Genomic DNA, 57,671 nt, shown 5'->3' on the forward strand with positions numbered 1-57,671 from the left:
GCTTCTCTCGTCAGAGTCAGACGGCACGAGAGTTCCAACCGTCGCCGGGACTGCCATTAGGGAAAATCCTTCTGAAGTGACCACTCGGTTTTTGGTATGGTGCAGCTCGTTTTTTAACGGACTGATGTCATGCCCACGGATCGGCACTCAATTTATGTCAAAGAGTTGCTGTAGAAATGCCTGAACCCATCCCGATCAAGGATCACGAAAAAGAGACGCGTCTGGTCAACAAGCGGTTGATCGCCTGCGCTCTGTTCGTCTTTGCCATCAGTTGCGCGCTGGTGGTACGCCTGTACATCCTGCAAGTGGTTGAATACGACTACCACTCGACCATCTCTGAAAACAACCGCGTGCACGTCTTGCCGATTCCGCCGACAAGAGGCCTGATCTACGATCGCAATGGTGTGCTGCTCGCTGATAACCGTCCCAGTTACAACCTGATCATTACCCGCGAACGCGCCACTGATGTTAATCAGGAGCTGGACGAGGTAATTAATCTGCTGCATTTACCCGCCGAAGATCGTACGATTTTCGATAAGGCCATGAAGCAGTCCCGTCACCCATTCACCCCGGTGACACTGTTCTACGAGCTGACGGAGGAACAAATCGCCGTGTTGGCGGTTAACGAGTTCCGTCTGCCGGGCCTTGATGTCGAGCCGCAGTTCGTTCGGCATTACCCGTTGGGGGCGCACTTCGCGCATTCGATTGGCTACGTTGGCCGGATCAATGAAAAAGAATCCAAGACCCTCGATTCGGTAGAGTACCGCGGCACACAATCCATCGGTAAAACCGGCATTGAACGTTTCTATGAAGCGCAGCTGCATGGCCACGTCGGATATGAAGAGGTTGAGACCAACGCCCAAGGCCGGGTGCTACGGGTGCTCAAGCACACCGATCCGGTCCCTGGCAAAAACATCGTTCTAAGTCTCGACGTCAAACTGCAGGAGGCTGCGGAAGCCGCACTGGGCGACCGTCGTGGCTCGGTGGTGGCTCTCGACCCGTCCACCGGTGAAGTGCTGGCCATGGTCAGCAATCCGAGTTTCGACCCGAACCTGTTCGTCACTGGCATCAGCTCCAAGGAATACTCGGCGCTACGCGATTCCATCGACCGCCCGCTGTTCAACCGTGTGTTGCGCGGCCTCTATGCGCCGGGCTCGACCATCAAGCCGGAAGTGGCAATCGCCGGCCTCGATGCCGGTGTCGTGACGCCGCAGACCCGCGTCTTTGACCCAGGCTACTACCAACTCCCGGATTTCGATCACAAGTACCGTAACTGGAACCACAGTGGCGATGGCTGGGTCGACATGGACGCGGCAATCATGCGCTCCAACGACACCTACTTCTACGACCTGGCACACAAGCTCGGCATCGATCGCCTGCACGACTACATGGCGATGTTCGGCCTTGGCGAAAAGGTCTCGCTGGACATGTTCGAAGAGTCGCCCGGTTTGATGCCGTCTCAGGCCTGGAAGCGTGCCACACGTCGTCAGGCCTGGTTCCCGGGGGAAACGGTGATCCTGGGTATCGGCCAGGGTTACATGCAGGTTACGCCGCTACAACTGGCTCAAGCTACCGCACTGATTGCCAACAAGGGCGTATGGAATCGTCCGCACTTGGCGAAGACGGTCGATGGTGTGGCGCCGGTCGACGAGCATCCGATGCCGAATATCCTGCTTAAAAACCCGCGTGACTGGGATCAGGTCAACCACGGGATGCAGATGGTGATGCACGATGCCCGGGGTATCGCGCGCGCCGCAGCGGCAGGTGCGCAGTATCGCATTGCCGGTAAGAGTGGTACCGCGCAAGTGGTAGCGATCAAGCAAGGCGAGCGCTACAACCGGGAGAAAACCCTCGAACGTCATCGCGACAACGCCTTGTTCGTTGGTTTCGCTCCGGCGGAGCACCCGAAGATCGCCATCTCGGTGATGATCGAAAACGGTGAGGCCGGTGGTCGAGTGGCCGGCCCTGTGGTGCGGCAGATCATGGACGCCTGGTTGCTGGACCAGGACGGCCACCTCAAGCCGCAATACGCGGCGCCGGCCAAGCCGCCGGGTGATCCCCACGTCTAACCCGAGTCAGCTTCACAGCACCGCCTCACGCTGGCTGAGCTGTGAAGCTCTCACGTTTGGGCAACTGACTACTTGCAGCTGTAACCCTCGGGCATCGTGACGCTGTAGTTGCGTTGCATGCGATCCTGGAAGTTCAAATTCTGCAGGCCCTGCTCGACCAGAAACGCTTCGACCTTGGCGGCCTGACAGTCCTCGTTATAAGACGACGCCCGCAGCAGATACACCGTGCGCTTACTTGCCTCATCCCGGGCGGTGACAGTGAAAGTACTGAGGGTGGTGTAGCCGATACGCTCTGACGTTCCCACCGGGCCATAGGTCGTATTGGGCTTACTGGTACAGGTCAGTCGGTCATCTTTCTTCTTGGCGTTCTTGCACACGGTCGTAGTGCTGGTTGGAACTTGCCCATAGTCGGTGGCGGTATAGCGATAAGACACTTGCCGGCTGCCGATATCGAGAGTGACGGTCATTTTGATCGGCGCGTGATTCCTGGGCAGGCTGGCGTCGGTATAAACCTCCTGAAAGCCTCTGTCTTTCAGTGCGTTGACCATGTCGCGAAGATAGTAGCGGGCATTCAGTGCGTTCTCATCGGCGCTGTTGGTCGAGGTCACCAGCACGGTTGCCTTTCGATCGAACGGATAGTCCGGATCAGGTATTGCGTTGAGTGCTACGTCTATTTGCGTGGCGCAGCCGCCAAGCAACGCGGTCAGCATTAATAGGACGCAGAACAAATAACGGGACATGACAAAGACGCCTTGCAACTAAGGATTGAATAAAAGTTAAACGGATGAGGGGGCGATAAATAAACCGCCGCCAGCGGGCTTAGTCTTTCTGGTATTCCAGCAGATCGCCAGGCTGGCAATCGAGCGCAGCGCAGAGCTTGTCCAGAGTTGCCATCTTCACGCCTTTGACTTTGCCGTTTTTGAGCAATGACAGATTCGCCTCGGTGATCCCGAGCAGGGCGGCTAACTCTTTTGAACGAATTTTTTGCGTGGCCATGACTACGTCAAGGCGGACAATAATGGTCATTATATTGTTCTATATGTATTGGCTTTGCTCATCGCTGAGTACTTTTGCGTCACGCATGATAATTGAAAAAATACAGAGTAATACGCCTTTGATTATTTCGTAGGCAGAAGCGGAAGACATGCCGATCGAGAACTGGAAAATCCGATCCCCCGGCGGCAGATCTATCGACAACGCCAGACCTTGCAAGGTCTCTATTAACGGATAGGTCGCCGGAGAAACGATGCAGAGTACGCCCACTCGCCAGAGGACCCTGATGTTGCGGTCGGTCCAGGTTTCGCCGCGCGACAAGCGCAGAAAGAACAAACCGGTCAGCCATAACGCGTAAGCCGACAGGACCACGGGCAGGAAATCCAGAAAAACGATCAGTGCCGTGACCGTTGATGACAGCCAGGTGTCGGGATCAAGCAAGGCACCTTCGACAAACGGGTCAAGCAATTGCGGCGAGCCCTCAGCAAAGGCATAGAGCAGGCCCGCCAGCATTTCATCCTTTTTGAAGAACCAGATCGTTGCGTTGCCGCCGACCTCCGTTACCCCCAGAACCCAGACGAGAATTGCTGCCAGCAGCCCGATCCAATGCATGCGCTGCAGCGCCAATCCGTTGATGTGAGTACTCATGAAAATTCCTGGTTGCTACAATTTGGTAGCGAATTCTCGATGATAAATTATCTAATTACAATAATTAATTTTTGATTTTGATGCTTGAGCATCCTCTTCTAATCCGGCGCCGCATGGTTGCTCGCAGGGTGCGGGGAGTCGGTAGGCTGGTCAGCGTGCGACAGGTGCTCCAAGTGTGGAATCAACAAACCTGTTGGCAAGACTGAAACCCTCTGCAACATCAGGCCCCTGGCACCGGGCAACTCATGTCACCTTCCTGACACTTCAAATACTGCTTCAGCGCCCCGACCCTCACCTTTGTCACCTCGGTCAGGCAATTGCTGTAAATCAATGGATAAACACTCCCGCCGTCCACACCGGACGCGGAAAACTTGCATTCGGCATCACGAAAGCCGATCCACGCCCGCTGCGCGCTCACCAGAAGCTTTTTGCTGTCGGCGTTGTCCTTCAAACGATTAGTGATCTGCTGATACACCGCGTTCAGCTCCTTGTCCGCTGCCTTGAATTCCTGCCCGGCGCACTGGTTCATGGTGGCCTGATTGCTGGTGTTGGCGCAGTCGACGGCGGCGTGGGCGAGAGGCGTGAACAGGACGGGTGTCAGGGCCAGGAGCAGGCGTGGGAGCATGGTTAATCTCACTGTGTCGGATGAAAGTGCAGAGCAGTTTAGCGGCTGTGGTGCTTCTATTCAGGAACGCGCAGTCGGGAGGCTTCGAGCAGGCGATCCGCTGTGGCTGCAATCTCCTCGCCGTCATGAAGTATTTCCAGCCAGTGAGCAGGAATCGCCCGAACGCCATAATAGGCCCCGGCCAATTGACCGACGATCGCGGCAGTGGTGTCAGCGTCATCGCCGAGGTTGGCGGCTTGCAGAATCGCCGCTGTAAAACTGTCGGTGTGATGAAAACACCACAGCGCGGCTTCCAACGACTCAACGCTGTAGCCGCTGCCACGGATATCATTGACTGATTTGGCCAGATAATCTCCTCGAGCAATCGCGGCAACTTTAGGCTCAGTGAAAGCTGAGCGCGGCAGCCTGCACAGTTCGCTTTTGCAGATACCGAACAGCGCGTTGGCGATCAGTTCGGCAAACAATTGACAGCATTCGATGGCTTCAGGGGCCGCGTGGGTTGTCCGCGAACTGTCGCTGGCGAAGTTGCGGATCTGCTGGACGTCAGGGAAGAAAAACAGCACCACCGGCGCCAAACGCATGAGCGAGCCGTTGCCGGCGGTAAACGGGTCGGTTGACCCGGCAAAGGCCTGACCGGTTTGCTGATACTGCGACAGTGCCTGACTGACGGTCATGCCAATATCGAAACAATCCCCCGTCGAGCTCAGATATCCCCACCGCCACCAGTTCAGATAGCGTCCCATCTGGTCCGCCGCATCGAATGTGTTTTTGCTCAGAAGACTCTCCGCCAGGCAAAGCGCCATCGAGGTGTCATCCGTCCATTGCCCGGGCTTCAAGTGAAAGGGGCCACCGCCGACCATGTCCGTCAGCGGCTGGAATGAGCCTCGTGGCTTGAACTCCACCGTGGTGCCGACGGCGTCGCCGCAAGCGAGACCGAGCAGAGCGCCGCGATAACGTTCGGATAGAGATGGCTGCATGCTTCGTCCTTGTTTGTTTCCATTTCGCTGGAAAAGGTAACAGGTTCAGCGAGAGGGTTGCGTCAGTCATTCACTCATTCAACGATCGGAAATGCCGCCGAATGTTTCCTTTGGACTGAACAGGTGCAGCCCTTTGATACAACTTCAGGTTGGACATGTGGTCATACAAGCCTACTGTTCAAAACAGGAGGTGACTTATGAAACCGGTACCCAATAGTTTCGAACGCAAAATCACGCTGAAGGCGCCGCGTTCTTATGTCTGGCGCGCATTGGTCGATGCCGAGGCTTTTGGCCAGTGGTTTGGTGTGGCGCTGGAGGGCAGGCGGTTCATTGCCGGGGAATGGACGCAAGGGCAGGTCACGTATCCTGGTTATGAACACGTGTTGTGGAACGTGCTCGTCGAGCGGGTCGAGCCACAGCAGTTGTTTTCGTTTCGCTGGCACCCGTACGCGGTCAATCCAAAGATCGACTATTCACAGGAGCCGACGACGCTGGTCAAGTTCGAGCTGCAGGATTACGAGGGCGGCACTTTGCTCAAAGTGTCCGAGTCCGGCTTCGCGCACATTCCCGACGTGCGGCAGAAGGAGGCGTATTACATGGACAGCCGTGGCTGGGAGGAACAGCTGAGTCGACTTGAACAGTTTCTCGCCGAAAGCGCCAAGACCCGCGAGCGTGATGGTGACTGACTGCGCAATCTTCGAACCCTGGTTGCAACGCTGGGCGCTGGTACCGGACGGTGAGCCGGTCATCACCCCCGGCAGCCGTCTGTTGCCGGTGCGTTTTGGCGACACGCCGGCCATGCTCAAGGTTGCGCTGGATACCGACGAGCAATTCGGCAATCGACTGATGACTTGGTGGGACGGTGAGGGCGCAGCGCGGGTGCTGGCCCATCACGAGGAAGGTTTGTTGCTGGAACGGGCTATGGGCCGGCGTTCGTTGATGCACATGGCGCTCAACGGTGAAGACGACGAAGCCACGCAGATCATGTGCACGACACTATCGCGCTTGCATGCGCCGCGCCCGACGCCGCCACCGCCGCTGGTGGAGCTGGCACCGTGGTTCGCCTCGCTGCGCGTGGCCGCGGCCGAACATGGCGGGACCTATGCCCTGAGCCTGCAAGCGGCTGAAGCCTTGCTCGCAGATCCGCAGGACGTGGTGGTGCTGCACGGTGACATGCACCACGACAATGTTCTCGATTTCGCTGCACACGGCTGGCTCGCTATTGATCCCAAACGAGTACGCGGCGAGCGCGGTTATGACTACGCCAACCTGATCTGCAACCCGGACTTGCCGACGGCTGGCGATTCACAGCGATTGCGCCGGCAGGTCGAGGTGATCGTCGAGGCGTCCGGGCTTGATCGCCGACGCTTGCTGCAATGGGTGCTGGCGTTTGCCGGTTTGTCGGCCGCCTGGTTCCTGGAGGACGATGCGCAGCAACAGGCTGCCCAACAGCTGCAGGTCGCGCAAATCGCCGCTTGCCTGCTGGATGACTGAGAGGGCTAAGGGTTTTCGGAAGGGCTTCTATAGCGAATGTCTTACACGCGGTGGTAGCTTTTGCGACTATTGCCGATTGGATCCACGGCGTAATCTACACCCATCAACTGAGACACAGGGAGTGTTTCAGGATCACGGATGATCGACCATAGCAAGGATCGCTGCCGACAGGGAGTCGATAATGGTCTTGGGAAAAACCCGCTTCGGCGGGTTTTTTTTCGCCTGTACAAAAGCGCTGAAGGCTTGTGTCGAGCACCTGTAGCGAGAGGATTTATCCCCGATGGGTAGCGAAGCGACCCCAAAAAAGGGCCTGCTGCGCAGTCCATCGGGGATGAATCCCCTCACCACAGGAATCAAGCAATCAAGAGGCGATCAGCTGCCGCAACACGTAGTGCAGAATCCCGCCGGACTTGAAGTACTCCACCTCATTCAACGTATCAATGCGGCACAGCACCTCGATTTTCTCCTGGCGCCCGTCTTCACGGGTGATCACCAGAGTCAGGTTCATGCGCGGCGTCAGCTCGACACCGGTCAGGCCCTGAATATCCAGGGTTTCCTTGCCGGTGAGGTTCAGGCTCTTGCGGTTCTGATCGAGCTTGAACTGCAGCGGCAACACGCCCATGCCCACCAGGTTGGAACGGTGGATACGCTCGAAGCTTTCAGCGATCACCGCTTTGACGCCCAGCAGGTTGGTGCCTTTGGCCGCCCAGTCACGGCTGGAGCCGGTACCGTATTCCTGACCGGCGATCACCACCAGCGGCGTGCCCGAGGCCTGATACAGCATGGCGGCATCATAAATCGGCATTTTCTCGCCGCTCGGGATGTAGATTGTGTTGCCACCTTCTTCGCCGCCGAGCATCTCGTTACGAATGCGGATGTTGGCGAATGTGCCGCGCATCATCACTTCGTGGTTGCCACGCCGTGAGCCATAGGAGTTGAAGTCCCGCGGCTCCACGCCTTTTTCGCGCAGATAGCGCCCGGCCGGACTGTCAGCTTTGATGTTGCCGGCAGGGGAGATGTGGTCAGTGGTTACCGAATCGCCCAACAGCGCCAGAACCCGCGCGCCCTTGACGTCGGTGATCACCGGCAACGGTCCGGAAATGTCGTCGAAGAACGGTGGATGCTGGATGTAGGTCGAATCGTCCTGCCACACATAGGTGGCGGCCTGCGGCACCTGGATCGCTTGCCATTGCTCGTCGCCGGCAAACACTTCGGCGTATTCCTTGTGGAACATCGCGGTGTTCACCTGATTCACCGCCTCGGCGATTTCCTTGCTGCTCGGCCAGATGTCGCGCAGGTACACCGGATTGCCCTGCTGGTCGTTACCCAGCGGTTCAGTGCTGATGTCGGTGCGCACGCTGCCGGCCAAGGCGTAGGCGACCACCAGCGGTGGCGAGGCCAGCCAGTTGGTCTTGACCAGCGGATGCACCCGGCCTTCGAAGTTGCGGTTGCCGGAGAGCACCGACGCCACGGTGAGGTCGGCTTTCTGAATGGCTTTCTCGATCGGTTCCGGCAGTGGCCCGGAGTTGCCGATGCACGTGGTGCAGCCATAACCGACCAGCGAAAAGCCCAGTTGATCGAGGTATTGCGTCAGCCCCGCCGCCTTGTAGTAGTCGGTGACCACTTTCGAGCCGGGTGCCAGCGAACTCTTCACCCACGGCTTGCGGGTCAGGCCTTTCTCCACGGCTTTTTTCGCCAGCAGACCGGCCGCCATCATCACGCTCGGGTTTGAGGTGTTGGTGCAGGAGGTGATCGCGGCAATCACCACCGCGCCGTTTTTCAGGCGATAGGTGTGGCCTTCGTATTCGTACTCGGTTTCGCCGACCAGATCGGCGTTACCCACGGCCACGCCACCGCCGCCCTCGCTTTCCAGACGGCCTTCTTCTTTGCTGGTGGGCTTGAATTGCAGGTCCATGAAGTCACTGAAGGCCTGCGCGACGTTCGGCAGCGAGACCCGATCCTGCGGACGCTTTGGCCCGGCCAGGCTGGCTTCGACGCTGCCCATGTCCAGCGCCAGGCTGTCGGTAAACACCGGTTCCTGACCGGGCAGGCGCCACAGGCCCTGAGCCTTGGTGTAGGCCTCGACCAGTTTCACCACTTCGGTCGGGCGACCGGACAGGCGCAGGTATTCCAGAGTGACGTCATCGACCGGGAAGAAGCCGCAGGTGGCGCCATATTCCGGGGCCATGTTGGCGATGGTCGCGCGGTCGGCCAGTGGCAGGTCGGCGAGACCGTCGCCGTAGAATTCGACGAATTTGCCGACCACCCCTTTTTTGCGCAGCATCTGCGTGACGGTCAGCACCAGGTCGGTGGCGGTGATGCCTTCCTTGAGTTTGCCGGTGAGTTTGAAACCGATCACTTCCGGAATCAGCATCGACACCGGTTGGCCGAGCATCGCCGCTTCTGCCTCGATCCCGCCAACGCCCCAGCCGAGTACGCCAAGGCCGTTGATCATGGTGGTGTGGGAGTCGGTGCCGACCAGGGTGTCGGGGAAGGCGTAGGTGCGGCCGTCCTCATCCTTGGTCCATACCGTGCGCCCGAGGTATTCGAGGTTGACTTGGTGGCAGATCCCGGTGCCCGGCGGCACTACGCTGAAGTTGTCGAAGGCGCTCTGACCCCAGCGCAGGAACGCGTAGCGCTCGCCGTTACGCTGCATCTCGATGTCGACGTTCTGTTCGAAGGCGCTCGGGGTGGCGAATTTGTCGACCATCACCGAGTGGTCGATCACCAGATCCACTGGCGACAGCGGGTTGATTCGCTGCGGATCACCGCCGGCCTTGGCCATGGCGGCGCGCATCGCGGCGAGATCCACCACCGCAGGTACACCGGTAAAGTCTTGCATCAATACCCGGGCCGGGCGGTACTGGATTTCCCGGTCGGAGCGGCGCTCCTTGAGCCAGGCAGCGATGGCCTTGAGGTCGGCGCCGGTGACAGTTTTTTCATCTTCCCAGCGCAGCAGGTTTTCCAGCAGGACTTTCAGCGACATCGGTAGCTGGTCGATATTGCCAAGGCTCTTGGCGGCATCGGGCAGGCTGAAATAGTGGTAGGTCTTATCGTCGATTTGTAGAGTTTTAAGGGTCTTCAGACTATCGAGGGACGGCATTACGATCACTCCTTTGAGTCCGCACGGCTACGGACGGAGGGGACGGGCAGAGCTATCAACGTAGCCCTGTTTTCAGTAGCTGGCTAATAACTGGACTCTATGGGCAAGTCCAAGGTTCCGACATCGGCTATCATGCGCCGGTTTTCGTGACAGGCTTTGCTTCACCGCAAGGCTTGAGCAGCGTGCAGGGGCCGAATGTCCGCCCTCTGCCCAGGAGTAAGAATGAACACCCTATTCATGCATTGCCGGCCAGGCTTCGAAGGCGAAGTCTGTTCGGAGATTTCCGACCTCGCCGCCAAACTCGACGTAGCTGGCTACGCCAAGGCCAAACCGGCCACCGCGTACGCCGAGTTTGTCTGCACCGAAGCAGACGGCGCCGAGCGCCTGATGCGCGGCCAACGCTTTGCCGAGCTGATTTTCCCGCGGCAATGGGCGCGTGGCGTTTTCATCAATCTGCCGGAAACCGACCGTATCAGCGTGATCCTTGAGCATATGGCGGACTTCCCGGTCTGCGGCAGCCTGTGGCTGGAAGTGGTCGACACCAACGACGGTAAAGAGCTGTCGAACTTCTGCAAGAAATTCGAAGGCCCGCTGCGCAAGGCACTGACCGGCGCCGGCAAACTGGTGGACGACGCGAACAAACCGCGCCTGCTGCTGACCTTCAAGAGTGGTCGCGAAGTGTTTCTTGGCATGGCCGACGCCGGCAACTCGGCGATGTGGCCGATGGGCATTCCGCGCCTGAAGTTTCCGCGCGAGGCGCCAAGCCGTTCGACCTTGAAACTGGAAGAGGCCTGGCACCACTTCATCCCGCGTGATCAGTGGGACGAGCGTCTGCACAGCGACATGACCGGCGTCGACCTCGGCGCGGCACCGGGCGGCTGGACCTGGCAATTGGTCAACCGCGGCATGCTGGTGACCGCCATCGACAACGGCCCGATGGCTGAAAGTCTGATGGACACCGGGCTGGTGCAGCACTTGATGGCCGACGGCTTCACCTTCAAGCCCAAGCAGCCGGTGGACTGGATGGTCTGCGACATCGTCGAGAAGCCGGCGCGTAACGCGGCGATGCTTGAAGAGTGGATCGGCGAGGGCCATTGCCGCGAAGCGGTAGTCAATCTCAAGTTGCCGATGAAGCAGCGTTATGCCGAAGTGAAGCGCTTGCTCGAGCGCATCGCCGATGGCTTCAAGGCGCGCGGGATCAAGGTGGATATTGGCTGCAAGCAGCTGTATCACGACCGCGAGGAAGTGACCTGCCATTTGCGTCGGCATGACATCAAGAAAGCCAAATCCCGCTAAGTCACCACTAAACCCTGTGGGAATGATCTCTGTGGTGAGGGGATTTATCCCCGATGGGATGTAGCGCATCCCCAGTCTTTGCGGCCGCCCCGCAAGCCATCGGGGATAAATCCCCTCGCTACAGATGACTGAGCACCCGGCAATGCGCGACAATGCCGGCCAGTTTCAGGAGTGAATCATGAGTGAAATGATCGATACCCCGGTCGACGGCACCCTCGACGCCACCGGTCTCAATTGCCCGGAGCCGGTGATGATGCTGCATCAGCACATCCGCGACCTGGTGCCTGGCGGTCTACTGAAGGTGATCGCCACCGATCCCTCGACCCGTCGCGACATTCCCAAGTTCTGCGTGTTTCTCGACCACGAACTGGTGGGGCAACACGAAGAGGCCGGTACTTATCTGTACTGGATCCGCAAGAAACAAGCCTGACCCTCAGGCAAACGCAAAACCCAATGTGGGAGCGGGCTTGCTCGCGAAAACGGTGTGTCAGTCACTGTAAATGTCGACTGAAACACCACTTTCGCGAGCAAGCCCGCTCCCACATTTTTTTATCCTGCGTAAGGGTTTCAGCCGGCGCTGCGACTGATCCGAATACGTTTGCGCGCACTGCGGGTCAGGCGGATCGACAGCATGAGTGCCGCGCAGCTCAGACCAACGATCAAACCCTGCCACAAGCCGCTCGGGCCACGCGGCTCGCCGAGCCAGTCGGTCAGGCCGAGGGCGTAACCTACCGGCAGGCCGATGCCCCAGTAGGCGAACAGGGTCAGGATCATCGTCACCCGGGTGTCCTGATAACCGCGCAGAGCGCCAGCGGCGGTGACCTGGATTGCGTCGGAAAACTGGAACAGCGCCGAGTACACAATCAGCATCGCCGCGATGTGGATCACCGTCGGATCAGCCGTATAGATCGACGCAATCGGCTCGCGCAGCAACAGCATCATGCTCGCCGAAATACAGGCGTAGGCCAGCGCAGTCCCCATGCCGACACCGGCGGCAAAGCGTGCTTCACGCGGCTCTTCACGACCCAGTGCCTGGCCGACGCGTACGGTCACCGCCATGCCCAGCGAATACGGAATCATGAACACCAGCGAGCTGACGTTCAGCGCGATCTGATGCCCGGCCACCACGGTGGCGCCGAGGCTGCCGATCAGCAGGGCGATCACCGCAAAGATGCTCGACTCGGCAAACACCGCGATGCCAATCGGCAGACCGATCGCCAGCAGACGCTTGATCACCGCCCATTGTGGCCAGTCGAAACGGCTGAAGATCTCGCTCGAACGATAGGCCGGCGCCCAGCGCTCGTAACCGGCCAGCCCCAGCGCCATGACCCACATCACGATGGCCGTGGCCCAGCCGCAACCCACGCCGCCCATGGCCGGCACGCCGAAGTGACCATAGATGAAGATGTAGTTCAGCGGAATGTTCAGCGCCAGACCGCACAGCCCCAGCACCATCGCCGGGCGGGTACGGCCGATGCCGTCACTGGTGCAGCGCAACACGTGATAGAACGCCACCGCCGGCAGGCCGCTGGCAATGCCGTGCAGGTATTGCATGCACGGGCCGATCAGCTCGGGATCGACCTTCATCAGGTGCAGCACCGGTTCGGCGGCGACCAGCATCGCTGTCGCGATCAGGCCGACTACCAGCGCCAGCCACAGCGCCTGACGCACGATCGGGCCGATCTCGCTGTGGGTGCCGGCGCCGAAACGCTGAGCGACTTTCGGCGTGGTGGCCAGCAGGGTGCCGGTCATCAGCAGAAACACCGGGACCCAGATCGAGTTGCCCAGCGCTACCGCCGCCAGATCTTTCGGCCCGACGCGGCCAGCCATCACCGCATCGACGAAGCCCATCGCGGTAGTCGCCAGTTGCGCGATGATGATCGGCAAGGCCAGGGCGAGCAGGTTCCTGAACTCCAGGCGAATTCGCGCGGGGCGGGTGAGTGAGGCAGCGAGAGGTTGATCAGTAACAGAATTCACAGGCAAAGCGTCCACAGGTGTTGATGCGCAAGGCGCCGCATTCTACGCCGCTGACGTGACAGTCAGGAAAAATCCTCTGTTGCGGATTTGTAATCATCGATGCCATCCACTGTGGCGCTGGCTCAACGGTGGATCTGCACCTAAACTGCCGATCCCCTCAAGGAGCCCGCCATGCTGATTGTTGCCGACGAAAATATTCCGCTGCTCGATGCCTTTTTTGCCGGTTTCGGCGAGATCCGCCGGGTGCCGGGCCGTTCCATCGATCGTGCAACGGTCGAGCAGGCCGATGTGTTGCTGGTGCGCTCGGTGACCAACGTCAACCGCGCGTTGCTCGAAGGCAGCAAAGTGCGTTTCGTCGGCACCTGCACCATTGGTACCGATCATCTGGATCTCGATTATTTCAACGAGGCCGGCATCAGATGGTCCAGCGCGCCTGGTTGCAATGCGCGGGGCGTGGTCGATTACGTGCTGGGCAGCCTGATGACTTTGGCGGAAATTGAAGGCGTAGATCTGCCACAACGTACTTACGGCGTCATCGGTGCCGGTGAAGTCGGCGGCCGGTTGATCAAGGTCCTCAAGGGCCTGGGCTGGAATGTCAAAGTTTGCGATCCGCCGCGTCAGGCAGCCGAGGGCGGCGATTACGTCAGCCTCGAGCAGATCATCGAGCAGTGCGACGTGATCAGCCTGCACACGCCGCTGACCCGTACCGGCGAAGGCGCGACCTGGCATCTGTTTGACGAACGGCGTCTGCAACAGCTCAAACCCGGCACCTGGCTGATCAATGCCGCGCGTGGGCCGGTGGTGGATAACGCCGCATTGCGCAACGTGCTGCTTGCGCGTGAAGACCTGCAAGCGGTGCTCGACGTCTGGGAAGCCGAGCCTGAAGTCGATGTCGCCCTCGCCGAACTCTGCGTTTTGGCCACGCCGCACATTGCCGGTTACAGCCTCGATGGCAAACAGCGCGGTACGGCGCAGATCTATCAGGCTTATTGCGAATTTATCGGTCAGCCGCCGAGTATCCAGCTCAGTGACCTGTTGCCGGCACCGTGGCTGTCAGAAGTGACCCTGCACGCCGACAGCGATCCGGCCTGGGCGCTGGCGATGTTGTGCCGCGGGGTGTACGACCCGCGCCGCGATGACGCGGATTTTCGTCGCAGTCTTGTAGGCAATGTCACTGAACAGCGTGCGGCCTTCGATGTGTTGCGCAAGCAGTATCCGGTGCGGCGCGAGATCGAGGGGCTGAAGGTGCGGATCGACGGTGATTCGCCGCAGTTGCAACAGATTGTGGCGGCGCTGGGGGCGGTGGCTGTCTGAAAATCCCTGCGCAGAACAAAACGGCAGGCAGAAAAAACCCGGCCAAACAGGGGCCGGGTCAGGAAGACGGTGGCTATATCACTTTTGTTCGGCAGGCTTGACCAATCGCTTCTCCAGTTCGCGGCACGCGTCCTGGATCATGTCTTCAGTGATCGGTACTTCACGCCCATCCTTGTCGATAATCGAGCAACCCAGAGGTTGGCCGGGCTTGGTGCGGATCACTTGAATCTTGTCATCGCTGCTGTGTTGCAAGGACATGGCCTGTCTCCTCATCAGGTTGTGCACGTAGATTAAAACCGCCACGTGACCAGGCTGTGACAACACCCTTGGGTCTGTCAAAAGCGGCACCTCCAGTCCAACAGAAATGACCGCTCGTCTCAACCGGGACATTAGACCAATAGCAACTATGGCCTAGTCTTTGGGGGCATATTTAACCTGACTCATTGTGATTTACAGAGTTCCGCCCCATAGAAGGTTTAGGCTAGCCCTTTCACCAACACGGATGTGTACCTGAATGATCTCGAAGCTTTCTTCCCGGCACCGTCGAGCGCTGAGTCTGACCAGCCGGTTTCTGGCGCCTTATCGTTGGCAAGTCGGCGCTGCACTGCTGGCGCTGATCGTCACCGCGGCGGTCACTTTGTCGATGGGGCAGGGGATCAAATTGCTGGTCGATCGGGGCTTCATGACGCAGTCGCCGCATCAACTGAACCAGAGCATCGGTATCTTCATGCTGATGGTGCTGGGCCTGGCAGTCGGCACGTTCGCGCGTTTTTACTGGGTGTCGTGGATCGGTGAGCGCTGTGTGGCGGACATCCGGCGCGAGGTGTTCAACCATCTGGTGTACCTGCATCCCGGGTTTTACGAAAACAACCGCAGTTCGGAGATTCAGTCCCGGCTGACTGCCGACACCACGTTGCTGCAATCGGTGATCGGCTCGTCACTGTCGATGTTTTTGCGCAACCTGTTGATGGTGATCGGCGGGGTGGTTCTGCTGTTTATCACCAACCCGAAACTCACCAGCATCGTGGTGATTGCCTTGCCGTTCGTGGTCGCGCCGATTCTGATTTTCGGTCGGCGCGTGCGCAATCTATCGCGGCTGAGTCAGGACCGGGTGGCCGACATTGGCAGCTATGTCTCCGAAACCCTGGGCCAGATCAAGACCGTGCAAGCCTACAACCATCAGGTGCAGGACGAGCGGCGTTTCGCCACGACGGTCGAGGACGCGTTCGACACCGCACGCAAGCGCATCTTTCAACGCTCGTGGATGATCACCGTGGTGATCGTGCTGGTGCTCGGCGCGGTGGCGGTGATGTTGTGGGTCGGCGGCATGGACGTGATTGCCGGGCGCATCACCGGTGGCGAACTGGCGGCTTTCGTTTTCTACAGCCTGATCGTCGGCAGTGCGATCGGCACGTTGAGTGAAGTCATCGGCGAGTTGCAGCGTGCGGCGGGTGCCGCTGAGCGCATCGCGGAACTGCTCAGTTCGCAGAACATCATCCAGCCACCGACCCTCGGGCTGGTGACGTTGCCAGAACGGATCAAGGGCGAACTGCAATTGCAGAATGTGCGCTTTTCCTACCCGTCGCGTCCGGACAGCTACGCCGTCAACGGCTTGAGCCTGACCATCAGGGCCGGCGAGACCCTGGCCCTTGTCGGGCCATCCGGTGCCGGCAAGTCCACGGTGTATGACTTGCTGTTGCGCTTCTACGACCCGCTTGAAGGCCGGATCCTGATAGATGGTGTGCCGCTGACCAGCCTCGACCCGCTGGATCTGCGCCGCAATTTCGCCCTGGTCTCGCAATCGCCTGCGCTGTTTTTCGGCAGCGTCGAAGAGAATATTCGTTACGGCAATGCAGATGCGACGCTGGAACAGGTCAAGGAAGCGGCAAGAATTGCCCACGCCCATGACTTCATCGAGAAGATGCCCAATGGCTATCAGACCCACTTGGGAGACGCCGGCCTCGGACTTTCCGGCGGCCAGCGTCAACGCCTGGCGATTGCCCGCGCGTTGCTGGTGGATGCGCCGATTCTGCTGCTGGACGAAGCCACCAGCGCCCTCGATGCGCAGAGCGAGCACTTGATTCAGGAAGCGTTGCCAAGCCTGATGCAAAATCGCACCACATTGGTAATCGCGCATCGCCTGGCCACAGTGAAAAACGCCGACCGGATCGCGGTGATGGATCAGGGTAGCCTGGTGGCCATCGGTACCCATCAGGAACTGATCGTAAGCAATCCGCTGTATGCGCGGTTGGCAGCGCTGCAGTTCAACGACGGGCATGCGGTGGCGGTGTAGAACTGCCGCAGATCTTTGCTGACGGCAAAAAAAATGCCCGCATCGATTGATGCGGGCAATTTTCATTTCAGGTATTCAGCACCTGTCATTGATCGTCGAAATACCGCTCATGCCAGTCCACCAGCGGCTGCGGCGAATTGAGCTTCTGCCCGTAGATCACCGAGTATGACAGCACGTTTTGCACGTACTGGCGGGTTTCGTCGAACGGGATGCTTTCCACCCACACGTCGAAGCTCAGGTGATCGGCACCGCGCAGCCACTGGCGCACGCGGCCGGGGCCGGCATTGTAGGCGGCGGAGGCGAGGACGCGGTTGCCGTTGAACTGGCTGTGCACCTGGCTCAGGTAAGCGGCGCCGAGCTGGATGTTCTTGTCCGGATCGAGCACTTGTTGCGGCGAGGCCAGCGGGATGCTGAACTTGCGTGCGGTTTCCTTGGCAGTGCCGGGCATCAACTGCATCAGACCGCTGGCACCAACGCCGGAGCGGGCGTCGTCCATGAAGGCACTTTCCTGGCGGGTGATGGCGAACACCCAGCTTGAGTGCAGGCCGCGCGTCTTGGCTTCACGCACCAGGGTGTCGCGGTGGGCCATCGGGAAGCGGATATCCAGGTCGTCCCAGTATTGCGCCTGACTGATGGTGCGGATGGCCGGGAAATACCATTTCAGGTCGTAGGCCAGTTTGGCCTGAGCGACCATTTCGTCACGATTGAAATGGCGACTGACGTGATACCACTCGCGGCGACCGTCAACGATCTGCCCACGCGCATGGAATTCCAGCGCGCGCCGCACGCCGGGAGTGTTGCGCACCTTGTTGATGGTGGCCTGACTGAGTACCAGCGGCTTGTTCATCAGCGAGTAAGGCAGTTGCGAGCGGTCGGCGGCGAGGAAACCGTAGAAGTCGCGTTCCTTCGCCAGATTCTTGTACAGAGTCTGCGCTTCCGGGTTCTGCGGTTGCGCCAGTTCCAGGCTGCGGGCCTGCCAGTAACGCCAGCGGTTGGTGGTCGCCAGATCCTGTGGCAAACGACGAGTCAGCTGATAGGCATCGTCCCAGCGTGCCAGGCGCAGCAGCAGACGTAGGCGCCATTCGGACACGGTGTTGTCACGCAGTTCCGGATCGTATTTGGTCATCACGTCCAGCGCGCGGCTGTCGAAGCGCCGGGCCAGGGTCAGGCCGATTTCCCGGGCAATCGCGACTTTCTCGTCACGGGAGAAATGCATGCTGCTGGCGTATCCGTCGAGCAGGGCCATGGCCTTGTCCGGATCCTGGCGGGCGAGGCGGCGCAGGCCGAGGCTGACCACATCGGACATCGGCTCGTCGGCCGGGGTGAAGCGCGACGGCTGATTGAGCAGCTCGGGTTTCTGCGCCACATCTACCAGCAGCCGACCGCGCGGGGCGAGGGTGGTCAGGCCGTTGACCAGACTGTTGGCCAATGGATAGTTGCGCGCCTGGGCGGCGAGTTTGGTGCGTTCCCAGCGTTTCTGTTCGGTCAACTGACCGTCGGCGGCCCAGATGCCGAACAGCCCGTCACAGGCAGCCGGTTGCGATTTACCGGTCAGCCACAGTTTGTCGGCGTTGGCATAGCCCTCGGCCTTGTGGCCGCTGCTGATCTGGAACTGCGCATTGAGGCAGTCCAGTTCGGTGAAGTTGAGTTTCGGATCGTAATACTTGGTGAAGGTCGCCCAATCGCCACGGTCGGCGAGCCAGCGCAACCAACGCAGCTTCATCCAGTTGGCCTGGGGCAGGTCGCCGTGCTCGGCGAGGAACTTCTCGATTTCGGCGTTGCTCGCGGTTTTCAGACGCGCGGTCAGTTCGTCGTAGGCCAGGTACGGTTCCAGCGGGTAATCGGCGAGGGCCTGGCTATAACGGAAGTACGGGCCGGTATCGCCCTTGGCCAAGGCACGCTTGGCTTCATCGTAATACTGGCGTTGGGTGGACAGGTCCACCGCCTGGGCGGATTGAGCGGCAGCGGCGGTGAGTAGCAAACAGGACAAGACACTGAAAAGGCGACTGCGCATGAGACATCCGGGCAGAGAAATCATGACAAGCACCGGCCGCGGCCAGCACTGAATTGTCTGTAGCTTAGCCTTTTGCCAGCAACGGGCGAAAGCTTTGCCGGTCTTGCAGCACAAGTTCGCAACAAATGTTGTGCAGAGTGCTTCGGCAGACAAATTGCCGGCCTGCTGAGGGCCTGAATCAGGTAGAATGCGCGCCCGGTTTTTGGAGAAGCTCATGACCCTGCTCAAATTCAGCGATGTGTCCCTTGCATTCGGCGCGATGCCGTTGTTGGACAAGGTGTCCTGGCAGATCGCCCGTGGTGAGCGGGTGTGCATCATCGGCCGCAACGGCACTGGCAAATCCAGCATGATGAAGCTGGTCAAGGGCGACCAGAAGCCTGATGACGGCTCGGTGTGGCGTGCCCCCGGTCTGAAAATCGGCGAATTGCCGCAAGAGTTGCCGGTGGCCGACGAGCGGACCGTGTTCGATGTTGTTGCCGAGGGCCTCGACGGCGTTGGCGCCTTGCTCGCCGAATACCATCACTTGAGCCAGAACATCGTCACCGACGCCGATCTGGACAAGCTGATGCACGTTCAGCACGACCTCGAAGCCCGCGACGGCTGGCGCTTGCAGACATTGGTCGACAGCACCCTGAGCCGCTTGCAACTGCCGGCCGACAAGACCCTCGCCGAGTTGTCCGGCGGCTGGCGTCGTCGCGTGCTGCTGGCACAGGCGCTGGTGTCCGAACCGGATCTTCTGCTGCTCGACGAACCGACCAACCACCTGGACATCGGTGCGATTGCCTGGCTCGAAGAAGCATTGAAGGATTTCCAGGGCGCTGTGCTGTTCATCACGCACGACCGTTCTTTCCTGCAAAACCTCGCCACGCGCATCCTCGAACTGGATCGCGGCGGCCTGATCGACTGGAACGGCGATTACGCCAGCTTCCTGGTGCACAAGGAAGCCGCGCTGGCCGCGGAAGAAACCGCCAATGCGCTGTTCGACAAGCGCCTGGCTCAGGAAGAAGTGTGGATTCGTCAGGGCATCAAGGCCCGTCGTACCCGCAACGAAGGTCGCGTGCGTGCCTTGAAAGCCCTGCGTGTTGAGCGCAGCGAACGTCGCGAGCGCACCGGCAAGGCCAATATTCAGCTGGAAACCGCCGAGAAGTCGGGCAAGCAAGTGATGGTGCTGGAAAATGTCAGCTTCCATCACCCGGACGGTCCGTACCTGATCAAGGACTTCTCGATGGTCCTGCAGCGCGGCGACCGTATCGGCCTGCTCGGCGCCAACGGCACCGGCAAGACCACCCTGCTGAAACTGATGCTCAGCGGTCTGCAGCCCACCAGCGGCAAAGTGGAAGAAGGCACCCGAATCGATGTGGCGTACTTCGACCAGTTGCGCCATCAACTGGATCTGGAAAAGACCGTGATCGACAACGTCGCCGAAGGTCGCGACTTCATCGATATCGACGGCCAGAGCCGCCACGTCCTGAGCTACCTCGGTGACTTCCTGTTCAGCCCGCAGCGTGCGCGCACGCCGGTCAAGGCGCTGTCCGGTGGCGAGCGTGCGCGTTTGCTGCTGGCCAAACTGTTCAGCAAACCGGCGAACCTGCTGGTCCTCGACGAACCGACCAACGACCTCGACGTGGAAACCCTCGAGCTGCTCGAAGAAGTGCTGCTGACCTTCAACGGCACTGTGCTGATGGTCAGTCACGACCGGGCGTTCCTCGACAACGTGGTCACCAGCACCCTGGTCTTCGAAGGTGAAGGTAAGGTCCGTGAATACGTCGGTGGCTATCAGGACTGGATCCGTCAGGGCGGTTCGCCGCGCCTGCTGGGCGTGACCGAGAGCAAGTCGGGCAAGGCTGATCTGAATTCGGCTGTGGTCACCGCTGAACCTGTCGTGGCTGCCGCACCTGCCGCTGCCGCGCCGGCAGCCAAGAAGAAGCTGAGCTACAAGCTGCAGCGCGAGCTGGAAGCGTTGCCGGGTGATATCGATGCCAAGGAGCAGCAGATCGCGGCCGTCGAGGCTGAAATGGCCGAGGCCGGTTTCTATCAGCGTCCGCCGGCAGAAACGGCCAAGGTGATTGCTTCGCTGGAGCAATTGCAGGCTGAGCTGGATGCGCTGGTGGAGCGTTGGGCCGAGCTGGATGCCTGATTGATCCGGTAACAAAAAAGCCCGACGCTCAGTGATGAGCGCCGGGCTTTTCATATACGGGTATCGGTGAAGATTCAATGTGGGAGCGGGCTTGCTCGCGAAAGCGGTATGTCAGGTAGCATCAATGTTGAATGTGCCGACGCCTTCGCGAGCAAGCTCGCTCCCACAGGTTTTTGTGTTTCAGCGTTTGATCAGGTGCACGGCCAGAACATCGCAAGGCGCACCGTGCAGCACGTCATTGGCCGTGGAGCCGAGCAACAGCGCCAGACCGTGACGGCCATGGCTGCCGACCACGATCAGGTCGCACAGTTGCTCCTTGGCAAAATGGTGAATTTCCTGGCGTGGCTGGCCGTAAGTCAGGTGGCAGTTGGCACCTTCCAGCTCGGAGTACTTGAGCTTCAGGCGCTCAAGGCGCTCCTTGGCTTGATCGAACTGCTGCTGTTGCAGTTGTGACAGATCCATCGGCACGTCGCCGCCGAATGCCATCGCCATCGGTTCGACGATATGCACCAGCGACAGCTTGGCGCCATTGCTCACCGACAGCTCTCGGGCGCGGTGGATCACAGGGTCGCACTCTTCGGTCAGGTCTACGGCGACCAGGATATGGTGGTAGGGCATGAGGTGCTCCTCGTGACGGTTCAATATTGTTAAGTATGGCTGGTTTCAAGCGCATTGGTTCCAAAGTGACGCAATGCGCTCACCTATAAGTCGGGAGTAGAGATATGACGGTCTGGTTGGTGGTGTCAATCCTGCTGGTGGTTCTGAGTCCACTGGCATGGTTGCGCCCATCGCGCGTGCAGAGCGGCCGGATGGCCCTGCGCATGGAGGCTCGGCGCATCGGACTGGCCATGCAGTTAGCGCCTCAGGAGTGGCCGCACTGGCTGTCTCAGGAGCCGCCCAACCCGTGTGCGCAATATCATCGGCCACGGCGTGGCAGTCAGCCGGCGTGCTGGACCTACTGGCAGAAATCGCCGGGGGTATGGGTCAATCAGTGGCAGGAAGTCTGCGAAGACCGATTGTTGCTCAATCATTTCGAAAAGTTGCCGGGCAACGTGTTCAAGGTCGAGGCCGACAAGCAGATGATCGCCTTGTACTGGGGCGAGAAGGGCGAAGCCACGGTTCTGCAGGATATCGATGCGACTCTGAAAGCCCTGGCATGACTCGCGGACTTTTCCCACTGCAAGGGTGGGGAGCGTCCGGCAGACGAGCAATAAAAAGCCCGACATGATTCATCGGGCGGGGTGGCCAGGCAGGCCGGTAACTGTTTTTTGTCGCTGATTCGTTTTTTTGCAGTCAGCGGATATCCCTGTAGTCCAGCCAGCGTAGCCTTTTAAACAGCGCTCGTTGCGAATTAGGGCGACTTTTCTAACTATTGATTCTATGAATGGCTTTGCATGCAGCTGCGTGTTGCGGATCTGTGTGCAACGGAAATGACCACAAAGTCGCATTTCAACCCGTATTTTGGGCGATTGACAATTGTTGGAAATTCCGTGAAGGTGACGTACCCAAATCAAACGGGCGTATGAATTGAGCGTTTGTCTTACAGACTGCTCCTACAGAATCCCGACTATCGCGTTGGCGGGTGTGCCGGGTGGATTGGCGTCAGCATCGACGAAAAAGCGTCCTGCCGAGCCATTTACCTGCGTCCGACGTGTACTGTTCAGCTTCCATATCGTGGAGATCAGTTGATGATTTACGAAGGTAAAGCCATCACGGTTAAAGCTCTTGAAAGTGGCATCGTCGAATTGAAATTCGACCTCAAGGGTGAGTCCGTCAACAAGTTCAACCGTCTTACCCTGAACGAACTGCGTCAGGCCGTGGACACCATCAAGGCAGATGCTTCGATCAAGGGCGTGATCGTCAGCAGTGGCAAGGACGTGTTCATCGTCGGCGCCGACATCACCGAATTTGTCGACAACTTCAAGCTGCCGGATGCCGAGCTGGTTGCTGGCAATCTCGAAGCCAACAAGATCTTCAGCGATTTCGAAGACCTCAACGTTCCGACCGTGGCCGCGATCAACGGCATCGCCCTGGGTGGCGGTCTGGAAATGTGCCTGGCGGCGGACTACCGCGTCATGTCGACCAAGGCCAAGATCGGTCTGCCGGAAGTCAAACTGGGCATCTACCCAGGCTTCGGCGGCACCGTGCGTCTGCCGCGCCTGATTGGCGTCGATAACGCCATCGAGTGGATTGCCGCCGGCAAGGAAAATCGTCCTGAAGACGCGCTGAAAGTCAGCGCCGTCGACGCCGTGGTTGCTCCAGAGAAGCTGCAGGAAGCTGCCCTTGAACTGGTCAAGCGCGCCATCTCCGGCGAGTTCGATTACAAGGCCAAGCGTCAGCCAAAACTTGAAAAACTCAAGTTGAACGCCATTGAACAAATGATGGCTTTCGAAACCGCCAAAGGTTTCGTGGCAGGGCAGGCAGGCCCGAATTACCCGGCGCCGGTCGAAGCGATCAAGACCATCCAGAAAGCCGCGAACTTCGGTCGTGACAAGGCGCTGGAAGTCGAAGCCGCCGGTTTCGTCAAACTGGCCAAGACCTCTGCCGCGCAGAGCTTGATCGGTCTGTTCCTGAACGATCAGGAACTGAAGAAAAAGGCCAAGGCTTACGATGAAATCGCCAAGGACGTGAAGCAGGCTGCCGTACTGGGCGCCGGCATCATGGGCGGCGGTATCGCCTATCAGTCGGCCTCCAAAGGCACGCCGATCCTGATGAAGGACATCAACGAACACGGTATCGAGCAGGGTCTGGCCGAAGCCGCCAAACTGCTGGTTGGCCGCGTTGACAAAGGCCGCATGACCGCCGCGAAAATGGCTGAAGTGCTCAACGGTATTCGTCCGACCCTGTCCTACGGTGACTTCGGTCACGTCGATCTGGTTGTTGAAGCCGTGGTCGAGAACCCGAAGGTCAAGCAAGCTGTGCTGGCTGAAGTCGAAGACAAGGTCAAAGAGGACACCATCCTCGCGTCCAACACCTCGACGATTTCCATCAGCTTGCTGGCCAAGGCCCTCAAGCGCCCGGAAAACTTCGTCGGCATGCACTTCTTCAACCCGGTGCACATGATGCCGCTGGTGGAAGTGATCCGTGGCGAGAAGTCCAGCGAGCTGGCGATTGCCACAACCGTTGCCTACGCCAAGAAAATGGGCAAGAACCCGATCGTCGTCAACGACTGCCCGGGCTTCCTGGTCAACCGCGTTCTGTTCCCGTATTTCGGCGGTTTCGCCAAGCTGGTCAGCGCTGGTGTGGACTTCGTCCGCATCGACAAGGTCATGGAAAAATTCGGCTGGCCGATGGGCCCGGCGTACCTGATGGACGTGGTCGGCATCGACACCGGTCACCACGGTCGTGACGTGATGGCTGAGGGCTTCCCGGATCGCATGAAGGATGATCGTCGCTCGGCCATCGACGTGCTGTACGAGGCCAAGCGTCTGGGCCAGAAGAACGGCAAGGGCTTCTACGCCTACGAAGCCGACAAGAAAGGCAAGCAGAAGAAGGTTGCCGATCCGTCGGTGCTGGAAGTGCTCAAGCCGATCGTTTACGAGCAGCGCGAAGTCACTGACGAAGACATCATCAACTGGATGATGATCCCGCTGTGCCTGGAAACCGTGCGCTGCCTGGAAGACGGCATCGTTGAAACCGCCGCCGAAGCCGACATGGGTCTGGTCTACGGTATCGGTTTCCCTCCATTCCGTGGCGGTGCGCTGCGCTACATCGATTCGATCGGTGTGGCCGAGTTCGTTGCCCTGGCTGACCAGTACGCTGATTTGGGCGCGCTGTACCACCCGACCGCGAAGCTGCGCGAAATGGCCAAAAACGGCCAGAGCTTCTTCGGTTAAGCGCCCCCAACTAGAGTGAGAGTGAACTTATGAGCTTGAATCCTAGAGACGTCGTGATTGTCGACTTCGGTCGTACTCCGATGGGCCGCTCCAAGGGCGGCATGCACCGCAACACCCGCGCCGAAGACATGTCGGCGCACCTGATCAGCAAACTGCTGGAACGCAACGCCAAGGTCGATCCTGCTGAAGTCGAGGACGTGATCTGGGGCTGTGTGAACCAGACCCTGGAGCAGGGCTGGAACATCGCGCGCATGGCGTCGCTGATGACCCAGATCCCGCACACCTCGGCCGGCCAGACCGTCAGCCGTCTGTGCGGCTCGTCGATGAGCGCCCTGCACACTGCAGCGCAAGCGATCATGACCGGCAACGGTGACGTATTCGTGGTTGGCGGCGTCGAGCATATGGGCCACGTGAGCATGATGCACGGTGTCGATCCGAACCCGCACATGTCGCTGTACGCGGCGAAAGCCTCGGGCATGATGGGTCTGACCGCTGAAATGCTCGGCAAGATGCATGGCATCACTCGTGAGCAGCAGGATGCCTTTGGCGTGCGCTCCCACCAGCTCGCCCATAAAGCGACGGTGGAAGGCAAGTTCAAAGACGAAATCATCCCGATGCAGGGCTACGACGAAAACGGCTTCCTGAAGCTGTTCGACTACGACGAAACCATTCGTCCGGAAACCACCCTGGAAAGTCTGGCGGCCCTCAAACCTGCCTTCAATCCAAAAGGCGGCACCGTGACAGCCGGTACTTCGTCGCAGATCACCGATGGTGCTTCGTGCATGATCGTGATGTCGGCGCAGCGTGCACAGGATCTGGGGATCCAGCCGATGGCCGTGATCCGTTCGATGGCAGTGGCGGGTGTGGATCCGGCGATCATGGGCTATGGTCCAGTGCCGGCGACACAAAAAGCCCTGAAGCGTGCGGGCCTTGGCATCAACGATATCGACTTCTTCGAGCTCAACGAAGCTTTCGCTGCACAGGCCCTGCCAGTGCTGAAAGATCTGAAAGTGCTCGACAAGATGAACGAGAAGGTTAACCTGCACGGCGGCGCGATCGCCCTGGGTCACCCGTTCGGTTGCTCCGGTGCCCGTATTTCCGGCACCTTGCTGAACGTGATGAAGCAGAATGGCGGCACCTTTGGGGTGGCCACTATGTGCATTGGTCTTGGCCAAGGCATCTCCACCGTCTTCGAACGCGTTTAAGCGTCTCGTCGATGGAAGCCGGGGCCAAGTGCCCCGGTTTTTGTTTTTTGCGGATTTATTTTTGTATTTATTTTGAAAAAATTTGAGTGAGGGCCGAAGCATGCCGATACAACCTGGGCTCTACAAACATTACAAAGGTCAGCAGTACCGTGTATTCAATGTTGCGCGGCATTCCGAGACCGAAGAAGAAGTGGTGTTTTACCAAGCCCTGTATGGCGATTACGGCTTTTGGGTACGCCCTTTGAGCATGTTCGTCGAGTCGGTCGAGGTTGACGGCGAGCAGGTGCCACGCTTTGCTTTGGTGCACGCCGAACCGAGCCTTTTTTCCAAGGCATAAGGCGAGTGCGCACAGAACCCTGTGCTTGACCTCACCTTGTAGCCACTATATATAGCGGTGCCGCGTCAGGCGCCAACCGCCTTTCACTTCTAGAATTCAGGAATTTTCTGATCCATGGGCAAATCGCTGGTCATTGTGGAATCCCCGGCTAAGGCCAAGACCATCAACAAGTATCTGGGCAACCAATACGTGGTGAAGTCGAGTATCGGCCATATCCGAGACCTGCCCACCAGCGGTTCGGCTAGCGCCAGCAAAGAGCCAGCCGCCAAGCGCGGCAAGGCTGCCGCGGGCGAGGGGCCGGTGCTCACGCCGAAAGAGAAAGCGCGCAAGCAATTGGTCTCGCGCATGGGTGTCGATCCGGAGCATGGCTGGAAAGCCCAGTACGAGATCCTCCCGGGCAAAGAGAAGGTCATCGAAGAGCTGCGCCGGCTCGCCAAGGATGCTGACACCATCTATCTCGCAACCGACTTGGATCGCGAGGGGGAAGCCATTGCCTGGCACCTGCGCGAAGCCATCGGTGGTGACGACAGCCGCTACAAGCGCGTGGTGTTCAACGAAATCACCAAGAAGGCGATTCAGGAAGCTTTCTCCGAGCCGGGCGAGCTGGACATTGATCGTGTAAATGCCCAGCAGGCGCGTCGTTTCCTCGACCGCGTTGTGGGTTACATGGTCTCGCCGCTGCTGTGGGCCAAGATCGCCCGTGGCCTGTCGGCCGGTCGCGTGCAATCGGTTGCCGTGAAACTGGTGGTGGAGCGTGAGCGCGAGATTCGTGCATTCAACCCGGAAGAGTACTGGGAAGTGCACGCTGATCTTGGCACCGCCAAGGGTTCGACCGTACGTTTCGAAGTGGCGCGCGAGAAGGGTGAAGCCTTCAAACCGCTAAACGAAGCTCAGGCCACAGCCGCGCTGGAGAAGCTCAAGTCCTCCAGCTACAGCATCGTCAAGCGCGAAGACAAGCCGACCAGCAGCAAGCCGTCGGCGCCGTTCATCACGTCCACCCTGCAGCAGGCCGCGAGCAACCGCCTGGGCTTCGGCGTGAAGAAAACCATGATGATGGCCCAGCGTCTGTACGAAGCCGGCTACATCACTTATATGCGTACCGACTCGACCAACCTCTCGGCTGATGCCGTGGCGATGGCGCGTACCTATATCGAGGACGAGTTCGGCAAGAAGTACCTGCCGGAAACGCCGAACGTCTACAGCAGCAAGGAAGGCGCACAAGAGGCTCACGAAGCGATTCGTCCTTCCGATGCCAACACCACGCCAAGCAAGCTTGCAGGCATGGAGCGTGATGCTGAGCGCCTCTACGAGTTGATCTGGCGCCAGTTCCTCGCTTGCCAGATGCTGCCGGCGCAATATCTGTCGACCACCGTCAGCGTTGCCGCTGGCGACTTCGAGCTGCGTGCCAAAGGCCGCATCCTCAAGTTCGACGGTTACACCCGCGTTCTGCCGCAAATCACCAAGCCTGGCGATGACGATGTTCTGCCGGACATGGCGCAGGGCGATGCAATGAAGCTGATCAAGCTCGATCCGTCGCAGCATTTCACCAAGCCGCCGGCCCGTTACTCGGAAGCCAGCCTGGTCAAGGAAATGGAAAAACGCGGCATCGGTCGTCCTTCGACTTACGCAGCGATCATTTCGACTATTCAGGATCGCGGCTACGTGACCCTGCACAACCGTCGTTTCTACTCGGAAAAGATGGGCGATATCGTCACCGAGCGTCTGTCGGAGAGCTTCTCGAACCTCATGGACTACGGCTTCACCGCCGGCATGGAAGAGAACCTCGATGATGTGGCTCAGGGCGAGCGCGACTGGAAAAACGTGCTGGACGAGTTCTACGGCGACTTCAAGAAGAAGCTCGAAGTGGCCGAGAACCCGGAAAGCGGCATGCGTGCCAACCAGCCGGTCATGACTGATATTCCGTGCACCACGTGCGGTCGTCCGATGCAGATCCGTACGGCATCGACCGGCGTGTTCCTCGGTTGCTCGGGTTACAGCCTGCCACCAAAAGAGCGCTGCAAGGCCACCGTCAACCTGGTGCCGGGCGACGAGATCGCTGCGGACGACGAGGGCGAGTCGGAGTCGCTGGTGCTGCGCGGCAAGCATCGCTGCCCGATCTGCAGCACCGCGATGGACGCCTACCTGCTCGACGAGAAGCGCAAACTGCACATCTGCGGTAACAACCCGGATTGTGCCGGCTATGAAATCGAAGAGGGCAACTACCGCATCAAGGGCTACGAAGGTCCGAGCCTGGAATGCGACAAGTGCGGCAGCGAGATGCAGCTCAAGACCGGCCGTTTCGGCAAGTTCTTCGGTTGCACCAACCCGACCTGCAAGAACACGCGCAAACTGCTGAAGAGTGGTGACGCGGCGCCGCCGAAGATGGATCCGGTGAAGATGCCTGAGCTGAAATGCGAGAAGGTCAACGACACCTACATTCTGCGCGACGGTGCTTCCGGTCTGTTCCTGGCGGCCAGCCAGTTCCCGAAAAACCGCGAGACCCGTGCTCCGCTGGTGATCGAGATTCTGCCGCACAAGGATGAGATCGATCCGAAGTACCACTTCCTCTGCGAAGCACCGCAGAAGGATCCTGATGGTCTGCCGGCAGTAATCCGTTACAGCCGCAAGACCAAGGAGCAATATGTGCAGACCGAGGTCGACGGCAAGCCTACCGGCTGGAAAGCGTTCTACGACGGTGGCAAGTGGACTGTTGAAGACAAGCGTACGAAAGCCAAGGCTGAGTAAGCGTTAGCCTGATCCACAAAAGGCCGCATGATGACCCTCGGGTTTTCATGCGGCCTTTTTGTTTTGTGCTTGCGGTCGGATCCGCTGATCCACGACACTGTCGGGTCTGTGTGACGCAATTATTTCGCTGTGGAGACTGCCGGCATGGCGCACGAACTCTATACCCGCACCAATCAGAAGATCTATTTCGCCGGCCTGTCACTGGAGGCTCTGGCTCGCGCCGAAGAGGGGCGGGCGATGAATTCGTTGGCGCTGATTCAGGCTGGACGTGAGTCGGCGTTGTTTCACCTCTACGGCGCGCTTCTGGGACTGTGTCACGAGATCGCCGGTTTTTATCGTCTGCCTCAGGCCAATGCATCGCGAGCAGAAGCGTTGCTGACTCGCGAAGTCCTGGAATCGATTGCGATCCCGGAACTGGCCGAGATGGTTGAGCTGGCTGGTAACCCTGAAACCTGGCTGGCGAAATTGCTGGCGGCGCACTCAGCGTTGTTCCAGCCGCCACGGGTGCCACACAAGCCCAAGGGCGATGTGACACAGCCATTGATTCAGGCCATTAATCTCGATGAAGAAGAGGCGCCGCAGGAGTTGAGTCGGGAAGAGCTGGAGAGCTGGCGGCAGAATCTCAAGGGCCTGGCAATCCGCTTTCGCGAAGGCTTGAACGAATGCTGAGGACAATTGACACGGTGGCAATCTGAAACATGCTGCTGGTCAAGATCCCGAGCGAAGCCCGAATGATGTCTATATAATCCCTGCCTTTCGTGGAGAACAGACCTATATGCCAACGTCCTTTCTAGAAATTGTCGAGTTACCAGACGGCCGAATCGAACTGCGCAGGGCTGAGGACGAGGGTTCTCTGGTGACGCTGGATTTCTCCGAGGATGCTAAAGCATTCCTGCAAGGCCAGCATGTGGAAATCGCGAAAGCGATGTTGAGCGTCGGCGTACAGATGGCCGGCCGTATGGTCGAAGGCGAATTTGATAAGGAAGAAGGGCCGCGGGTTCTTCACTGAGATCCGCCTGTCGGCGCTTGCCGCTGCAACATCAGATCGGCTTCTCTGTCCCTGGAGAAGCCCTGCGCTTCACACAGCGCGCGTTACAAGTGAATCAACCCAATCGAATGTTCAGGCTCTGAGCGTCGCCCGTGCGGGCTGCGCTGATCAGTTGTTGCCGTGAACTTGTGTTCAGCGGATTGAGCCAGGTTACCACCGTATGGCTACGACCCAGGCGCAGTGCTTCGCAGGCCAGTTGCTGAGCGCTTTGCGCACCACGAGGTTGCAGTAGCAGAATGCGTTCACGGTTCAGGCCGGCCTCTCGCAGCCAGATCTGGGTCAGGCTGGCTGGAGGGGCGATCAGCGTCAGCCAGCGTGCATCCTGATCCTCGCTCAGTTCGCGAAGAATCGGGGCAAGCAGGTTCAGGCAGTTCCCGGCCGCACCGCGCAGTGACAGCTCACTGAATACTTCCGGTTCGGCAATCCATGGGCGCTCGACCACATCTTTCAGGATCGGTGCCATCGGTTGTGCCAGAAACGCTTCGAATAGAGGCAGTTGTGTTTGCTGGGGTGTGTGTGGGAACTGCATAAAGCCTCCTTTAGCGGCGGATTACGCCGACACTCAAGCCTTCGATCACCAGTTCCTGATCTTTCAGGTCGACTTCGATAGGGGCGAACTCAGGGTTTTCGGCAATCAACCAGACTTTGCTGCCTTCGCGCTTGAAGCGTTTGACGGTGACTTCGTCGCCGATTCGCGCAACCACGACCTGACCATTGCGTGCTTCGCGGGTGGTGTGAACCGCCAGCAGGTCACCGTCGAAAATACCGATGTCCTTCATGCTCATGCCGTGTACGCGCAGCAGGTAATCAGCACGAGGGTGGAAGAACGCAGGGTTGATATTGCAGGACTCTTCGATGTGCTGCTGGGCGAGGATCGGTGCGCCGGCAGCCACCCGGCCAATGATCGGCAGGGTAGAGTCGTCAGCCTTGGCTTCGAAGCCGGGGATACGAATACCGCGGGAGGCGCCCGGGGTCATTTCGATTGCACCTTTGCGGGCGAGGGCCTTGAGGTGTTCTTCCGCCGCGTTGGGCGACTTGAAACCGAGCTCCTGAGCGATTTCCGCGCGGGTTGGCGGGTAGCCGTTGTCTTCGAGGCAGCGTTTGATAAAGGCCAGAATCTCGGCTTGGCGTGGCGTCAGCTTTAGCATATTGATCGCTCTGTCTTTTTATACAGTGACTGGGATTATATACAGTGAAGCGGTCTTGGCAATGCCCGTTTTTTTGCAGCCCGCCGGACGGTCGGTTCCCGTGCTTATTAATGCGCCGGTCGAGTGTGGTTAAATAGCTGACCGACCATTCCCAAAACGAACTGGCAGGCTTGACAAGGCTTGGGCTGAAACGTATGTTTCAAACAAGTGTTTGTCAGGCGGAGTAGCCATGGCCCAGTCGGAAACCGTTGAACGCATTCTTGATGCTGCCGAGCAGTTGTTCGCGGAGAAAGGTTTCGCTGAAACCTCATTGCGTTTGATCACCAGCAAGGCCGGGGTAAACCTGGCGGCGGTGAATTATCATTTCGGCTCCAAGAAAGCGCTGATCCAGGCGGTTTTCTCGCGCTTCCTCGGGCCGTTCTGCATCAGCCTCGATAAAGAGCTGGAGCGTCGCCAGGCCAAGCCTGAAAACAAGCCGACCCTTGAAGAGTTGCTGGAAATCCTCGTCGAGCAAGCGCTTGTGGTGCAGCCACGCAGCGGTAACGACCTGTCGATCTTCATGCGTTTGCTCGGTTTGGCGTTCAGCCAGAGCCAGGGTCACCTGCGTCGTTATCTGGAAGACATGTACGGTAAGGTGTTCCGCCGCTACATGCTGTTGGTCAACGAAGCGGCTCCGCGCATCCCGCCAATCGAGCTGTTCTGGCGCGTGCACTTCATGCTCGGCGCTGCGGCGTTCAGCATGTCCGGGATCAAGGCCTTGCGCGCGATTGCCGAGACCGATTTCGGCGTCAACACCTCAATCGAACAGGTGATGCGTCTGATGGTGCCGTTCCTTGCCGCCGGCATGCGTGCCGAAACCGGTGTCACCGACCCCGCGATGGCGACTGCGCAGCTTCGCCCGCGCAGCAAATCGACTCCGGTGGCCGCCAAGGTTTAACCGCACACGGGTGGGCGCGGCTGCTTGTATCCGCTAAGCTAGCCGCCCATGCCGACTTTCGTTCTGAACCCGATCTCCATAGAAATTATTGGCCTGCCGAGCCCTGCTCACGGTAGCGATTTCTGGCGGATCGGGTTTTTCGTTTTCAAGGAATCTCTATGACTGCTGGCCTGCAAGGCTCGTTGATGGTGGACGTCGCCGGTACTTGGCTGACGGCCGAAGATCGCCAATTGTTGCGCCAGCCCGAAGTGGGCGGCCTGATCATTTTCGCGCGCAACATCGAGCACCCGCGCCAAGTGCGCGAGCTGAGTGCTGCGATCCGCGCCATTCGCCCGGATCTGCTGCTGGCGGTCGACCAGGAGGGCGGTCGCGTGCAGCGTCTGCGTCAGGGCTTCGTGCGCCTGCCGGCGATGCGTGCCATCGCCGACAACCCGAACGCCGAATACCTCGCCGAACAATGCGGCTGGGTCATGGCCACCGAAGTGTTGGCGGTCGGCCTCGACCTGAGTTTCGCCCCGGTGCTGGATCTGGATTACCAGCGCAGCGCCGTGGTCGGCACTCGTTCGTTCGAAGGGGATCCCGAGCGCGCCGCATTGCTCGCCGGCGCCTTCATCCGCGGCATGAACAGCGCGGGCATGGCCGCTACCGGCAAGCATTTCCCCGGTCACGGTTGGGCCGAAGCCGACTCCCACGTCGCGATCCCGAATGACGAGCGCAGTCTCGACGAGATCCGCGCCAACGACCTCGTACCGTTCGCCAGACTCAGCAAGCAACTCGCTGCGGTCATGCCGGCGCACGTCATCTATCCGCAAGTCGATTCGCAGCCGGCCGGGTTCTCCCGTCGCTGGTTGCAGGACATCCTGCGCGGCGAGTTGCAGTTTGACGGCGTGATCTTCAGCGACGACCTGTCGATGGCCGGCGCCCACGTGGTCGGCGACGCTGCCAGCCGGATCGAAGCCGCGTTGACTGCCGGTTGCGACATGGGCCTGGTGTGCAATGACCGCGCTGCGGCCGAACTGGCCCTGAGTGCTGCGCAACGGATGAAGGTCAAGCCGTCCGCACGCATTGCGCGAATGCGCGGGCAGGCGTTCGCCAGCACCGACTACCGTCAGGATCCGCGCTGGCTCACCGCCATCGGCGCGCTCAAAGACGCTCAACTGATCGATTAAGGATTTTTGCTATGACGGTTTACGCAATCATCGGTGGCACCGGCCTGACCCAGCTCGAAGGCCTGAGCATTCGTCAGTCGTTGGCGGTGGATACGCCTTACGGTTCGCCGTCGGCTGAAGTGCAGATCGGGGAATATGCCGGCAAGGAAGTTCTGTTCCTCGCCCGTCACGGCCATCCCCATCGTTTCCCGCCGCACAAGGTCAACTACCGTGCCAACCTGTGGGCGCTGAAGCAGGCCGGCGCCGAGGCGATCATCGCGGTCAACGCGGTGGGCGGGATCCATCCGGCCATGGGTACCGGGCATTTCTGTGTGCCGCATCAGATCGTCGATTACACCAGCGGTCGCGAACACACGTTTTTCGCCGATGATCTGGAGCACGTCACCCACATCGATTTCAGCTTCCCTTACAGCGAGTCGCTGCGTCAGCAACTGATCGCCGCGCTGGCTGCCGAAGGCTGCGAATACAGCGATCAGGGCGTGTATGCCTGCACCCAGGGCCCGCGTCTGGAAACCGTGGCGGAGATCGTGCGTCTGGAGCGTGACGGTTGCGACATCGTCGGCATGACCGGCATGCCGGAAGCGGCATTGGCCCGTGAGCTGGATCTGGATTACGCCTGCCTGTCGCTGGTGGTGAATCCGGCAGCAGGCAAGACCACGGCGGTGATCACCATGGCCGAGATCGAGCAGGCGCTGCATGACGGGATGGGCAAGGTGAAATCGACGTTGGCGCGGGTGTTGGCCAGCTAAGGACTGTCCATGAGCAGTTTCATCGAGCGGCTTAAAGGGCTGGCATGGACTCACGCATTCAGTAGCAAGGCGTTGGCCAAGGCCCGTGCTTATGCTGTCGATGATCGGGTAGAGATCATCGAGATCGATGACAGAAAGATCGAGGCGTTCTGCGTCGGTTCGGAAGATCAGGCGTATGAACAAACCATTTACCTGTCCGAAGATCGGCTGGGTTCCGTCACCTTGCGTTGCCTGTGCACCTGTCCTGTCTCAATCGACTGCAAACACTGCGCTGCGGTGCTCTATCACCTGCAGGGCCGTGATCATGAAGCGTCCGAAAGTGACGCTCAGGCCCAGTTGGGGCGGGCGCTGGAACATTGGCTTTCGACCATTCCCGTGCCGGCCAAGCCCATCGGAGAAGGCGCGCAAACCGCAGGCACGCGCCTGTTTTACAAGCTCAAGCCAACGTCAGTGAGCGGCAAGTGGCTGCTCGATATTTTCAAGGTCTCCCAGCTCAAGAACAGCGAGTTACGCGAAGTAAAACCGATGTATTCGCTGGCGGACATGCTCATGCGTCAGCCCGGTTATCTGTCCGAACTGGATCTGCGCGTTGCCAGGCTGTTGGTCGCCATGCATTCCCATCACGCCTATTACAGCGGCTATCCGCTGGAAGGCAGCAGTGGCGCCGAACTGCTGGAAATGCTCCTGTGCACCTCCCGCCTGTTCCTCGACTTCGAAAACTTGCAGGCACTGACGCCGGGCGCGAAACGCATGGGTCTGTTCTCTTGGGCCGAGCAGGCCGACGGTGGGTTCCGCGCCCAGTGGAGCAGTGCCGAGGCTGCGCAGGAAACCGTGCTGGCGCTGGAGCCGCTTTATTACCTCGATCGTGAGCAGCGACAGGTTGGCCCTCTGTTCAGTGAGTTGGAAGAAAAACTGGCCTGCCATTTGACCCTCGCCCCAGACATCCCGGCGCGTCAGGCGATGCAGTTCAGCCATCGCATGAGCGCGATGACCAAAATCCCGCCGCCGCATAAGCTCACCGAACGAATCATCGATGACGTGCTTCCGCAGCCGCAACTGACCTTGGTCAGCGGCCGGGAGCGTTCGCGCTGGGAATACGTTCTGGAGCACCGCGCCGCTCTGGTGTTTACCTACAATGGTCATCCGGCGGTGGATCGTAATCCGGAAGTGATGATCCTCAATGGCACTGAAACCCAGCGCATTCGACGCCAGCCTGCGATGGAAAAGAAGTTGCGTCAGAGCCTGCAAAAGCTCGGCTTCAAAAAAGCCACGCGCAAGAGCGCTATGGATCGTCCCGGCGAGATGTTCACTTTGCCGGATGATTCCGCCTGGCTCGGATTCATGCATGAAGGGCTTGCCACACTGCGCGCCGCGGACTGGGAAATCGAAATCAGTCCCGGCTTCCATTTCGATGTGCAGCCGGTCGAACACTGGTACGCGGAGGTCGAAGAAGAGGCCGGGCATCAATGGTTTGATCTGCAACTGGGCATCGTCGTCAATGGCGAGCGCTACAGCTTGTTGCCGATCCTTCTGCATCTGTTGCGCACCCAGCCACGTTTGCTCGACCCGGTGAATCTGGCGCAACGCAGCGACGACGAAAAACTCCTGATCGAACTCAAGCCCAGCGGTTTTGGCGACCCGGCAGGCGCCAAGGTGGCGTTGCCGCTGAGTCGGGTCAAACCGCTGATGGCGACGCTGGGCGAGCTGTACCTGGGCGGACATCAGGGCGATGCGCTGCGCTTGACTGCTCCAGACGCCGCGCGCCTGAGTATGCTCGATGGCATGCCACTGGAATGGCAGGGCGGCGAACGCCTGCGCACTTTTGCCAAGCGGCTGCACAATTCCAGTCACACCCATATTGCTGCGCCGGCCGGCCTTAATGCGCAACTGCGCCCATATCAGCTCGAAGGCCTTGGCTGGATGCAGACTCTGCGGGAGCTGGAAGTCGGCGGCATTCTTGGCGATGACATGGGCTTGGGCAAAACCCTGCAGACCCTGGCGCATCTGCTCACGGAAAAGCACGCCGGTCGCCTCGATTGCCCGGCACTGGCGGTGATGCCGACCAGCCTGATTCCCAACTGGCTCGACGAGGCCCAGCGCTTCACGCCTCAGTTGAAGGTCCTGGCGCTGCATGGGGCCGGGCGGCAAAAAGACTTCGCCAATCTCGCCGAATACGACTTGGTGCTGACCACTTACGCCTTGCTGCCCAGGGATCTTGAAACGCTGCGGCCGCAGTCGTGGAGCGTGCTGATTCTCGACGAAGCGCAGAACATCAAGAACCCGCTGAGCAAAGCGGCGCAGGCCGCACGTGACTTGCAGGCCCGTCAGCGCTTGTGTCTGAGCGGCACGCCGCTGGAAAACCATCTCGGCGAGCTGTGGTCGCAGTTTCATTTCCTCATGCCTGGCTGGCTGGGCGACAGCAAATCCTTCAACCGCGATTACCGCACACCGATCGAGAAACATGGCAATGTCCAGCGCATGCAGCACCTGACGGCGCGCATCAAGCCGTTTCTGCTGCGTCGCAAGAAAGATCAGGTCGCCACTGAGCTGCCGCCGAAAACCGAAATCATCCATTGGGTTGAACTCAGCGACGGCCAGCGCGACGTCTATGAAACGGTGCGCGTGGCGATGGACAAAAAAGTGCGCGACGAAATTGCCCGCAGTGGTGTGGCGCGCAGTCAAATCATCATTCTTGATGCCTTGCTCAAGCTGCGTCAGGTCTGCTGTGATCTGCGCTTGATCAACATGCCTCTCACGGCGAAGGCATTGCGCTCGGGCAGCGGCAAGCTGATCAGCCTGATGGAGATGCTCGAAGAGTTGCTCGGCGAAGGTCGGCGCATCCTGCTGTTCTCCCAGTTCACCTCGATGCTGGCGCTGATCGAGCAGGAGTTGCAGCAGCGCGCTATCGGTTATTCGTTGCTGACTGGCGACACCACCGACCGGCGCACGCCAGTCAAGAATTTCCAGGGCGGCAAGGTGCCGTTGTTCCTCATCAGCCTCAAGGCTGGCGGTACCGGTCTGAACCTGACGGCTGCGGACACGGTGATCCACTTCGACCCGTGGTGGAACCCGGCAGTGGAGAATCAGGCAACTGATCGCGCTTATCGTATCGGGCAGAACAATCCGGTGTTTGTTTACAAGCTGATCGCTCGCGGCACGGTAGAGGAAAAGATACAAGCGTTGCAGCAGGAGAAAGCAGCGCTGGCCGGGGCGGTGCTTGAAGGTGGTACGACGGGTGGATTCAAACTGGAACAGAGTGATATCGAAGCGCTGTTTGCGCCGTTGCCCGCTTCCAGGCAGTAAGCTTCAGTTTGAACCTTCAACCGAGGTGATCCGTTCGCGAGCAGGCTCGCTCCCACAAGGGGAAATGCGATCCAACTGTGGGAGCGGGCTTGCTCGCGAAAGCTATCTAGCAAACACTGCACATCTCAACGCTTGTCGAACTTATCCGGCAACGGCGCAAACAGCGCCTCGATATCATCGCTCTGCAGTTTCCAGTCCCCGGCCTTGCGCCCATCCAGTACGCCTGCTGCCAAGTCAGACTTTTCCTTCTGCAGGTGCTGAATCTTCTCTTCCACCGTGCCGCGGGCAATCATCTTGTAGACGAACACCGGCTTCTCCTGGCCGATTCGATAGGCGCGGTCAGTCGCCTGATTCTCGGTCGCCGGGTTCCACCACGGATCGTAATGGATCACCGTGTCCGCTTCGGTCAGGTTCAAGCCGACGCCGCCGGCCTTCAGGCTGATCAGAAAGATCTGACGCTTGCCGCTCTGGAATTCCTTCACCGGGGTGCGCCGATCGCGGGTCTGGCCCGTCAGCAAGGCGTAGGCCACGTTGCGTTTTTTCAGTTCGTCTTCGATCAGTGACAGCATCGAGGTGAACTGCGAGAACAACAGAATCCGCCGACCTTCTTCGAACAGCTCTTCGAGCATTTCCATCAGGCTGTCGAGTTTGCCCGAGGTACTGCCACGGGCGGGCAGGGTGGCATCGTTGACCAGGCGCAGATCGCAGCAGACCTGACGCAGCTTGAGCAGGGCTTCAAGAATGATGATCTGGCTACGCGCCACGCCTTTGCGAGTGATCTCGTCGCGGACTTTCTTGTCCATCGCCAGGCGCATGGTTTCGTAAACGTCGCGCTGCGCCTCATTGAGATCGACCCAGTGGATGATCTCGGTTTTGGGCGGCAGTTCGGTGGCCACCTGTTCCTTGGTGCGGCGCAGCAGAAACGGTTTTATCCGCCCATTGAGGTGCTGCAGCCTGACTTCGCTGGCGCGCTTTTCGATCGGTACGCGGTAGTCGGCATTGAAGCTTTTGACATCGCCCAACCAGCCCGGCAGCAGAAAGTGGAACAACGACCACAACTCGCCGAGGTGGTTTTCCAGCGGTGTGCCACTCAGGCACAGGCGCTGGCGCGCGTTGAGTTCGCGAGCGGCCTGCGCGGCCTTGCTGTTAGGGTTCTTGATGTACTGCGCTTCGTCGAGCACCAGAACGTGCAGCGGCTGTTGTGCCAGCCGTTCGACGTCCTTGGGCAGCAGTGCATAGGTGGTCAGGATCAGGTCGAAGTCGGCCAGATGCTCGAAATGCTTTTTGCGGCCGGCACCGTACAGCGCGACCACTTTCAGTTGCGGCGTGAAGTGCGCGGCCTCGTCGAGCCAGTTCGGGATCAGGCTGGTGGGCATTACCACCATGCACGGTCGATCCAGACGTCCGGCGTCTTTCTCACTGAGAATATGCGCCAGGGTCTGTAAGGTTTTACCCAGACCCATGTCGTCCGCCAGAATCCCGCCGACCTCAAGCTGACGCAGGGACTGCATCCAGCTCAAGCCTTCGAGCTGATAGGGACGCAGCGTCGCGTTCAAGCCCTTCGGCGCTTTGGCCGTGTAATCGCGAATATCGCGCAGACGTTGGGCGAAACTGCGGATCTGCTCGCCGCCTTCCCACAGCAGGGGAATGCCTTCCAGCGAATTAAGGCGCGTGGCGTCGGCCTTGCTCAGGCGCAGGGTGGTTTCGCCCGGCTCCTGCAAGTAGAACTCGCCCAGCGTCGCCAATACCGGTTTCAGTCGGCCAAGGGGCAGCGCCACTTGCAGCGGCCCGTGCTCACTGTTGCGTTGCGGCACATTGACCAGAATCAGCTCGTCATCGCGGCGCCGCGCGAGGCGTTCCGGGTTGAGGATTTCCGTGTGCGAACGCATCAGGTTGAGCAGGATCGGCAGCAGGCTCAGGCGTTCACCATTGACGATGATCCCCAGTTCCAGATCGAACCAGTCGCGCTCCGGCGCCTGTTCGACGGTGGCGTACCAGTCGTCGACGGCGGTCAGGTCGAAACCGAACTCCTCGTCGATCTGCAATTCCCAGCCTTGGGTGCGCAGCTTCGGCAGTTCGTTGAGGGTAAACGTCAGCCAGGCGCTGTCGTTGACCATCTCGTACAGCTCGCCGGCGCTTTCCGGCAGCGCTTTGCTCTGGCGCGTGGCGATACGGAAGCCGAGGATTCTTAACTGTTCGCGGTAGGACTGTTCCACTTCCGGATGGCGTTTTATCCGCAGGGTCTGGGTTTCCTGACGAATCAGAATGTCGCTGTTTTTCTGCCCGCTGACGTATTCATCCAGATAGCTGAACGACAGCGCCGCCCGATGCTGAATATAGCGCTGCATCTTGCCGTTGCGCGGCTCGAACGCGCTGAACTCGACACTCGCCAGCCACAGGCGCGGCAGCGGTTGCACGTTGTCCACCAGCACTTGCGGCGGCGCTTTGGGGCTGCGGTTCTCCAATACGGCCTGGAGTTTTTCCAGCAGTTCGGCGTCTTTGGCGGCGGCAGGGTATTCGAGGGTTTCCTGCACTTGCAGGAGTACTGCGGCGCAGTGTTTGCAGTTATTGCGCACCGGGCAGGTGCAGGTGGCGTCAACCAGCAACAGGGTGTCTTTGGCTGACTCGCGCAAGTGAATGGTCTGACGGTAGACGTTACCGCCAGAGCCTTCGCAACTGGCGGTAATGGTCGCATCGCCCACCTGCGCGATGCGTACCCGGTTTTCCAGGGCGTAGCGGCGGCCACGCTCCAGGCTCTGTTCCTTGAATCGGCTGACCCAGGAGGGTGCCAACGGTTTACTCAGGGGCGGGGACATAAGGACTTCGATCAGTCCGGAATCGCTTCAGGGGCTTGCCGAGGGGCGGGCGCCGTCAGGGATGTGATCTTGATCAGCAGCGCCAGGTGGCCGTTGTCGAGATAGTTGAGCTGGCCGTTTTTGGTGTGGCTGTCCTGTTTCAGGTGTTCGCTGGCAGTGACCATGCCGTTGGCGTCGATCTGGTTGACCCAGAAGTCGGCGTTCACGTCGGTGAAGCGTCCGAGTTTCATTTCCAGCGTGCCCTCGATCGGGAACTGGCCGAACTGTTCCTTGCCGTCGCTGACTGCCACCTTGGTCGGCGCTTCGCCGAGGGTCTGCTGCCAGGCCTTGTGCATCAGCACACTGTAATCACCGCTGGCGCTGAGTTTGCTGGCAACGTCGCCGAGCGCAGGTGTGCGCAGGCTGTCATCACCCAGGCGTTGAGCGCCGACGGCCCAGTCTTCCGGGGCGGCACGGCTGACGATCGCTGGCACGGCGTTCTGGCGGACCAGAATCATTTCGACCTGATACAGGTCATCGGCGAAAACCGAAGGGGCTACCAAGGCAAGTAGCAAAGTCAGTGAGCGAAACAGGCGCATGCGGCGTCCTTCAAACAGTTTTCGGGAGGAGGCGCTCGAACAGCGCCTCTACAGTATTAAAGCGCTCTTCCGGGCGTTCCATCGGCACCTGGAACTTGAACATCGTGGCGCCTTCGAATTTGTAGCGTTTTGGCTGAGTCTGGATCAGTTTGATCAAGGTCATCGGGTCGACCGGCGTCTGCGCGGCGAACTCGATGCGTCCACCCTGCGGGCCACCGTCGACTTTCTTGATGCCCAGTTGTTCGGCCTGCAACTTCAGCGCGGTGATGCGCACCAGATTCTTGGTCGGCTCCGGCAGCAGGCCGAAACGATCGATCATCTCCACTTGCAGATCCTTCAGGCCTTCCTCGTCGGTGGCCGAAGCGATGCGCTTGTACAGAATCAGGCGGGCGTGAACGTCCGGCAGATAGTCTTCCGGAATCAGCGCCGGCACACGCAGGTTGACCTCCGGGCCACCGCCGAGCGGTTGATCGAGATTCGGTTGCTCGCCCTTGCGGATCGACTTCACCGCGCGCTCGAGCATCTCCATGTACAACGTAAAACCCACGGCCTGAATTTGCCCGCTCTGGCCATCGCCCAGCAGTTCGCCGGCGCCACGGATTTCCAGGTCGTTGGTCGCCAGCACGAAACCGGCGCCCAGATCCTGGGTGTTGGCAATCGCTTCCAGACGCTTTTCCGCGTCCGAAGTGATTTGCTGGCGTGGCGGCGTCAGCAGGTACGCGTAAGCCTGGTGGTGACTGCGGCCGACACGTCCGCGCAACTGGTGCAATTGCGCCAGACCGAACTTGTCGGCGCGCTCGATGATGATGGTGTTGGCGCTCGGCACGTCGATGCCGGTCTCGATGATGGTCGAGGCAATCAGCACGTTGAAGCGCTTGTGATAGAAGTCGCTCATCACCTGTTCGAGTTCGCGTTCGCGCATCTGTCCGTGACCGATGCCGATCCGTGCTTCCGGCACCAGTTCGGCGAGATCGGCAGCGCACTTCTCGATGGTCTTCACGTCGTTGTGCAGGTAGTAAACCTGCCCACCGCGCAGCAGTTCACGCAGCAGGGCCTCTTTGACCGTGCTCTTGTTCTGCTCCATGACGAAGGTGCGCACCGACAGGCGTCGCGCCGGCGGCGTGGCGATGATCGACAGATCGCGCATGCCCGACACCGCCATGTTCAGCGTGCGCGGAATCGGCGTGGCGGTCAGCGTGAGAATGTCGACTTCGCTGCGCAGGGCCTTGAGCTGTTCTTTCTGCCGGACACCGAAACGGTGTTCTTCGTCGATGATCACCAGACCCAGGTTTTTGATCTTCACGTCGTCGGACAGCAGCTTGTGCGTGCCGATGACGATGTCGATCTTGCCTTCCGCCAGATCGGCGATCGCCGCGTTGACTTCCTTGGCCGATTTGAAGCGGCTCATCACTTCCACGGTCACTGGCCAGTCGGCGAAGCGGTCGCGGAAGCTGTTGTAGTGCTGCTGGGCGAGCAGGGTGGTCGGCACCAGAATCGCGACCTGACGCCCGCCGTGCACGGCGATGAACGCGGCGCGCATCGCCACTTCGGTCTTGCCGAAACCGACGTCGCCGCAGACCAGACGATCCATCGGCTTTGGCGCGAGCATGTCTTCGCGCACCGCTTCGATGGTCGCTTGCTGGTCCGGCGTTTCTTCGAACGGGAAACCGGCGCTGAAGGTCGCGTAATCGGCTTTCGGGTCGGCAAACGCGTAGCCTTCGCGGGCGGCACGACGGGCATAGATGTCGAGCAGCTCAGCGGCGACATCGCGCACCTGTTCGGCGGCTTTGCGCTTGGCTTTCTGCCAGGTCTCGGAGCCGAGGCGGTGCAGCGGCGCCAGTGAGTCATCGCTGCCGGTGTAACGGGCGATCAGGTGCAGGTTGGCCACTGGCACGTAGAGCTTGGCGTTCTCCGCATATTCCAGGGTAAGAAATTCGGCCGCCTGGTTGTCGATCTCCAGAATCGTCAGGCCCAGATAACGTCCAACACCGTGATCGATGTGCACCACCGGCGCGCCTTCGCGCAGTTCGGTGAGGTTCTTGATTACCGCGTCGTTGTTGGCGTCGGCGCGTTTTTCCCGGCGACGACGCTGCATGACGCGCTGACCGAACAGCGGGCTCTCGGCCACCAGCGCCAGCGCCGGGTCATCGAGCATCAAGCCTTCGTCGAGCGGCGCGATGGTGATCGCCAGGCGATCCTTGCTCGAAACGAAGTCCGGCCAGCTGTCGACGGTTTTCGGCCGCAGCTTCAGCCGTTCCAGCAGCTCCAGCAGGACTTCACGCCGGCCCGCGGATTCGGCGGTGAACAGCACGCGTCCGGGGAATTCGTCGAGGAATGTCGAGAGCGCCGCCAGTGGTTGTGTGGCCTTGGCTTCGATCGCCAGGTTTGGCAGTGCCTGCGCCGGGAAGCGCTCGCGGCCGGCACCGGATTCGACGTCCTGCTGACTGGCGACGACCCGTGGCCAGCTCTTGAGGCGGGCGAAGCAGTCTTCCACCGGCAGGAACAATTCCGCAGGCGGCAATAGAGGGCGCGATGGATCGACGCGGCGCTCTTCGTAGCGATTGCGCACGTCGTTCCAGAAGTTTTCTGCCGCTTGTTCGATGCCCGGCAGCGAGAACACTTGAGTGTCCTGCGGCAGGTAATCGAACAGTGTCGAGGTTTCGTCGAAGAACAGCGGCAGGTAGTACTCGATACCGGCTGGGGTGATGCCGCTGCTCAAGTCCTGGAAGATCGGGCAGCGCCGGAAGTCGACGTCGAAACGCTCGCGGAAACGCGCCTTGAAGCGGGTGACCGCATCTTTCTGCAGCGGAAATTCTCGCGCCGGCAGCAGTTTGACCGAATCGACCTTGTCGATGGAACGTTGGTTTTCCGGGTCGAAGGTGCGCAGGGTTTCGATTTCGTCGTCGAACAGGTCGATGCGATAGGGCAGTTTGCTGCCCATCGGGAACAGGTCGATCAGCGCGCCGCGTACGGTGAACTCGCCGTGCTCGTAAACCGTATCGACGTAGCGATAGCCGCTGGCCTCGAGGCGCGAGCGCATCTGTTCGACATCGAGCTTCTGCCCGACATCCAGCACCAGACTGCTGCCGAGCAGGAACTTGGTCGGCGCCAGGCGGTGCAGGGCGGTGGTGATTGGCACCACCAGCACGCCGTGCGCCAGCTCCGGCAGCCTATATAGACTGGCGATGCGCTGGGAAATGATGTCCTGGTGCGGCGAGAACAGATCGTACGGCAGGGTTTCCCAGTCGGGGAAATGCAGTACGGGCAAATCCGGGGCGAAGAAACTCAGCTCCTGTTCCAGCCGTTCGGCACTCTGGCTGTCGGCGGTCAGTAGCAGGGTGAAGCGCTTGGCAGCGCTGGCAGCCTCGGCAATCGCCAGGCTGAGGGCAGCACCGGGCAGGTTGCCCCAATGCTGTTTACCTGCCGCGGCAGGGAGAAGCGGTAGACGCAGAACGGGCACGGAAGGTTGAGCTCCAGGCTTTGCGACAAAGTCGGTAATTGTAGCGGCGTCAGGTGCCGGCTGTCAGTTGCAGACTGCGTCTATCTTCGCGCTTTGCGCAAAATGTAGTGGTAACCATAAAAACGAGCACTTTTTTAGTGGTTATGTAGTGCCGAAATCGACTGGTGTTACGGAGGGTTACAGACATCGTCTAACAGTCGTCGAAAAATTGACTGCGCTGGAAGCCCCGGTTTTACTGGGCTGGCGCGGGGCGTAATTTTTTTGAACGGAATTTTGTTACCGATTGCGCGACAAGCGCGCATTGCTACAAGAGGTTCTCGGCGGCATAATGTAGCCCCTTTTTTCTGCCCCTACATGTGGAAGGTTCCCGTGACTCAGAAGCCCGACCAGTGTCTTGGTGAATGGATCGACCGTGAAGCACTCGCAGAAGCGATGATTCCGCTTATCGGTCAGCTCTACCGCAATAACAACGTGGTGAGCTCGATCTATGGCCGCAGCCTGATCAACCAGTCTGTCATCGCGATTCTCAAAGCTCATCGCTTTGCTCGCCACCGTTCCTCCGACGATAGCGAACTCTCCGTCCACGAAACATTCCCTCTGCTGAAAGCCATGAGCGAGCTCAAGCTCGGCGCGGCTTCGGTAGACCTGGGCAAGTTGGCGTTCAAATTCCGCAGCGAAGGCAACGGCCGCAGCGCCGAGCAGTTCGTTCGTGAAGAACTGGCTGACGTGGTTGGTCAGCAAAACGCTTCGGCCCGTAAAGGCACTGACGTTGTGCTGTACGGCTTCGGTCGTATCGGCCGTCTGCTGGCGCGCATCCTGATCGAGAAAACCGGTGGTGGCGACGGTCTGCGTCTGCGTGCCATCGTCGTGCGCAAAGGCGCCGAAAACGACCTGACCAAACGCGCCAGCCTGCTGCGTCGCGATTCGGTGCACGGTCCGTTCAACGGCACCATCGTCATCGACGAAGAAAACAACACCATCACCGCCAACGGTAACCTGATCCAGGTGATCTACGCGAAGAACCCGACCGAGGTGGATTACACCCAGTACGGCATCAAAGACGCGCTGCTGGTGGACAACACCGGAGTATGGCGTGACGCCGATGGCCTGGGTCAGCACCTGCAATGCCCGGGTGTCGCTCGCGTTGTTCTGACCGCGCCTGGCAAAGGCAAGCTGAAGAACATCGTTCACGGTATCAACCACAACGAAATCACCGCTGACGACAAGATCGTGTCCGCCGCTTCCTGCACCACCAACGCCATCGTGCCGGTGTTGAAGGCTGTGAATGACAAGTTCGGCATCATCAACGGTCACGTCGAAACCGTTCACTCGTACACCAACGACCAGAACCTGATCGACAACTTCCACAAGGGCGATCGCCGTGGCCGTTCCGCCGCGCTGAACATGGTCATCACCGAGACCGGTGCTGCCACCGCCGCTGCCAAGGCCCTGCCTGAGCTGGCCGGCAAGCTGACCGGTAACGCGATCCGCGTTCCGACGCCAAACGTGTCGATGGCCATTCTCAACCTGAACCTTGAGAAAGCCGCCAGCCGTGAAGAGATGAACGAGTACCTGCGCTACATGGCGCTGCACTCCGATCTGCACAAGCAAATCGACTTCGTCAACTCGCAGGAAGTGGTGTCCACTGACTTCGTGGGTTCGCGTCACGCCGGTGTGGTCGACGCTGAAGCGACCATCGTTCAGGACAACCGCGTTGTGCTGTACGTCTGGTACGACAACGAGTTCGGCTACAGCTGCCAGGTGGTTCGCGTGATGGAAGACATGGCCGGTGTAAACCCGCCAGCGTTCCCGCGCTAAGCCTTCGCTGCAAATGAAAACGCCCCGACTTAGGTCGGGGCGTTTTTTTATGCCTGCTGAATCTTTATTGCCTGTACCGGCCTCTTCGGGAGCAAGCCCCCTCCCACAGGTTTGGCGGTGTTCACACAATCATGTTGGCACCACCGGACCTTGTGGGAGGGGGCTTGCTCCCGAAGGCGTTTTATCGGGCGCCACCTGCCACGGCCGCTTGCGCAGTCCGCAGCTCATGCTTATTGCCACGGAACAGCACCAGCGTCGCAATCAGTCCCAGCACCGCCGCACCGCTGAGCCAGATCCCCGGCGCAGCCTTGTTGTCCAGCACATGGATCAGATAAGTACAGGCTGCTGGCGTGAAGCCACCAAAGGTCGCCGTCGCCAGGCTATAGGCCAGCGAGAATCCGGTGGTGCGCACTTCCACCGGCATGATTTCGGTCAGCGCCACCACCATTGCGCCGTTGTACGAGCCGTACAGGAACGACAGCCACAGTTCGACGATCAGCAGATGACTGAAGCTCGGGTTCGCCACCAGCCACGACAGCGCCGGGTAGGCGGTCAGGATCGCCAGAATCGTCGCCGCCAGCAGTAGGGGTTTGCGCCCGATCTTGTCGGACACCGCGCCCATCACCGGCAGCCAGAAGAAGTTCGACAGACCGATGCACACGGTCACCAGCAGCGCGTCGAAATCCGACAGATGCAGTTCAGCCTTGCCGAAGGTCGGGGTGTAGGCGGTGATCAGGTAGAACGAAACCGTGGTCATCACCACCAGCGCCATGCCGGCGATGACGATGCCAAAGTTCTGACCGATTGAGCGGACGATTTCCCGCAGGGTAGGGCGATGTTTGCGCGCCTGGAATTCCGGGGTTTCCTCCAGCGAACGACGAATGACGAAGATCACCGGAACGATCATGCAGCCGATCAGGAACGGCACGCGCCAGCCCCAGTCACCCATCTGTTCCGGGCTCAGCCAGTGGTTGAGACCCACTCCGAGCAGGCCGGCAAACACCACCGCCGCCTGCTGGCTGGCGGACTGCCAACTGACGAAAAAGCCTTTGCGGCCCGGCGTGGCGATTTCCGCCAGATACACCGAAACACCGCCCAGCTCGACGCCGGCCGAGAAGCCTTGCAGCAAGCGACCGAACAGCACGATCAACGGCGCTGCGACACCCAGAGTGGCATAGCCCGGCACGCAGGCGATCAGGATCGTACCGGCGGCCATCAACGCAAGGGTAATGATCAGGCCCTGGCGACGACCGTGACGGTCAATGTAGGCACCAAGGAAGATCGCGCCCAGCGGACGCATCAGGAAACCGGCACCGAAGGTGGCCAGGGACAGCATCAGGGAAGCGAAGGCGCTGTCGGCCGGGAAGAAGGTTTTGGCGATGGCCGTGGCGTAGAAGCCATAGACCATAAAGTCGAACATCTCGAGAAAATTGCCGCTGACAACGCGAAAAATCGCTTTGCCTTTGCCCGTGGTCGAGGACATTTTCAGTTACTCATTATTGGTTTCTTATGACGCGTTGCATCCGTTGGGGAGCGTGCGGGCCTTTGATCCATAATGGCTGGCGCGCTTTTATGGGGAGATGAAGAATTGTTCACTGGACGGTGGGTTTGGCTTGTGAGTGTGGCGGTTGTCCTCGCTGCCTGTGGCAACGGTGAGTCCATGGAAAGCTTTGGGGGCCCGACCATGGGCAGCACGTATTCGATCAAGTACGTGCGGCACTCGGGTATTGCCGAACCGGCGCAAGTTCGCCGGGAAGTGGAGGCTATCCTCGCGAAAGTGGATCGGCAGATGTCGACCTATCGCAATGACTCTGACATAGAGCGCTTCAATGCCTTGCCAGCGAACAGCTGTCAGACCATGCCGGCTGCCGTGCTCGAATTGGTCCGTGTCGGCGAACAGCTGTCGGAGCAAAGCGAAGGTTCCTACGACCTGACTGTCGAACCGCTGATGAACCTGTGGGGGTTCGGCCCGCAAGGGCGTGAAGAGAAAGTCCCCGACTCCGCCGCGCTGGCCGAAACCCTGCAGCGAGTCGGCTACCGCCATTTGCATATTGACGGCGACCGCTTGTGCAAGGACGGCGCTGTCGAAGTCGACTTCAACAGCATCGCCGCCGGTTACGCGGTCGACACCATCGCCGCCAGGCTCGAGTCGATGGGCATCCATGACTATCTCGCCGAAGCCACCGGTGAGCTAAAGGCCAAGGGCAAGAAGCTTGATGGCTCATCCTGGCGTATTGCGCTGGAAGAGCCGCGAGACGATCAACAGGTGGCCGAACGGATCATTCAGGTCGATGGCTACGGGGTGTCCACCTCCGGTGATTACCGCAACTATTTCCTGCAGAACGGCCGGCGCTATTCCCACACCTTCGATGCACGGAGCGGGGCACCGGTCCTACATAACCTGGCGTCAGTCACGGTAATTCATCCTTCAGCGTTGATGGCCGATGGACTATCGACGCTGTTGCTGATTCTCGGGCCTGAACGGGCTTGGGACTATGCCGAAAAACATGACATTGGTGCATTCTTCGTGATTCGTGCCGATACAGGTTTTGTAATCCGCACCAGTGCGGCTTTCGAACGCCTCAGTGGCGCAAAAGTTGACTGAAAACAGTACGAAAGCTGGCGTTGTAGTGCAGGCAAAAGTAGCCTACGACGCGACCAAGGGTTAATGTGCGCGGCGTTGACGCTTCTATAGACTGTGTCCGGGTTCTTTACTGACCCCCAATTGTTCCTTCGCGCCGCGATTCGGCGTGATTTAGCCGCCGGTGCTGCTGGCACCGCGGCCTGTTCTGAGGAGTACGCATGGCTGTCTACAACTACGACGTGGTGGTGTTGGGTTCCGGCCCGGCGGGAGAGGGCGCGGCAATGAACGCCGCCAAAGCGGGGCGCAAGGTGGCAATGGTCGACAGCCGTCGCCAGGTCGGCGGCAACTGCACCCACCTGGGAACCATCCCGTCCAAGGCCCTGCGTCACTCGGTGCGGCAGATCATGCAGTTCAACACCAACCCGATGTTCCGGGCGATCGGCGAACCACGCTGGTTCTCCTTCCCGGACGTGTTGAAAAGCGCCGAGAAAGTCATTTCCAAACAAGTCGCTTCGCGCACCGGCTACTACGCCCGTAACCGCGTCGACGTGTTCTTCGGCACCGGCAGCTTCGCCGACGAGCAAACCATCGAAGTGGTCTGCGCCAACGGTGTAGTCGAGAAGCTGGTGGCCAAGCACATCATCATCGCCACCGGTTCGCGCCCTTATCGCCCGGCGGACATCGATTTCAATCACCCGCGCATCTACGATAGCGACACCATTCTCAGCCTCGGCCACACCCCGCGCAAACTGATCGTTTACGGCGCTGGCGTGATCGGTTGCGAATACGCCTCGATCTTCAGCGGTCTGGGTGTATTGGTTGAACTGGTGGACAACCGCGGTCAGTTGTTGAGCTTCCTCGACTCGGAAATCTCCCAGGCGCTGAGCTACCACTTCAGCAACAACAACATCACCGTGCGCCACAACGAAGATTACGATCGCGTTGAGGGCGTCGATAACGGGGTTATCCTGCACCTCAAGTCCGGCAAGAAGATCAAGGCCGACGCCTTGCTCTGGTGCAACGGCCGTACCGGCAACACCGACCAGCTCGGTCTCGAAAACATCGGGGTCAAGGTCAACAGCCGTGGCCAGATCGAAGTCGACGAGGCCTACCGCACTTGCGTGCCGAACATCTACGGCGCCGGCGACGTGATCGGCTGGCCGAGCCTGGCCAGTGCGGCCCACGACCAGGGTCGTTCGGCTGCCGGCAGCATCGTTGATAACGGTAGCTGGCGCTTTGTGAATGACGTGCCGACCGGTATCTACACCATTCCGGAGATCAGTTCGATCGGCAAGAACGAGCAGGAGCTGACCCAGGCCAAGGTGCCGTACGAAGTCGGCAAGGCGTTCTTCAAGAGCATGGCGCGTGCGCAGATCGCCGGCGAGCCGCAAGGCATGCTGAAGATCCTGTTCCACCGTGAAACCCTGGAAGTGCTGGGCGTCCACTGCTTCGGTTATCAGGCGTCGGAGATCGTGCACATCGGTCAGGCGATCATGAGCCAGCCGGGCGAGTTGAATACGCTGAAGTACTTCGTCAACACCACGTTCAACTACCCGACCATGGCCGAAGCCTATCGGGTAGCGGCGTACGACGGCCTCAACCGGCTTTTTTGACGGGCTCCGGCCGGTGGCCTGAGCCGGCCGGGGAGACCGATTTCAGCAATTCTCAAGGGTGGCAGTGGCCAAACCGGGAAAGTCTGTAATCAGGCTGTCAACGCCGAAGTCAGCGAGTCTGCGCATCAGCGCAGGCTCGTTGACGGTCCACACCGAGACATGCAGCCCCTGACGCTGCGCCTTCTGCAGGCGTTCCGGCGTACACAGCGTCCAGTTCAGAGCCAGAATCTCACAGCCATAGCTGGCCGCGACCTTTAGCGGGTCGAGCCAGGCGTATTCGGCCACCAGTCCACGCGACACGTCCGGTACCAGGTCCAGCGCCGCTTTCAGCACTTCCCGCGAGCTCGAAGTGATGGTGACCTTGTCCAGCAGGCCATGACGCTGGGCCATTTCGCGAATCGCCAGTACGGTAGTCGCGGCGCGGGTGCGTGAAGCGCTTTTGACTTCCAGTTGCCAGTGCTCGAAATCACACTGCTCGAACAATTCTTCCAGGGTCGGAATCGGGCACGGTTTGATCCAGCCCGGGCCGCCCTTGCGCGCGTCGTAGGTCACCAGTTCGGCGGCGGTGTGCTCGACCACCTTGCCGCGCCGGTCGGTGGTGCGCTTGAGGGTCGGGTCGTGGATCACCATCAGCTCGCCGTCCTTGGACAGGTGCAGATCCAGTTCGCAACGGCGTACGCCGTGCTTGAGACATTCCTGAAAACTGGTCAGGGTATTTTCCGGTGCTTCGCCCTTGGCGCCGCGGTGGCCGTAGATGAGGGTCACGGTGCTTCCTTAATTTAAATGCCTGATTCGTTCTGTTCACGGGCCAGGCGTCGTTCCTGGGCCTGTTTCTGCAAGATATAGCGGGCGAGCAACTGGCGCTGGGCGTCGGTCAAGTGTTCGAACTCGGTGCCGACGTCGTAGCCGTCGCCCTTGCGATCGCAATGAGTGACGCGGGCGCGCAGCAGCAGGCCCAGTGCCTGCGGCATCAGCACCAGTTTCACCGACAGGTGTGCGCCAGTGGCAATCGGGGTCGGGTGCTGAAAGTCGATCCCGCCTTCGGAGATGATCACCGGTTGCGGCTCGCCGATATGGCCGAGCACGGTCAGGGCGACCACCTGGCTGAGCAGGTCGATGCGTTTGTTCTGGGATTTGAGAAACGCGGCGATCGCCCGGTCGCGCTCGCTGATCTGGCGTAACAGGTGCTGCGACTCGAATTCGCTCAGGTGCAGTTCGCTGAGCAGGTTGAACAGCGGGGAAGCATCCTGCAACACTTCCTGGCCTGCGGCTTCGGGAGCGGACAGGGGCCGAATTTCCAGTGCGATCATGTCCTCGATACGGTAGTATTCGCGGCGATCTTCTTCATCTAATGTCGACATGGCGAACCCATGGTAGCGGCGGTGGTCTGAGTGTAAAGCTGGTTATCGACCCCCGCCACAAGGACGTTTCTTTTCCCTCCGAACAAGCCCCGACATGTTCAGACCTCTCTTCGTATTTATCGGCACGCGTTATACCCGTGCAAAGCGTCGCAATCATTTTGTGTCATTCATTTCCCTGACTTCGATGATCGGGCTCGCCCTCGGCGTGATCGTGATGATCGTGGTGCTTTCGGTGATGAACGGCTTCGATCATGAGATGCGCACCCGCGTGTTGGGCATGGTGCCCCACGCAACTCTTGAAACCGGCGAACCGATCAACGATTGGCAGAGCCTGGCCGCCAAGGTCAAACGCAACCCTGAGGTGACGGCGGTTGCGCCGTTTACTCAGATGCAGGGCTTGCTGACCAACAACGGCCAGGTGTCCAAGGTGTTGCTCAACGCCATCGACCCCGCGCTCGAGCGCAATGTGTCGATCATCGACAACTTCATGAAGCAGGGCAAACTCGACGATTTGACGGCGGGCAGCTTCGGCATCGTCATCGGCGACAAGGCCGCGACCAAGCTCGGCGTGGGCCTCGGTGACAAGGTCACCTTCGTCGCGCCGGAGGTCAGCGTGACCCCGGCCGGGATGTTCCCGCGCATGAAGCGTTTCACCGTGGTCGGCATTTTTCATGTCGGCGCCGGTGAGCTGGACGGCTATCTGGGCGTCACCAACCTGCAGGATCTGGCGAAAATGCACCGCTGGAAGCCTGATCAGGTGCAGGGCATCCGGTTGAAGTTCGATGATCTGTTCCAGGCGCCGCGCGTGGCCTGGACCATCGCCCAGCAACTGGGCGAAGACCATTACTACGCCCGCGACTGGACCCGCACCCACGGCAACCTGTATCAGGCGATCCGCATGGAAAAAGCCATGATCGGTCTGCTGTTGCTGCTGATCGTCGCGGTGGCTGCGTTCAACATCATTTCCACGCTGGTGATGGTGGTAAATGACAAGAAGAGCGACATCGCCATTCTGCGCACCCTCGGCGCTACGCCGGGGACGATCATGCGCACGTTCATGGTGCAGGGCACCGTGATCGGCGTGGTCGGTACGGCGATTGGTGCGGTGCTCGGTATTCTCGCTGCGCTCAACGTCAGTGCGGCGATTTCCGCCCTCGAAGGGCTGATCGGCCACAAGTTCCTCAACGCCGATGTGTATTTCATTGATTACCTGCCGTCGCAGGTGCAGAGCCAGGACGTGGTCATGGTCTGCGCTGCTGCGTTGGTCCTGAGTTTCCTCGCCACCCTGTATCCCGCCTGGCGTGCTGCGCGCACCCAGCCGGCGGAGGCGCTACGTTATGAGTGAGTCGGGCATGAGTGATAAAGCAATCTTGAGCTGCCGCAAGCTGGGTAAGTCCTACGAGGAAGGCCCGGAGTCGGTGCAAGTGTTGGCCGGTCTGCAACTGGAGTTGCACCCCGGCGAGCGTGTGGCGATCGTTGGCAAATCCGGTTCGGGCAAAAGTACCTTGCTCAACCTGCTGGGCGGTCTCGACACGCCGACCGAGGGAAGTGTCTGGCTCGACGGCGAAGAACTGTCGGCGCTGAGCGAGAAGAAGCGTGGCCTGCTGCGTAACCGTGCCTTGGGGTTCGTGTACCAGTTCCACCACTTGCTGCCGGAATTCACCGCGCTGGAAAACGTCTGTATGCCGCTGCTGATCGGCAAGACCGCGATCCCGCAAGCACGTCAGCGCGCTACCGCGTTGCTGGAGCGGGTGGGGCTGGGCCATCGTCTGGAGCACAAACCGGCCGAGCTGTCCGGTGGCGAGCGCCAGCGTGTGGCCATCGCCCGTGCGCTGGTGAACAATCCAGGCCTGGTGATGCTCGACGAGCCAACCGGCAACCTTGATTCGCACACCGCCGAAGGCATCCAGGACTTGATGCTGGAACTCAGCACTTCAATGCGCACGGCGTTCCTGGTGGTGACTCACGACATGAACCTGGCCCGCCAGATGGACCGCGTCCTGCAGTTGCAAGAAGGTTGCCTGACCGCCATTTGACCGACCGAAACCCGGTGCCTGTGTAAGGCATCGGGTCTTTTATTTTTATACGGTGCCCCAGCGAATGTTCAGACCGTTATCGATCTTTATCGGCACGCGCTATACCCGCGCCAAGCGCCGCAATCGCTTTGTTTCGTTCATCTCGATGACTTCGATGATCGGGCTCGCCCTCGGCGTGCTGGCGATGATCGTGGTGCTGTCGGTGATGAACGGCTTCCAGCGCGAAATGAGCTCGCGCATCCTTGGCATGGTGCCGCACGCGACCATCGTTGGCGTCAAGCCGATCGATGACTGGCAGCCGGTCGCCGCCGCCGCGCTGAAAAATCCGGAAGTGACCGCCGCCGTGCCGTTCACCGAGATGGAAGGCATGCTGTCTTACAAGGGTTTGATGCAGCCGATCCAGATCAGCGGCGTCGACCCGGCCCAGGAAGGCAAGGTGTCGATTGTGGCCCAGCACATTGTGCAGGGACGTCTCGATGACCTGAAGCCGGGCGAGTTCGGTGTAGTGATCGGTGAAATCACCGCGCGGCGCTTCCGCCTCAACGTCGGCGACAAGATCACTCTGATCGTGCCGGAAGTCAGCACCGCACCGGGGGGCATTACCCCGCGCATGCAGCGCCTGAACGTGGTCGGTGTGTTCAAGGTCGGCGCCGAACTGGACGGTTCGATGGGCCTGATCCACGTGGCCGATGCCGCGACCATGCAGCACTGGCAGCCGAATCAGGTGCAGAGTGTGCGCCTTGCGGTGAAGGATCTGTACGCCGCGCCGAAAGTCTCCTCGGACATCGCCGCAGGCCTGGGCGATGAGTTCAAGGCTGACGACTGGACTCACACCCAGGGCAGCCTGTTCAGCGCGATGAAAATGGAAAAAACCATGATCGGCCTGCTGTTGCTGATGATCGTCGCGGTGGCGGCGTTCAATATCATCGCCACGCTGATCATGGTGGTGAACGACAAAGGCGCAGACATCGCGATCCTGCGCACCATCGGCGCCACGCCACGGCAGATCATGGCGATCTTCATGGTGCAGGGCACGGTGATCGGCATTGTCGGCACATTGATTGGTGGCGTGCTCGGCGTGATCGCGGCGCTGAACGTCAGCGAAATGGTTGGCTGGGTCGAGCGCGTTACCGGGCAGCACATCTTCAGTTCCGACGTGTACTTCGTCAGCAACCTGCCTTCGGAATTGCAGGGCGGGGATGTGCTGTTGATCTGCTCGGCGGGCTTTATTCTGAGCTTCCTGGCGACGGTGTACCCGGCGTTGCGGGCGGCGAAGATCGAGCCGGCGCATGCGCTGAGATATTCGTAAGCTCTATTACCGCTATCGCGAGCAGGCTCACTCCTACAGGGGAATGCATTTCAACTGTAGGAGTGAGCCTGCTCGCGAAGGGGCCGGAACTGTCGGCCTCAATCCTTCTTGGGCAACTCGATCACAAACCGCGTCCACCCCGCAGCCGATTCGCAATGAATCTGCCCACCATGGGCGCGGACGATCGATTGGGTAATCGCCAGCCCCAGCCCCGCATGTTCACTGCTGCCTTCCTGCCGCGCCGGATCTGCTCGATAAAACCGGTCAAACAGCCGTGGCAACAACTCTGCCGAAATGCCTTCGCCACTGTTCTCCACCGACACCTGCGCTATGTGCGGTTGATCGACGATGGACAGGCGCACGCTGCCTGACGCCGGGGTGAAGCGCAGCGCGTTATCCAGCAGATTCGACAAGGCCCGGCGCAGCATGCTGCGATCGCCTTCTATACGCGCATGACCTTCGCGGCTCAGTGTCACCCCGGCGTCCTCGGCCAGTGGCGCGAAAAACTCCAGCAACACATCGCTCTCATCTGCCAGTTCCAGTGCCTCACGCTTGGGCATCAGCAAACCGTGGTCAGCCTTGGCCAGATAAAGCATGTCGTTGACCAGTTGCGCCATCCATTGCAGTTCTTCGAGGTTGCTGTGCAGGGCTTCGCGGTAATCCTCGATTGGCCGTGGGCGGGTGAGGGTGACTTGGGTGTGGGTCAGCAGGTTCGACAGCGGTGTGCGCAGTTCATGGGCGATGTCGGCAGAGAACGCCGACAGCCGTTGAAACGAGTCATCGAGGCGTCCGAGCATGGCGTTGAAGCTGTGGGCCATTTCAGCAAGCTCTGGCGGCATTTGCGCTTCCGGCAGTCGGGCATTCAGTGATTGTGCGGAAATCCCACGGGCGACCGCACTCATACGGCGCAACGGACGCAAACCGCTGCGCGCGGCCCACGCGCCGAGCAGCGCGGTGGCCAGGGCCGACAAGCCGACGGTCAGCCAGATCAGATGCTGCATGCGCTGCAGGAAGTGCTGGTGATGGGTGATGTCCAGCAGCAGAGTGAGCTGTGGCGAGTCGGTTTTGTCAGGGTAGAGCGGGGCGTTGAGCACGCGGTAGTCGGCGCCGTCATGGCTGATGGTCGACAGGCCCGGCTGTTGCGGCAAGTCCTGCGGTAAATTGATCGAGCTGTCGTACCAGCGCTGGCCGTCACTGCCGGTAATACGCAGCGCCAGATCGGCCTGACGGCTCAGCTCATCCGCCAGCCGCGCCTCACGCTGAGCCGGTTGCACATCCTGCAAGGCTCGGCGCAAACCGATCAGCTTGCCGTCCAGCAATTGCTGATCGAGCTCAATGAAGTGCGCCTCGCTGGCGCGGCTGAACAGCACCCCGGCGAACAGCGAGACCACGGCGGTGCACGCGGCAAACAGCAGAGCCAGACGAGAACTCAGCGACAGGCGACGCATCAGGCTGGACGCTCTTCAAGCACGTAACCCATGCCGCGCACGGTGTGAATCAGTTTATTGGGGAAGTCATCGTCGATTTTCAGGCGCAGGCGACGGATCGCCACTTCGATCACGTTGGTGTCGCTGTCGAAGTTCATGTCCCAGACTTGCGAGGCAATCAGCGATTTCGGCAGCACTTCACCCTGGCGGCGCAGGAGCATTTCCAGCAAGGCGAACTCCTTGGCGGTCAGGTCGATGCGCTGACCACTGCGTTCGACCCGACGGCGAATCAGGTCCAGACGCAGGTCGGCCAGTTGCAGACTGGTTTCCTGGGGCAGGGCGCTGCCCCGGCGCAGCAGGCTGCGCACCCGGGCCAGCAGTTCGGAGAAGGCGAAGGGTTTGACCAGATAATCGTCGGCGCCGAGTTCGAGGCCGTGCACCCGGTCTTCCACGGCGTCCTTGGCGGTGAGAAACAGTACCGGCGTGTCGAGGCCGGCGTTGCGCACCGCCTGCAGAATCTGCCAGCCACTGCGCCCGGGCAGCATCACGTCGAGAATCAACAGCGCATAATCCCCGTTCAACGCCAGTTGCTGACCGCTGACGCCGTCGGCCACCAGTTCTGTGTTGAAGCCGGCCTCGGTCAGGCCCTGGCGCAGGTAGTGGCCGGTTTTCGGTTGGTCTTCGACGATCAGCAGTTTCATGGGCGACTCGGGTTGTAGGAACAAAAGCGTTATACCGTGGGAGCAGGCGACACGCGCCAACCTGACAAAGTTGTAATCTGCCTGTCAGGTAGCTGCCAGCGCAGGCGGGCTAGAGTTTCCCACAGGCTGAACCTTATCTTGTTGGAGTATGACTATGTTTTTGCGCAACCCTCTGGCCGTCGCCGCCTGTGTGCTGGCGCTGAGTTCACCTGTCTGGGCCGCACCCGCGCACAGCTATGATTTCGGCCAACCGGCACCAGCAGCCAAGGCTACTCGCAGCATTGAAGTTGTACTGAACGACATGTCGTTCGATCCCAAGGCGATTCAGGTCAAGGCCGGTGAGACGGTTCGCTTTGTGCTGGTGAATAAAGGCCAGTTGCTGCACGAATTCAACCTCGGTGACGCCGCGATGCATGACCAGCACCAGCAGGAAATGTTGCAGATGCAGCAAAGCGGCATGCTCACGCCTACCGGCATGAAAGAAATGTCCCACGACATGGCGGGCATGGATCACGGCAGCATGGGCCACGGCATGAAGCACGACGACCCCA

General features: G+C 59.9%; 46 protein-coding genes (1 of these 46 running past the window's edge). 26 read left to right on the forward strand and 20 right to left on the reverse strand.

Annotation, left to right across the window (positions count from 1 at the left end):
• The first annotated feature begins 176 nt into the window (after positions 1-176).
• Entirely contained in the window at positions 177-2,069 is a 1,893-nt protein-coding gene (gene mrdA, locus KCG87_RS26255) for a penicillin-binding protein 2 (RefSeq protein WP_027611428.1), read from the forward strand.
• 68 nt (positions 2,070-2,137) lie between these two features.
• Here the strand turns inward: mrdA and KCG87_RS26260 are convergent, their stop codons facing one another.
• The 5 genes from KCG87_RS26260 to KCG87_RS26280 form a co-directional block, all read right to left on the reverse strand.
• Positions 2,138-2,809 carry a hypothetical protein gene (locus tag KCG87_RS26260; RefSeq protein WP_097088530.1) on the reverse strand — a complete coding sequence of 224 codons (672 nt, stop codon included), beginning with the start codon at positions 2,807-2,809 and terminating at the stop codon, positions 2,138-2,140.
• Between the two features lie 79 nt (positions 2,810-2,888).
• Positions 2,889-3,095, reverse strand: coding sequence for a helix-turn-helix transcriptional regulator (locus KCG87_RS26265; RefSeq protein WP_003226632.1), 207 nt, complete (start codon positions 3,093-3,095; stop codon positions 2,889-2,891).
• A 9-nt stretch (positions 3,096-3,104) separates the two neighbouring features.
• Positions 3,105-3,710: a DUF2975 domain-containing protein gene (locus tag KCG87_RS26270; RefSeq protein ID WP_095140016.1), complete on the reverse strand. Its 606-nt coding sequence runs from the start codon at positions 3,708-3,710 to the stop codon at positions 3,105-3,107.
• Positions 3,711-3,930: 220 nt separating this feature from the next.
• A complete protein-coding gene (locus KCG87_RS26275; RefSeq protein ID WP_210559143.1) occupies positions 3,931-4,335 on the reverse strand; it encodes a lysozyme inhibitor LprI family protein in 405 nt (134 codons plus the stop codon).
• A gap of 56 nt (positions 4,336-4,391) precedes the next feature.
• Entirely contained in the window at positions 4,392-5,312 is a 921-nt protein-coding gene (locus KCG87_RS26280) for an ADP-ribosylglycohydrolase family protein (protein ID WP_134786965.1), read from the reverse strand.
• 197 nt (positions 5,313-5,509) lie between these two features.
• Here KCG87_RS26280 and KCG87_RS26285 point away from each other — a divergent pair, with 197 nt between their 5' ends.
• Together KCG87_RS26285 and KCG87_RS26290 are read left to right on the forward strand one after the other, a co-directional pair.
• A complete protein-coding gene (locus tag KCG87_RS26285) occupies positions 5,510-5,998 on the forward strand; it encodes an SRPBCC family protein (RefSeq protein ID WP_025111040.1) in 489 nt (162 codons plus the stop codon).
• Positions 5,991-6,806 carry an aminoglycoside phosphotransferase family protein gene (locus tag KCG87_RS26290; RefSeq protein ID WP_210559165.1) on the forward strand — a complete coding sequence of 272 codons (816 nt, stop codon included), beginning with the start codon at positions 5,991-5,993 and terminating at the stop codon, positions 6,804-6,806. The genes KCG87_RS26285 and KCG87_RS26290 overlap by 8 nt, the downstream gene beginning before the upstream one ends.
• 361 nt (positions 6,807-7,167) lie before the next feature.
• Here KCG87_RS26290 and acnA read toward each other — a convergent pair whose 3' ends face one another.
• Positions 7,168-9,909 (reverse strand): aconitate hydratase AcnA, encoded by a 2,742-nt coding sequence (acnA, locus tag KCG87_RS26295; RefSeq protein WP_210559144.1) that lies wholly within the window; start codon positions 9,907-9,909, stop codon positions 7,168-7,170.
• Positions 9,910-10,131: 222 nt separating this feature from the next.
• On the opposite strand from acnA, the gene rlmM reads away from it, so the two are divergent.
• Together rlmM and tusA are read left to right on the forward strand one after the other, a co-directional pair.
• On the forward strand, positions 10,132-11,205 hold the full coding sequence (gene rlmM / locus KCG87_RS26300; protein ID WP_134786961.1) for a 23S rRNA (cytidine(2498)-2'-O)-methyltransferase RlmM: 1,074 nt from the start codon (positions 10,132-10,134) through the stop codon (positions 11,203-11,205).
• Between the two features lie 178 nt (positions 11,206-11,383).
• On the forward strand, positions 11,384-11,635 hold the full coding sequence (tusA, locus tag KCG87_RS26305; RefSeq protein WP_003226616.1) for a sulfurtransferase TusA: 252 nt from the start codon (positions 11,384-11,386) through the stop codon (positions 11,633-11,635).
• Positions 11,636-11,772: 137 nt separating this feature from the next.
• Here tusA and KCG87_RS26310 read toward each other — a convergent pair whose 3' ends face one another.
• Positions 11,773-13,182 carry an MATE family efflux transporter gene (locus tag KCG87_RS26310; protein WP_027611437.1) on the reverse strand — a complete coding sequence of 470 codons (1,410 nt, stop codon included), beginning with the start codon at positions 13,180-13,182 and terminating at the stop codon, positions 11,773-11,775.
• Positions 13,183-13,353: 171 nt separating this feature from the next.
• Between KCG87_RS26310 and pdxB the strand changes: the two genes are divergently transcribed.
• On the forward strand, positions 13,354-14,496 hold the full coding sequence (pdxB, locus tag KCG87_RS26315; protein WP_210559145.1) for a 4-phosphoerythronate dehydrogenase PdxB: 1,143 nt from the start codon (positions 13,354-13,356) through the stop codon (positions 14,494-14,496).
• Between the two features lie 78 nt (positions 14,497-14,574).
• Here pdxB and KCG87_RS26320 read toward each other — a convergent pair whose 3' ends face one another.
• Positions 14,575-14,754, reverse strand: a complete 180-nt coding sequence (locus tag KCG87_RS26320) for a PA1571 family protein (protein WP_027611439.1) — start codon at positions 14,752-14,754, stop codon at positions 14,575-14,577.
• A gap of 256 nt (positions 14,755-15,010) precedes the next feature.
• Here KCG87_RS26320 and KCG87_RS26325 point away from each other — a divergent pair, with 256 nt between their 5' ends.
• The gene (locus tag KCG87_RS26325) at positions 15,011-16,789 is read left to right on the forward strand and encodes an ABC transporter transmembrane domain-containing protein (RefSeq protein WP_098964819.1); all 1,779 of its coding nucleotides are present in this window, start codon (positions 15,011-15,013) and stop codon (positions 16,787-16,789) included.
• 85 nt (positions 16,790-16,874) lie between these two features.
• Here the strand turns inward: KCG87_RS26325 and KCG87_RS26330 are convergent, their stop codons facing one another.
• Positions 16,875-18,803: a transglycosylase SLT domain-containing protein gene (locus KCG87_RS26330; protein WP_027611441.1), complete on the reverse strand. Its 1,929-nt coding sequence runs from the start codon at positions 18,801-18,803 to the stop codon at positions 16,875-16,877.
• A 214-nt stretch (positions 18,804-19,017) separates the two neighbouring features.
• On the opposite strand from KCG87_RS26330, the gene KCG87_RS26335 reads away from it, so the two are divergent.
• Complete coding sequence (locus tag KCG87_RS26335; protein WP_210559146.1) at positions 19,018-20,940, forward strand: ATP-binding cassette domain-containing protein; 1,923 nt, start codon at positions 19,018-19,020, stop codon at positions 20,938-20,940.
• Positions 20,941-21,120: 180 nt separating this feature from the next.
• On the opposite strand, the gene KCG87_RS26340 is transcribed toward KCG87_RS26335, so the two are convergent.
• Positions 21,121-21,558 carry a universal stress protein gene (locus KCG87_RS26340; RefSeq protein WP_210559147.1) on the reverse strand — a complete coding sequence of 146 codons (438 nt, stop codon included), beginning with the start codon at positions 21,556-21,558 and terminating at the stop codon, positions 21,121-21,123.
• Positions 21,559-21,662: 104 nt separating this feature from the next.
• On the opposite strand from KCG87_RS26340, the gene KCG87_RS26345 reads away from it, so the two are divergent.
• The 7 genes from KCG87_RS26345 (at position 21,663) to KCG87_RS26375 (ending at position 30,072) form a co-directional block, all read left to right on the forward strand.
• On the forward strand, positions 21,663-22,100 hold the full coding sequence (locus KCG87_RS26345; protein ID WP_003226602.1) for a hypothetical protein: 438 nt from the start codon (positions 21,663-21,665) through the stop codon (positions 22,098-22,100).
• 528 nt (positions 22,101-22,628) lie between these two features.
• Positions 22,629-24,776 (forward strand): fatty acid oxidation complex subunit alpha FadB, encoded by a 2,148-nt coding sequence (gene fadB, locus KCG87_RS26350; RefSeq protein WP_139055641.1) that lies wholly within the window; start codon positions 22,629-22,631, stop codon positions 24,774-24,776.
• 29 nt (positions 24,777-24,805) lie between these two features.
• Positions 24,806-25,981 (forward strand): acetyl-CoA C-acyltransferase FadA, encoded by a 1,176-nt coding sequence (gene fadA / locus KCG87_RS26355; protein WP_047600135.1) that lies wholly within the window; start codon positions 24,806-24,808, stop codon positions 25,979-25,981.
• Positions 25,982-26,081: 100 nt separating this feature from the next.
• Complete coding sequence (locus KCG87_RS26360) at positions 26,082-26,318, forward strand: DUF1653 domain-containing protein (protein WP_134786957.1); 237 nt, start codon at positions 26,082-26,084, stop codon at positions 26,316-26,318.
• Positions 26,319-26,432: 114 nt separating this feature from the next.
• On the forward strand, positions 26,433-29,063 hold the full coding sequence (topA, locus tag KCG87_RS26365) for a type I DNA topoisomerase (protein WP_095140031.1): 2,631 nt from the start codon (positions 26,433-26,435) through the stop codon (positions 29,061-29,063).
• Between the two features lie 144 nt (positions 29,064-29,207).
• Positions 29,208-29,732 carry a DUF6586 family protein gene (locus KCG87_RS26370; protein ID WP_097088548.1) on the forward strand — a complete coding sequence of 175 codons (525 nt, stop codon included), beginning with the start codon at positions 29,208-29,210 and terminating at the stop codon, positions 29,730-29,732.
• Positions 29,733-29,838: 106 nt separating this feature from the next.
• Complete coding sequence (locus tag KCG87_RS26375) at positions 29,839-30,072, forward strand: hypothetical protein (RefSeq protein ID WP_003226592.1); 234 nt, start codon at positions 29,839-29,841, stop codon at positions 30,070-30,072.
• A gap of 94 nt (positions 30,073-30,166) precedes the next feature.
• Here the strand turns inward: KCG87_RS26375 and sulA are convergent, their stop codons facing one another.
• Together sulA and lexA are read right to left on the reverse strand one after the other, a co-directional pair.
• Positions 30,167-30,640 carry an SOS-induced cell division inhibitor SulA gene (gene sulA / locus KCG87_RS26380; RefSeq protein WP_003226591.1) on the reverse strand — a complete coding sequence of 158 codons (474 nt, stop codon included), beginning with the start codon at positions 30,638-30,640 and terminating at the stop codon, positions 30,167-30,169.
• A 10-nt stretch (positions 30,641-30,650) separates the two neighbouring features.
• Positions 30,651-31,259 (reverse strand): transcriptional repressor LexA, encoded by a 609-nt coding sequence (gene lexA / locus KCG87_RS26385; protein WP_003226590.1) that lies wholly within the window; start codon positions 31,257-31,259, stop codon positions 30,651-30,653.
• A 229-nt stretch (positions 31,260-31,488) separates the two neighbouring features.
• On the opposite strand from lexA, the gene KCG87_RS26390 reads away from it, so the two are divergent.
• The 4 genes from KCG87_RS26390 to KCG87_RS26405 all read left to right on the forward strand — a co-directional run bounded on the left by KCG87_RS26390 (position 31,489) and on the right by KCG87_RS26405 (position 37,417).
• Complete coding sequence (locus tag KCG87_RS26390) at positions 31,489-32,196, forward strand: TetR/AcrR family transcriptional regulator (protein ID WP_007961819.1); 708 nt, start codon at positions 31,489-31,491, stop codon at positions 32,194-32,196.
• Positions 32,197-32,354: 158 nt separating this feature from the next.
• The gene (gene nagZ, locus KCG87_RS26395; protein ID WP_041068989.1) at positions 32,355-33,365 is read left to right on the forward strand and encodes a beta-N-acetylhexosaminidase; all 1,011 of its coding nucleotides are present in this window, start codon (positions 32,355-32,357) and stop codon (positions 33,363-33,365) included.
• A gap of 11 nt (positions 33,366-33,376) precedes the next feature.
• Complete coding sequence (locus tag KCG87_RS26400; RefSeq protein ID WP_123588508.1) at positions 33,377-34,114, forward strand: S-methyl-5'-thioinosine phosphorylase; 738 nt, start codon at positions 33,377-33,379, stop codon at positions 34,112-34,114.
• A gap of 9 nt (positions 34,115-34,123) precedes the next feature.
• The gene (locus tag KCG87_RS26405) at positions 34,124-37,417 is read left to right on the forward strand and encodes a DEAD/DEAH box helicase (protein WP_210559148.1); all 3,294 of its coding nucleotides are present in this window, start codon (positions 34,124-34,126) and stop codon (positions 37,415-37,417) included.
• A 125-nt stretch (positions 37,418-37,542) separates the two neighbouring features.
• Here the strand turns inward: KCG87_RS26405 and KCG87_RS26410 are convergent, their stop codons facing one another.
• The 3 genes from KCG87_RS26410 to mfd are packed head-to-tail and all read right to left on the reverse strand — an operon-like array spanning position 37,543 to position 44,271.
• Positions 37,543-40,233 (reverse strand): DEAD/DEAH box helicase, encoded by a 2,691-nt coding sequence (locus KCG87_RS26410; RefSeq protein WP_210559149.1) that lies wholly within the window; start codon positions 40,231-40,233, stop codon positions 37,543-37,545.
• A gap of 11 nt (positions 40,234-40,244) precedes the next feature.
• On the reverse strand, positions 40,245-40,811 hold the full coding sequence (locus KCG87_RS26415; RefSeq protein WP_134786954.1) for a CsiV family protein: 567 nt from the start codon (positions 40,809-40,811) through the stop codon (positions 40,245-40,247).
• 10 nt (positions 40,812-40,821) lie between these two features.
• Positions 40,822-44,271: a transcription-repair coupling factor gene (mfd, locus tag KCG87_RS26420; RefSeq protein ID WP_096797171.1), complete on the reverse strand. Its 3,450-nt coding sequence runs from the start codon at positions 44,269-44,271 to the stop codon at positions 40,822-40,824.
• Between the two features lie 354 nt (positions 44,272-44,625).
• Between mfd and KCG87_RS26425 the strand changes: the two genes are divergently transcribed.
• Entirely contained in the window at positions 44,626-46,089 is a 1,464-nt protein-coding gene (locus tag KCG87_RS26425; RefSeq protein WP_003226583.1) for a glyceraldehyde-3-phosphate dehydrogenase, read from the forward strand.
• Positions 46,090-46,270: 181 nt separating this feature from the next.
• Here the strand turns inward: KCG87_RS26425 and KCG87_RS26430 are convergent, their stop codons facing one another.
• A complete protein-coding gene (locus tag KCG87_RS26430; RefSeq protein ID WP_096797170.1) occupies positions 46,271-47,572 on the reverse strand; it encodes an MFS transporter in 1,302 nt (433 codons plus the stop codon).
• Positions 47,573-47,644: 72 nt separating this feature from the next.
• Here KCG87_RS26430 and KCG87_RS26435 point away from each other — a divergent pair, with 72 nt between their 5' ends.
• Complete coding sequence (locus KCG87_RS26435) at positions 47,645-48,694, forward strand: FAD:protein FMN transferase (protein WP_210559150.1); 1,050 nt, start codon at positions 47,645-47,647, stop codon at positions 48,692-48,694.
• Positions 48,695-48,891: 197 nt separating this feature from the next.
• A complete protein-coding gene (sthA, locus tag KCG87_RS26440; RefSeq protein ID WP_003226580.1) occupies positions 48,892-50,286 on the forward strand; it encodes a Si-specific NAD(P)(+) transhydrogenase in 1,395 nt (464 codons plus the stop codon).
• Positions 50,287-50,328: 42 nt separating this feature from the next.
• Here sthA and KCG87_RS26445 read toward each other — a convergent pair whose 3' ends face one another.
• Together KCG87_RS26445 and KCG87_RS26450 are read right to left on the reverse strand one after the other, a co-directional pair.
• Positions 50,329-51,051 (reverse strand): glycerophosphodiester phosphodiesterase family protein, encoded by a 723-nt coding sequence (locus KCG87_RS26445; protein WP_047600122.1) that lies wholly within the window; start codon positions 51,049-51,051, stop codon positions 50,329-50,331.
• Between the two features lie 14 nt (positions 51,052-51,065).
• The gene (locus tag KCG87_RS26450) at positions 51,066-51,647 is read right to left on the reverse strand and encodes a PilZ domain-containing protein (RefSeq protein WP_007968195.1); all 582 of its coding nucleotides are present in this window, start codon (positions 51,645-51,647) and stop codon (positions 51,066-51,068) included.
• A gap of 94 nt (positions 51,648-51,741) precedes the next feature.
• Here KCG87_RS26450 and KCG87_RS26455 point away from each other — a divergent pair, with 94 nt between their 5' ends.
• From KCG87_RS26455 to KCG87_RS26465, 3 genes are all read left to right on the forward strand, one after another.
• The gene (locus KCG87_RS26455; RefSeq protein WP_210559151.1) at positions 51,742-52,992 is read left to right on the forward strand and encodes a lipoprotein-releasing ABC transporter permease subunit; all 1,251 of its coding nucleotides are present in this window, start codon (positions 51,742-51,744) and stop codon (positions 52,990-52,992) included.
• A 7-nt stretch (positions 52,993-52,999) separates the two neighbouring features.
• Positions 53,000-53,683 (forward strand): lipoprotein-releasing ABC transporter ATP-binding protein LolD, encoded by a 684-nt coding sequence (gene lolD, locus KCG87_RS26460; protein ID WP_210559152.1) that lies wholly within the window; start codon positions 53,000-53,002, stop codon positions 53,681-53,683.
• A gap of 64 nt (positions 53,684-53,747) precedes the next feature.
• Positions 53,748-54,992: a lipoprotein-releasing ABC transporter permease subunit gene (locus KCG87_RS26465; protein ID WP_134786950.1), complete on the forward strand. Its 1,245-nt coding sequence runs from the start codon at positions 53,748-53,750 to the stop codon at positions 54,990-54,992.
• Between the two features lie 98 nt (positions 54,993-55,090).
• Here the strand turns inward: KCG87_RS26465 and KCG87_RS26470 are convergent, their stop codons facing one another.
• Together KCG87_RS26470 and KCG87_RS26475 are read right to left on the reverse strand one after the other, a co-directional pair.
• Complete coding sequence (locus tag KCG87_RS26470; RefSeq protein WP_210559153.1) at positions 55,091-56,440, reverse strand: heavy metal sensor histidine kinase; 1,350 nt, start codon at positions 56,438-56,440, stop codon at positions 55,091-55,093.
• The gene (locus KCG87_RS26475; RefSeq protein ID WP_134786948.1) at positions 56,440-57,120 is read right to left on the reverse strand and encodes a heavy metal response regulator transcription factor; all 681 of its coding nucleotides are present in this window, start codon (positions 57,118-57,120) and stop codon (positions 56,440-56,442) included. The genes KCG87_RS26470 and KCG87_RS26475 overlap by 1 nt, the downstream gene beginning before the upstream one ends.
• A gap of 154 nt (positions 57,121-57,274) precedes the next feature.
• Here KCG87_RS26475 and KCG87_RS26480 point away from each other — a divergent pair, with 154 nt between their 5' ends.
• Positions 57,275-57,671, forward strand: partial view of a cupredoxin family protein gene (locus KCG87_RS26480; protein ID WP_210559154.1) — the 5' portion only. It continues 137 nt past the right edge of the window; the window shows 397 of its 534 coding nt (coding positions 1-397); it begins with the start codon at positions 57,275-57,277; its stop codon lies beyond the right edge, outside the window.

The sequence above is a fragment of the Pseudomonas sp. MWU347 genome, assembly GCF_017947305.1.
GTDB classification, from domain to species: domain Bacteria; phylum Pseudomonadota; class Gammaproteobacteria; order Pseudomonadales; family Pseudomonadaceae; genus Aquipseudomonas; species Aquipseudomonas putida_A.

Bases quoted from the DNA above. Each gene is read 5' to 3' on its own strand.
- acnA (WP_210559144.1), bottom strand. From the start codon at position 9,909: ATGCCGTCCCTCGATAGTCTGAAGACCCTTAAAACTCTACAAATCGAC.
- KCG87_RS26335 (WP_210559146.1), top strand. From the start codon at position 19,018: ATGACCCTGCTCAAATTCAGCGATGTGTCCCTTGCATTCGGCGCGATG.
- KCG87_RS26400 (WP_123588508.1), top strand. From the start codon at position 33,377: ATGACGGTTTACGCAATCATCGGTGGCACCGGCCTGACCCAGCTCGAA.
- KCG87_RS26455 (WP_210559151.1), top strand. From the start codon at position 51,742: ATGTTCAGACCTCTCTTCGTATTTATCGGCACGCGTTATACCCGTGCA.
- KCG87_RS26280 (WP_134786965.1), bottom strand. From the start codon at position 5,312: ATGCAGCCATCTCTATCCGAACGTTATCGCGGCGCTCTGCTCGGTCTC.
- KCG87_RS26275 (WP_210559143.1), bottom strand. From the start codon at position 4,335: ATGCTCCCACGCCTGCTCCTGGCCCTGACACCCGTCCTGTTCACGCCT.
- KCG87_RS26340 (WP_210559147.1), bottom strand. From the start codon at position 21,558: ATGCCCTACCACCATATCCTGGTCGCCGTAGACCTGACCGAAGAGTGC.
- KCG87_RS26325 (WP_098964819.1), top strand. From the start codon at position 15,011: ATGATCTCGAAGCTTTCTTCCCGGCACCGTCGAGCGCTGAGTCTGACC.
- KCG87_RS26285 (WP_025111040.1), top strand. From the start codon at position 5,510: ATGAAACCGGTACCCAATAGTTTCGAACGCAAAATCACGCTGAAGGCG.
- KCG87_RS26450 (WP_007968195.1), bottom strand. From the start codon at position 51,647: ATGTCGACATTAGATGAAGAAGATCGCCGCGAATACTACCGTATCGAG.
- KCG87_RS26410 (WP_210559149.1), bottom strand. From the start codon at position 40,233: ATGTCCCCGCCCCTGAGTAAACCGTTGGCACCCTCCTGGGTCAGCCGA.
- KCG87_RS26470 (WP_210559153.1), bottom strand. From the start codon at position 56,440: ATGCGTCGCCTGTCGCTGAGTTCTCGTCTGGCTCTGCTGTTTGCCGCG.
- KCG87_RS26330 (WP_027611441.1), bottom strand. From the start codon at position 18,803: ATGCGCAGTCGCCTTTTCAGTGTCTTGTCCTGTTTGCTACTCACCGCC.
- KCG87_RS26270 (WP_095140016.1), bottom strand. From the start codon at position 3,710: ATGAGTACTCACATCAACGGATTGGCGCTGCAGCGCATGCATTGGATC.
- KCG87_RS26260 (WP_097088530.1), bottom strand. From the start codon at position 2,809: ATGTCCCGTTATTTGTTCTGCGTCCTATTAATGCTGACCGCGTTGCTT.
- KCG87_RS26390 (WP_007961819.1), top strand. From the start codon at position 31,489: ATGGCCCAGTCGGAAACCGTTGAACGCATTCTTGATGCTGCCGAGCAG.
- rlmM (WP_134786961.1), top strand. From the start codon at position 10,132: ATGAACACCCTATTCATGCATTGCCGGCCAGGCTTCGAAGGCGAAGTC.
- nagZ (WP_041068989.1), top strand. From the start codon at position 32,355: ATGACTGCTGGCCTGCAAGGCTCGTTGATGGTGGACGTCGCCGGTACT.
- KCG87_RS26475 (WP_134786948.1), bottom strand. From the start codon at position 57,120: ATGAAACTGCTGATCGTCGAAGACCAACCGAAAACCGGCCACTACCTG.
- KCG87_RS26375 (WP_003226592.1), top strand. From the start codon at position 29,839: ATGCCAACGTCCTTTCTAGAAATTGTCGAGTTACCAGACGGCCGAATC.
- fadB (WP_139055641.1), top strand. From the start codon at position 22,629: ATGATTTACGAAGGTAAAGCCATCACGGTTAAAGCTCTTGAAAGTGGC.
- lexA (WP_003226590.1), bottom strand. From the start codon at position 31,259: ATGCTAAAGCTGACGCCACGCCAAGCCGAGATTCTGGCCTTTATCAAA.
- lolD (WP_210559152.1), top strand. From the start codon at position 53,000: ATGAGTGATAAAGCAATCTTGAGCTGCCGCAAGCTGGGTAAGTCCTAC.
- KCG87_RS26430 (WP_096797170.1), bottom strand. From the start codon at position 47,572: ATGTCCTCGACCACGGGCAAAGGCAAAGCGATTTTTCGCGTTGTCAGC.
- KCG87_RS26435 (WP_210559150.1), top strand. From the start codon at position 47,645: ATGGCTGGCGCGCTTTTATGGGGAGATGAAGAATTGTTCACTGGACGG.
- sthA (WP_003226580.1), top strand. From the start codon at position 48,892: ATGGCTGTCTACAACTACGACGTGGTGGTGTTGGGTTCCGGCCCGGCG.
- KCG87_RS26320 (WP_027611439.1), bottom strand. From the start codon at position 14,754: ATGTCCTTGCAACACAGCAGCGATGACAAGATTCAAGTGATCCGCACC.
- topA (WP_095140031.1), top strand. From the start codon at position 26,433: ATGGGCAAATCGCTGGTCATTGTGGAATCCCCGGCTAAGGCCAAGACC.
- pdxB (WP_210559145.1), top strand. From the start codon at position 13,354: ATGCTGATTGTTGCCGACGAAAATATTCCGCTGCTCGATGCCTTTTTT.
- mrdA (WP_027611428.1), top strand. From the start codon at position 177: ATGCCTGAACCCATCCCGATCAAGGATCACGAAAAAGAGACGCGTCTG.
- KCG87_RS26405 (WP_210559148.1), top strand. From the start codon at position 34,124: ATGAGCAGTTTCATCGAGCGGCTTAAAGGGCTGGCATGGACTCACGCA.
- KCG87_RS26265 (WP_003226632.1), bottom strand. From the start codon at position 3,095: ATGACCATTATTGTCCGCCTTGACGTAGTCATGGCCACGCAAAAAATT.
- KCG87_RS26415 (WP_134786954.1), bottom strand. From the start codon at position 40,811: ATGCGCCTGTTTCGCTCACTGACTTTGCTACTTGCCTTGGTAGCCCCT.
- tusA (WP_003226616.1), top strand. From the start codon at position 11,384: ATGAGTGAAATGATCGATACCCCGGTCGACGGCACCCTCGACGCCACC.
- sulA (WP_003226591.1), bottom strand. From the start codon at position 30,640: ATGCAGTTCCCACACACACCCCAGCAAACACAACTGCCTCTATTCGAA.
- KCG87_RS26465 (WP_134786950.1), top strand. From the start codon at position 53,748: ATGTTCAGACCGTTATCGATCTTTATCGGCACGCGCTATACCCGCGCC.
- KCG87_RS26360 (WP_134786957.1), top strand. From the start codon at position 26,082: ATGCCGATACAACCTGGGCTCTACAAACATTACAAAGGTCAGCAGTAC.
- KCG87_RS26370 (WP_097088548.1), top strand. From the start codon at position 29,208: ATGGCGCACGAACTCTATACCCGCACCAATCAGAAGATCTATTTCGCC.
- KCG87_RS26345 (WP_003226602.1), top strand. From the start codon at position 21,663: ATGACGGTCTGGTTGGTGGTGTCAATCCTGCTGGTGGTTCTGAGTCCA.
- fadA (WP_047600135.1), top strand. From the start codon at position 24,806: ATGAGCTTGAATCCTAGAGACGTCGTGATTGTCGACTTCGGTCGTACT.
- KCG87_RS26425 (WP_003226583.1), top strand. From the start codon at position 44,626: ATGTGGAAGGTTCCCGTGACTCAGAAGCCCGACCAGTGTCTTGGTGAA.